Raw genomic sequence first — 55,136 nt, forward strand, 5'->3', positions numbered from 1 at the left:
ATTGTAGCCGGCCTGTACGCCCCCGACAAAGCCGGACGGCTTCACGCCCGTATTGCTCACCGAGCCCCACTCGTAGCCGAGATTGCCGCCGAGATACGGTCCGGCCCAGCTATAGGCATTGAGCGGCTGATTGACGGTATAGGGCGCACGCTGCCCGTAATTCAGATCGGCGGCCTCTGCCGAAGCCGTCCAGCCGGCTGCAACCAACGCAGCTGCGCCCACAACGAGCCTCTTCATCACACACTCCAACGCAACTGCCGTCACCGGGTGCGATGCCCGCGCCGCCGCGCCAGGCCAAATCGCATGGTTACGGAACCACCACTTTTTCGCGTAGGATTTATCGAGAGTTTTAAGTTAAAGGCCTGTTAAGACGGGTTACCGCGCTGTTAACAGGCTTAAGCAAGCGTTACCGGGAACTGCGCCGCCATTCTGTGCGTGCAGCATGGCCGGAACTTCAAATCAGTCCCCCCAGCGCCTAAATTCGCACCATGGTTCACGATTCCTCCGACACCCCGGACGACGCGCGCGCGCGCAAACCGCCGCAAGCCGCGACGGCCGATGCCCCGCCCGAGGGGCTGACACCGCCCGACCTCGATCCCGCCTCCGGCGGCGATGACGAGGAGGATGCGCGGCTGCCTGACATTCTGGAAGAGAGCGGCGCAATCGGCGAGGAGCCGCTGGCGACCGGCCACGAGGCGATCGAGCGCGCAGTGCGTCTCGCGCCGACCTCGCCCGGCGTCTATCGCATGCTCAGTGCGAACGCCGACGTGCTCTATGTCGGCAAGGCCAAGAACGTCAAAAAGCGCCTGTCGAACTATGCGCGCCAGAGCGCGCCGCTGCCGGCGCGCATCCTGCGCATGATCGCAGCCACGGTAACCGTGGAGATCGTCTCGACCACGACGGAGACCGAGGCGCTGCTGCTGGAAGCGAACCTGATCAAGCAGCTGCGGCCGCGCTTCAACGTGCAGCTGCGCGACGACAAGTCGTTTCCGTACATCCTCATCACCGGCGACCATTGGGCGCCGCAGATCCTCAAGCATCGCGGCGCGCAGACCCGGCCCGGCCGCTATTTCGGCCCGTTCGCCTCCGCCGGAGCGGTCAACCGCACCATCACCGCACTTCAGCGCGCGTTTCTGATCCGCTCCTGCACGGACTCCTTCTTCGAGAGCCGCACCCGGCCCTGCCTGCTCTACCAGATCCGCCGCTGCGCCGGCCCCTGCACCCGCGAAATCGATTTTCCCGGCTATACGACGCTCGTGCGGGAAGCCACCGATTTCCTCTCCGGCAAGAGCCAGGCGGTGAAGCAGGAACTCGCCGGCGAGATGGAGAAGGCCTCCGGCGACCTAGAATTCGAGAGCGCGGCGCTTTATCGCGACCGCCTCGCCGCGCTGTCGGCGATCCAGTCGCAGCAGGGCATCAATCCGCGCACTGTGGAAGAAGCCGACGTGTTCGCCATCCACCAGGAAGGCGGCTTCTCCTGCGTCGAGGTGTTCTTCTTCCGCACCGGCCAGAACTGGGGCAATCGCGCTTATTTCCCGCGTGCTGAGAAGACGTTTACGCCGGAGGAAGTGCTGGGCTCCTTCCTCGCCCAGTTCTACGACGACAAGCCACCGCCGAAGACCATTTTGCTCTCGCACGAAATCGAGGAGATGGAGCTTCTCGCCAACGCGCTGTCGATCAAGGCCGGTCACAAGGTCGAGGTGACAGCGCCCAAGCGCGGCGAGAAGAAGGAGCTCGTCACCCACGCGCTGACCAACGCGCGCGAGGCGCTCGGCCGCAAGCTCGCGGACACCGCAACCCAGAGCCGCCTGCTCGACGCCATGGCCACGACGTTGAGCCTGCCGCATCCGCCCAAGCGTATCGAGGTCTACGACAACAGCCACATCCAGGGCACCAATGCGGTCGGTGCCATGATCGTCGCCGGCCCGGATGGCTTTGTCAAAAACCAGTATCGCAAGTTCAACATCAAGTCGGAAGGGATCACGCCGGGCGACGACTTCGCCATGATGCGCGAGGTGCTGGAGCGCCGGTTCAAGCGCCTGATCAACCCGCCCGAAGAGGGCGCGGCCAAAGCCAAGGACGACGATTTTCCGCAATGGCCCGACCTCGTGATCATCGACGGCGGCCGCGGCCAGCTCAATGCCGTCAGGGAGATCTTTGCCAATCTCGGCCTGACCCAGGTATCGCTGATGTCGGTCGCCAAGGGTCCGGATCGGGATGCCGGCCGCGAGACCCTGTTCATGCCCGAGCGGGAGGCGATCAAGCTGGAGCCGCGCGACCCCGTGCTCTACTTCATCCAGCGCCTGCGGGACGAGGCACATCGGTTCGTCATCGGCTCGCACCGCAAGCTGCGCAAGAAGGACATCCGCGAGGCCGGTTTGCAGGAGATTCCCGGCATCGGCCCGTCACGCAAACGTGCCTTGCTGCATCATTTCGGAACCCTGAAGGAGATCGAGCGGGCCTCGATCGCCGATCTCGGCAAGGTTCCTGGGGTGAGCGCCGAGAGCGCCCGCAGGATATTCGACTATTTTCATCCCCAACCGGGGTGAACTAAAGGGGCTGTAGTCATATGGTCGTCGCATCCTGTACTCCATTTGGAGAGGGACGGTTGACCTTCAGACTTGAGCGGTATTGGTAGGACGGATGAACATCGCCACGACACGAGGGACGACCAGCCGCGCGATGTCCCTCCCGAACATCCTGACCTATGGCCGGATCGCCGCGATCCCGGTCGTGGTCGGATGCATCTATGCGCAGTCGATCATGGACTACCCGCTGTGGCTGCGCTGGCTCGCGGTGGCGATCTTCATTGGTGCGGCGGTCACGGACTATCTCGATGGCTATTACGCGCGGATCTGGAATCAGCAATCGGCGTTCGGCCGGATGCTCGACCCGATCGCCGACAAGCTGCTGGTCGCCTCGTGCCTCCTCATGCTGGCCGCCGACGGCATCATCCATGGCTGGTCGCTTTGGGCTGCCATCGTGATCCTGTGCCGCGAGATCCTGGTCTCAGGCCTGCGCGAATACCTCGCGGCGCTCCGCGTCAGCGTGCCCGTGACCAAGCTCGCCAAGTGGAAGACAACAGTGCAACTCGTCGCCATCGGCTTCCTGCTCGCAGGTCCCGCCGGTGACGAGGTGGTGCCCATCGTCTCGCTGATCGGCCTCGTCCTGCTGTGGGCCTCGGCGATCCTGACCATGTACACCGGCTACGACTATTTCCGCGCCGGCATCCACCACCTCATCAAGGAGGATGAGGGATGAAGGTGAAGTATTTCGCCTGGGTGCGCGAGCGCGTCGGCAAGGCCGAGGAGACCATCGAGCCGCCGGCGACGGTACGCACCGTCGAGGAACTGATCGCCTGGCTATCGGGCCAAAGCGAGGCTTATGCTTATGCGTTCGAGAAGCCGAAGGTGATCCGTACCGCGATCGACCACGCCCACGTCAAGGCCGACGCCATGATCGCCGGCGCCCGCGAGATCGCCTTCTTCCCGCCGATGACCGGCGGCTAGGCACATGAACTGCCCCGTCGCCATCCGCATCCAGGAAGACGATTTCGACATCGCGCGCGAGATCGCGGTCCTGACGAAAAGTCGCACCGATATCGGCGCGGTCGTCAGCTTCTCCGGCATTTGCCGCGCCGACGAGGACAGCTCCGATATCGCCGCCCTCACGCTCGAGCACTACCCTGGGATGGCGGAAGAAGAGATCAAGCGCCATGTCGACGAAGCCATGTCGCGCTGGCCGCTGAACGGCGTCACCGTCATTCATCGCGTCGGGCGGTTCATGCCCGGCCAGAACATCGTGCTGGTGCTCACGGCGTCACAACACCGCCGGGCGGCGTTCGAGGCCGCCGAGTTCCTGATGGATTATCTCAAGACCAGCGCCCCGTTCTGGAAAAAGGAAGAGAGCGCCACCGGCACCGGCTGGGTCGAGGCCCACGCCCGTGACGACGAGGCCGCCGCACGCTGGACCAAATCCTGATGGCAAGAGTTTCGAAAAAGACCACGCGCGGCCGCGCCGCGCCGAAGCTCGCGAAGGTGGAGCGCGGCGAGCTTCTCACGCTGCTCGATTTCGTCCGCTATGCGGTGAGCCGCTTCGTCGAAGCAAAGCTCGCTTTTGCCCATGGCACGACCGATCCGGTCGCGGAGGCAGCCTTCATCGTCTGCGAGGCCTTGCACCTCAATCCCGACCAGTTCGAAGGCTTTGCCCACGCCCGCGTCACGATTGCGGAAGGCAAGACCATCCTCGATCTCATCCATCGACGCGTTACCACGCGCAAACCGGCCGCCTATCTCGTCAACAAGGTCTACATGCGCGGCCTGCCGTTCTATGTCGACGAACGCGTCATCGTTCCGCGCTCCTTCATCGGCGAGCTCCTGGATTCGCATTTCGGCGGCGATGGCGAAGTGGGCTCGCTGATCGACGATCCCACGGCCGTGGAGCGCGTGCTCGATCTCTGTACGGGATCGGGATGCCTCGCGATCCTCGCCGCGTATCACTTCCCGAACGCTGTGGTCGATGCCGTCGACATCTCCAAGGGCGCACTCGAAGTTGCCGCCCGCAATGTCGGCGAACATGGGCTGGATGAGCGGATCACGCTGCATCGCGGCGATCTGTTCGCCCCGCTCAACGATAGAAAATACGATCTGATCATCACCAACCCGCCCTATGTCGACGCCGAAGGCATGGCGGCGCTGCCGCCGGAATGCCGGGCCGAGCCGAAGCTCGCCTTCGACGGCGGTGTCGACGGGCTCGACGTGGTCAGGCGCATTCTGCGCGATGCGCCCGATCATTTGACGCCGGACGGCGGCCTGATCTGCGAGATCGGCCGCGGCCGCGAGCTGGTCGACGAGGCCTTTCCGGAACTGCCCCTGCTCTGGCTCGATACCGAAGACTCCGAGGGCGAGGTGTTCTGGATTTCGGCCGCCGATCTCGGCTGATCCGTCCCGGCAAACGGCGTACCGGCGGAACAAGTCAAATTCCGCCACGTTCATCCCCCGACGATTTTCTCGCTCTCGGAGGATGTCCGCATGCTCGCGCCATCGGGCGAATTGCTGCGCGCCGGCGTGGCGCTGAAGCTCAATCATCTTAAGCGCGCAGCGCAGTCTTACCTGCGTGACCGGACCAGCCAGACCACGGGACGGGTCACGTCCTATGCGGTCGCGGCGGGATTGTTCGCTGTGGCCGGGCTGTTCCTGATCGCGGCCTTCTTTGTCGGTCTGATCGCGCTTTATCGCTGGGTTGCCATCACCTACGGGCAATTCTGGGGCCTTGGTGCCGTCGCAGCGGTGCTGCTGGTGTTGGCCGCAATCTGCGCCGGGGTAGCGATGGCGCAAATGAACCGCCGGACCAAACCGATCGTGCCTCTCGCCAGCCGGATGCGCGTGGCGATCACCACGCCGCGGATCCCGCGCGGAACGGTCAAGCAGGCGGTGAAAGAAGTGGCGACGACGATTCCGCTGGTTCCGCTCGCGCCAGGCGAACGCGCTCATGGTAACACCACCGCAACAACGCGCACCAACCGGCCGGTTCAGCTTGGCCTGATGCTCGCGGCCCTCACCCTGGCCGGCTTCACCGCGGCGCGCCGGCGGCGCCCCGCCCGCAGTCAGGATGCATGATGCCGGCGCAGCGGACCGGGCAGCTCGACTCATGGCTGCTGGTTGCCGCCACAGCCGTCTTCGTGCTGACCGCGGAACGCTATTTTCAGGAAACCGGCTTCCTTGCAGGCTCGTTGCAGAACCGCCGCAACAGCGAAGGACACTCGCCCGAGACCAGTCCGGCAGGCGCCGCAATGCAGCCCGGCCGTGGCCGCGGCTCGAAGAGCCCGCTCAATATCCCCTGGGCTGGCTGGAAGGATATTCTCTGGCGAACCTATCAGCGCATCGACGACGATCGCCTGCTCGCGACCGCCGGCGGCGTGGTGTTCTTCGGACTGCTCGCGATCTTTCCCGCCGTCACCGCACTCGTCTCGTCCTACGGACTGTTTGCCGATCCATCGACCATCAGCGACAATCTCCAGACGCTTGCGATGATGCTGCCCGCGGGCACGTTTGAGATCGTCGAAGACCAGGTCGCGCGCGTGGTGTCGAAAGGCAACGGCGTGCTGGGCGCCACCTTCCTGTTCGGCCTCGCGCTTGCGGTTTGGAGCGCCAATGCCGGGGTCAAGTCGATCTTCGACGCCCTCAACGTCGCCTATGAGGAGCGCGAGAAGCGCGGCTTCATCAAGCTGAACCTGATCTCCCTGTCGTTCACGGTCGGTGGCATCGTCGCGCTGTTGCTGATGGTGGCGGCCGTCGTCGCCTTCCCGCTCGCGCTCGATCATCTCGGCATCGCGCCCGAGAGCAAGCTGATCGTCGCGCTGGCGCGCTGGCCGCTGCTGCTCGTCATCCTGCTGGCAGCGCTCGCGATCCTCTACCGCTTCGCTCCCAGCCGCGACGCGCCGCGCTGGCAATGGCTGAGCATCGGTGCGGTGATGGCCGCCCTGCTCTGGATCGCAGGCTCCGCGCTGCTGTCCTGGTATCTGTCGGCCTTCGCCAATTACAACGCCACCTACGGCTCGCTCGGCGCTGCGATCGGCTTGATGACGTGGATGTGGATGTCCGCAATCGTCATCATGTTCGGCGCCGAGCTGAACTCGGAGATCGAACGGCAAACCCTGTGCGATACGACCACCGGACGGCCCGAGCCGCTCGGCAGCCGCGAGGCGGTCTCGGCCGACACGGTCGGCGCCGCCGCGCCGTCCTGACGATCTCCACGCCAGCCTGCGCGCCGCTATCCCCTCGAATCAACAATGATGTTAAGGTCATGCATGCTTGGGGAGCATGAGGCGCGACGGGTGCGAATTGCGACCCGTGTTTTCCCGGGTGAGGCAGTCAGCTCTTGAGGCGTAACGCGCGGCATGATTCGCATTTCGACGATCTTCATCGCCATCTGCATGGTTCTGGTCGCGGCCTCGCTCGGGCTCGTGCTCTACTCGGTCGCCGGCATCAGCGGAACCGAATCCGCGATCGTGGCGCTGACCGCGCTGACCTTCCTGATCCTCTACAACGCCGTCTCGATGCGGCTGCGCGACCGCAGCGATGTCGGTGGCCAGATCGCCGACCTTTCGCGCGGCACCGCCGACCTCGCCCGCCAGGTGGCCGAGTTCGGGCGCCGGCTGGCAGCGATGGAGGGCCGCGTCGCCTCGTCCAACTCAGCCAATTCCGATCGCGTTCAGTCGGTGGTCGGCGAGATCAACGAGCTCGGCGGACTGGTCAGGCAGCTCGCCGCCACCGTGTCTACCCATGAGGATCTGTTGGCCGGCAGCGCGCCGGCATCGGCACCCGCCCCCGCTGCAGTCGCCAGGACGGAGCCGGAAGCTCCGGTCGACCTGATTGCGCCCTTCGAGGAGCGGCCCACCACGCCTCCGCCGCTTTCCGCGCCTCCGCCACGGCCAACGCCGCCTGTCGTCCAGGCCCAGACCGCCAATGCCGTCCCGGCTGTCAACGGCCGCAACCAGACCCAGATCCTAGCGACGCTGCGCAACGCCATCGACGAGAACCGCATCGACATCTTCCTCCAGCCGATGGTGACGCTGCCGCAGCGCAAGGTCCGCTTCTACGAAGCGGTGACCCGGGTTCGCGACGAGCGCGACCAACTGATTGCCGCGGAAGAGTTCATCAGCATCGCCGAGGCCTCGGGGCTGATCGGCCGCATCGACAACATGGTGTTGCTGCGCTGTGTCCAGGTGTTGCGCCGGCTGATGGTGCGCAACAAGGATGTCGGCGTATTCTGCAACGTCGCGGCCTCGACGCTCGGCAATTCCACCACTTTCGCGCAATGCCTCGACTTCCTCGAGGCCAACCGGGCGCTGGCGCCGTCGCTGGTGCTGGAGTTCAAGCAATCGACCTTCCGCGCGCTCGGTCCGGCCGAAACCGAAAATCTCGCAGCGCTCGCCCAGCGCGGCTTCCGTTTCTCGATCGACCATGTCACCGACTTGCGGATCGAGCCGCGCGAGCTCGCCGACCGCGGTGTGCGCTTCATCAAGGTTCCGGCATCACTTCTGCTCGACCCGAAGCAGGCCTCGGCCTCGGACATTCACCCCTCCGACCTGTCTGATCTGCTCGGCCGCTTCGGCATCGACCTGATCGCCGAGCGGATCGAGGGCGAACGCGCGGTGGTCGACCTGCTCGACTACGACGTGCGGTTCGGCCAGGGCTTTCTGTTCGCGCCGCCCCGGCCATTGCGGCCCGAAGGGGCATCTGCTACCGGCGGGGCCTCGCCGAACCAGGCGCAAGACATTCAGGGATCCAATGGTTCCGGTACATCAAGCCCAAGCGCAGCAACATCAGCTGGGACACCTGCCGCCCCGTCACAGCGCGTCACTGGCAACGCGGCGCTCGCGCGCCGCATCTGATCGGCCGCGCGCATCATGACCACGCTGCATTTCGCACAAAGCCTGCGCGAGCTCGTGGGCGGGGTCGAGGTCGTGCTCAGCGACATCTGGGGCGTGGTCCATAACGGCCTGGAGTCCTTCCCCGAAGCCTGCGAGGCGCTGCACACCTATCGCAGCCACGGCGGTACGGTGATCCTGATCACGAATGCGCCGCGTCCGGCCGATTCCGTGCAGCGGCAATTGCGCAAGCTCGGCGTCGCCGACGAAACCTACGACGCGATCGTCTCTTCGGGCGATCTGACGCGGCTCTACGTCGCCGAGCATCCCGGCCGCAAGATGTTCTGGCTCGGCCCCGAGCGCGACAATTCGATCTATCGCGGCCTCGACGCGAAGACCGCGCCGCTAAAAGAAGCGGATTACATCGTCTGCACCGGTCTCTACGACGACGAGACCGAGACCGCGGAAGACTATCGCGGCATGATGCTGAAGGCGCGCGAGCGCAAGCTCACGCTGGTCTGCGCCAACCCCGACATCGTGGTCGAGCGCGGCGACCGGCTGATCTATTGCGCCGGCGCGATCGCCGAGCTCTATCGCGAGCTCGGCGGCGAGGTGATCTTCTACGGCAAGCCGCACCGGCCGATCTACGAGCGGGCGATGGCGCTCGCCGGCGAACGCCAGGGCCACCCGATCGACCGGAAAAAGGTGCTGGCAATCGGCGATTCTGTCCGCACCGACCTTACCGGCGCGCGCGAATTCGGCATCGACTGCCTGTTCGTCACCCGCGGCATCCACGCCGAGGAATTCGAGGGCCTCGACCAGCTCGATCCCAAGTCAGTGATGGAATTGTTCGGTCACCCGCCGAAGGCGCTGATGCGCGAATTGAAGTGGTGATTTTCTGACCGGCATTCCGGGGCGGTGCGTAGCACCGAACCCGGAACGAGGCACCAAACGCAGAAAGCCCGGGACGAGCGCCCGGACTTTCCAAATTCAGCCGATTGCTTTGCAGCGCGCTTACGCGCTCGCCATGTCCGGGAAGACCGCCTCGATCTTGGTCTTCAGCGTCGCCGCGTTGAACGGCTTGACGATGTAATTGTTCACGCCGGCCTTCTTGGCCGCGATCACGTTCTCGGTCTTCGATTCCGCCGTGATCATGATGAAGGGCGTGGTGGCGAGGTTCGGATCCGCGCGCACTTCGCGCAGCAGGTCGTAGCCCGTCATCGGCTCCATGTTCCAGTCGGAAATCACGAGCCCGTATTTCTTGCCGCGCATCTTGTTCAGGGCTGCCGAACCGTCGCTGGCGTCATCGATATTCTCGAAGCCAAGCTGCTTCAGCAGATTCCTGATGATCCGGATCATGGTGCTGTAGTCATCAACCACCAGAACCGACATCGACAAATCAACCGCCATCTCGACTCCCCCAACGCATACCCAGGAATATTTAAGAACGGATCTGCCAGGCCGGGACCCGCAGTTCCACGTTTCAAGCACTAGCACCAAGGCGTTAAACAGCGCGTTAACTGGGCCCGGCCGCGAAGAATCGGAATCGCGGTCAATGCAGCCGCCCCTCCCGCTTGACTTCGTTGGCCGGGTCAAGCCACGGTCCCGGCCGGTTCCGCCGGCTCGAGAATTCCCCTGATGGCCCCGCAATTTACCGTTATCCGCGATACCACGCCGGACTCTGCGATCCTGAAGGGGGCGGTAGTCGCCATGGGCAATTTCGACGGGGTCCATCTCGGTCACCGGGCCGTCATTGCCGCGGCCCTGGAGATGGGCCGGGCGCATGGCCGCCCCGCGCTCGCGCTGACCTTCGAGCCGCATCCACGCCGGTTTTTCAGCCCCAACACCCCGCAATTCCGCCTGACGGACGAGCGGGCTAAGCTGCGGCTGCTGGCCGGGACCGGGCTTGCCGGCGCCGTGGTCATGACCTTCGACAAGGCCAGGGCCGGGACTAGCGCGCAAGATTTCATTCACCATGACCTGATCGGGCGCCTCGGGGTCAGCGGGATTGCGGTCGGTTACGACTTCCATTTCGGCAAGGGACGCGTCGGCTCGCCAAGCCTCCTCGTCAACGAGGCCCCCCGCCTCGGCATCGAGGTCGACGTGCAGCCGCATGTCGATATCGACGAACGGCCGGTCTCTTCCAGCGCCATCCGGATCGCGCTCGCCGAGGGGCTCATCGACGAGGCCACGACCATGCTGGGCGCGCCTTGGTTCATCACCGGCGAGGTCATCCATGGCGAGAAGCGCGGCCGCGACCTCGGCTACCCAACCGCCAATATCCGGCTCGACGCCAATTGCGGCCTGAAGCACGGCATCTACGCCGTGCGGATCGGCCGCGGCACCGCGCGGCTGAACGGGGTGGCAAGCTTCGGCCGCCGCCCGACCTTCGATAATGGCGCGCCGCTCCTCGAAATCTTCCTGTTCGACTTCAAGGGCGACCTTTACGGCCAGACGCTGGACTGCGCCTTTGTCGGCTTCATCCGCGAGGAGCTGAAATTCAGCGATATCGACGCCCTGATCCGCCAGATGGACGACGATTCCGCGCGTGCCCGCGCCATGCTGGCCGCCGCCCCGGATGCGTTTCCGCGGCTCGGAACGGCCGATTGATGGCCCCAAACCAGCCTGCCGGACCTTTGCGCTTCCCTTTTGCGCTTCTCTTGGCCCCCTGCTATGGAGAGCCCATGTTTGCGCGGCGCATCATAGGGATTAGCGGCCCGGCTTCCGCCTGAGCCTGAGGGCTCGGCGCAAGACCGGGATTTTGTCGTTTCACCCCCGCGATTCCGCATCGCCATCCGTTCCCGCGCCATTCCGAGCCAGTCAGCCTCATGTCCGAAAAGCCGCAAAAGTCCGACAAAGACTATTCGAAGACCCTGTTCCTGCCGCAGACCGAATTCCCGATGCGCGCCGGCCTGCCGCAGCGCGAGCCGGAGATCCTCAAGCGCTGGTACGAGATCGGCCTCTACGAGAAACTGCGGGAGGCGGCCCGCGGCCGCGACAAGTTTGTGCTGCATGACGGCCCGCCCTACGCCAACGGCAACATCCATATCGGCACGGCGCTGAACAAGATCCTCAAGGATCTCGTCACCAAGAGCCAGCAGATGCTCGGCTTCGATTCCAACTACGTGCCCGGCTGGGACTGCCACGGGCTGCCGATCGAATGGAAGGTCGAGGAGGAAAACTATCGCAAGAAGGGCAAGCAGAAGCCCGACTTCCGCGACAGCGCCGCGATGATCGATTTCCGCAGGGAGTGCCGCGCCTACGCCACGCACTGGCTCAACGTGCAGCGCGAGGAGTTCAAGCGCCTCGGCGTGATCGGCGACTGGGCTCATCCCTACGCCACCATGAATTATCCGGCCGAAGCCCAGATCGCGCGCGAGCTGATGAAGTTTGCGGCCAACGGCACGCTCTATCGCGGCTCGAAGCCCGTGATGTGGAGCGTGGTCGAGAAAACCGCGCTCGCCGAGGCCGAGGTCGAGTACGAGGACTACACATCCGACATGGTCTGGGTGAAATTCCCGGTGACCTCGCCTGCGCACGGCGCGCTCGCTTCCGCAAGCGTCGTGATCTGGACCACCACGCCCTGGACGCTGCCCGGCAACCGCGCCATCTCGTTCTCGCCGAAGATCGCCTATGGCCTCTACAAGGTGACTGACGCGCCCGCGGACAATTGGGCCAAGACCGGCGATCTTCTGATCCTGGCCGACGCGCTCGCCGCAGAAGTCTTCAAGCAGGCGCGCGTGACCGCTTACGAGAAGGTCCGCGACATTCCTGGCGACACCATGGACGCGATCGAGTGCGCTCATCCGCTCAAAGGGCTCGCCGGCGGCTACGAATTCACCGTGCCGCTCTTGTCCGGCGACCACGTCACCGACGACACCGGCACCGGCTTCGTGCACACCGCACCGAGCCATGGCCGTGAGGACTTCGACGTCTGGATGGCGAACACGCGGGAGCTCGATTCCCGCAGCATCAACAGCGCGATTCCCTACACCGTCGACGAGAATGGCGCCTATACCGACCAGGCGCCGGGCTTCACTGGCAAGCGCGTCATCAACGACAAGGGCGAGAAGGGCGACGCCAACGAGGCCGTGATCAAGGCGCTGATCGAGGGCGGCAAGCTGCTGGCGCGCGGCCGCCTCAAGCACCAATATCCGCATTCCTGGCGCTCGAAGAAGCCGGTGATCTTCCGCAACACGCCGCAATGGTTCATCGCGATGGACAAGGACATTGCGAACGACGGCAAGACCAAGTCCGGCGACACGCTGCGCGCCCGCGCGCTGCACGCGATCTCGGTGACGCAATGGGTGCCGCCATCAGGCGAGAACCGCATCAACGGCATGATCGAGGCCCGCCCCGACTGGGTGATCTCGCGCCAGCGCGCCTGGGGCGTGCCGATCGCCGTGTTCGTGCGCGAGAAGGGCGACGGCTCGGCCGAGATCCTACAGGACGAGGCGGTCAACACCCGCATCGGCGATGCCTTCGAAAAGGAGGGCGCCGACGCCTGGTACGCGACGGGCGCGCGCGAGCGCTTCCTCGGATCGCGTACGAACGAAGATTGGCAGAAGGTCGACGACATTCTCGACGTCTGGTTCGATTCCGGCTCGACCCACGCATTCGTGCTCGAAGACCCCGTGCAATTCCCCGGTCTCGCCGGCATCAAGCGCAAGGTCGACGGCGGCACCGACACCGTGATGTATCTGGAAGGCTCGGACCAGCATCGCGGCTGGTTCCATTCCTCGCTGCTGGAGAGCTGCGGCACGCGCGGCCGCGCGCCCTACGATGTCGTGCTGACGCATGGCTTCACCCAGGCCGAGGACGGCCGCAAGATGTCGAAGTCGCTCGGCAACACCATCGAGCCGCAGGCCGTGATCAAGGAATCCGGCGCCGACATCCTGAGGCTCTGGGTCGCGTCCTGCGACTACACCGACGACCAGCGCATCGGGCCCGAGATCCTGAAGAACACGGTCGAGACCTATCGCAAGCTGCGCAACACCGTGCGCTGGATGCTCGGCACACTGCATCATTACAAGCCGGCTGAGGCGGTCGCGCCGGCCGAGATGCCCGAGCTCGAGCGGCTGATGCTGCACGAGCTCGCGCTCCGCGCCGAGCTGGTCCGCAAGGCCTATGAGACGTTCGACTTCAAGAGCGTGGTGGCAACGCTGTCCGCCTTCATGAACAGCGAACTCTCGGCGTTCTACTTTGACATCCGCAAGGACACGCTCTATTGCGATCCGCCGTCCTCGCCGGCGCGCAAGGCGGCGCTGACCACGATCGACCTGCTGTGCAATGCGATCCTGAAATGGCTGGCACCGGTCCTGAGCTTCACCGCGGAAGAGGCCTGGCGGATGTACCGGCCGGATGCCGAACCGTCGGTGCATCTGACGCTGTTCATGGAAGATCTCGAAAAGCTCCGCGACGACAGGCTCGCCGCGAAATGGGAGACGATCCGTGACGTTCGCCGCGTCGTCACCGGCGCGCTGGAGCTCGAACGCGCGGCCAAGAACATCGGCTCCTCGCTGGAGGCCTCGCCGGTGATCTATGTCGCCGACCGCGACATGCTGGCGACGCTGTTCGACACCGATCTCGCCGAGGTCTGCATCACCTCGAACTACGAGGTGCGCGAGGGCGAGGCGCCGGCCTCCGCATTCCGCCTCGATGCCGTACCCGGTGTCGCGGTCGTGGTGGAGAAGGCTGTCGGCACCAAATGCGCCCGCTCGTGGAAGATCTCGCCGACGGTCGGCGAAGACACCGAATACCCCGACGTCACCCCGCGCGACGCGAAAGCGCTGCGCGAATGGAGGGCGTTGGGCGTGAGCGTCTGATCGGCCTGCCATGACCCCGCTCCGCGCCGGTATCCTTTCGGCCGTCGTCACGCTCGTGGCTGACCAAGCCTCCAAGTTGTGGCTGCTGAACGGGTTCGACCTCGCCCGCAAGGGCGTGGTCAAGGTGACGCCGTTCTTCGACCTGGTGCTGGCCTGGAATATCGGGATCAGCTTCGGCTGGCTCCAGAACGACGGCCAGGCCGCGCAGCTCGCGCTGATGGCGGTGAAGGTCGTCGCGGTGATCGCGCTCGCGATCTGGATGGCGAGGTCGCAGACCCGGCTCGCCACCGTGGCGCTGGGGCTGATCATCGGCGGCGCCATCGGCAACGGCATCGACCGCCTGGTCTATGGCGCGGTGGTCGATTTCGCGCTATTCCACGTCGAAATCGGCGGAAATACCTATAATTGGTACGTCTTTAATCTGGCGGATGCGGGCATCGTTGCTGGGGTGGCGGCCCTATTGTATGATTCCTTCCTGGGGGTACCCGCCGCAAAAGCGCCCTGATCCCGGCCGATACGGACCGGCGGCGGAACCTTGCTTGGCGAGGCGTGGTCGCGCGAGACGCGGCAAGACTGGCACGGTCAGGACTGGCACGATCAAGACTGCCACAATATGGAACAGGTACAGGTATGCGCAGCTTCGAGACCAGCGGTTCGATCGGTCGAGACTCCCGGCGGGGACTTTGGCTGGCGCTGAAATTGTCGGCCGTCGCGCTCGGCGTCGGTCTCGTCCTGTCGTCAGGTCCGGTCCGCGCCGGTGACGACGATGATGACGACGACAGGACCTTCGAAGAGAAGCTCATCGACAACCTGATGTCCGGCATCGGTGCAAAAGGCATGGATAGCAAGGGCATCGAGTACCGCGAGCGGTCGCCGCTGGTGGTGCCGCCCAAGCTCGATTTGCCACCGCCCAGCTCTGACGCCCAGAACGCACCGAACTGGCCGAAGGATCCGGACGAGAAGCGCCGCAAGGAGGCCATCGCCGCGCGAAAGAAGGGGGGCCGCACCGGGGCAGAGGAGTACTGGAAAAATGCCCAGCCGCTGTCGCCCGCCGAGTTGAACGCCCATAAGACGGCTGCCGCCGATAGGACCAATGACCCGGTCCAGCCGGGCACCAACCCCGCTAACCCGACACTAAGTCCGTCCCAACTCGGTTTTACCGGCGGTCTGTGGAACATGATGACGGGCAACAAGAGCGAGTCCAAGCAATTCACCAGCGAGCCGCCGCGCCAATCGCTGGTCGAGCCGCCGCCGGGATACCAGACGCCTTCGCCGAACTACGCCTATGGCGCCGGAGAGGATAAGACGCGCCGAACCTATTTCGACGTTCGGTCCGGCAAGGAGAAGGAGCAATAAGCTCCTTGTCGGTCGCACGCAGGCGCGGCCCGGCCGCAATCATCCGGTGTAGGCCGGATGCGGCATATGACCTATTTTTAAGTACAACGCGACGGCGTTCTCTGCTTCGTGACCCGAAGCTCAACGCCGCGCGGTATAGCATGCCGTGCTTTCACGCCCGGACATCAGGGTCCAGGCCTTCACAAGGATCGTGATGTCCTCACACCGATCGATTGCCTTTCTCTTCGCCGCGCTGCTCTCGACATCCGCCCTCGACGTCGGCAGCGCATTCGCCCAGACGACGGTCACTTCCGCACCGCCCGCCAGCTTCACGCTCAGCAACGGCCTTCAGGTCGTGGTGATCCCGGACCACCGAACGCCCGTGGTCACGGAGATGATCTGGTACAAGGTCGGGTCGGCCGACGAGACGCCGGGCAAATCGGGACTTGCGCACTTCCTCGAACATCTGATGTTCAAGGGTACCTCGAAGCATCCTGTCGGCGAATTCTCCCAGACCGTGCTCCGCGTCGGCGGCAACGAGAACGCCTCGACCTCGGTCGACTACACCAACTACTACCAGCGGGTGCCGAAAGAGCAGCTCCCGACCATGATGGAGTTCGAGGCCGATCGCATGACCGGCCTGGTCCTCAAGGACGAGAACGTGCTGCCAGAGCGTGACGTCGTGCTCGAAGAGTACAACATGCGCGTCGCCAACAATCCGGACGCTCGGCTCAACGAGCAGATCATGGCCGCGCTCTACCTCAACCATCCCTATGGCCGGCCTGTGATCGGTTGGCACCAGGAGATCGAGAAGCTCGATCGCGAGGATGCGCTCGCCTTCTACCGCCGCTTCTACGCCCCGAACAACGCGATCCTGGTGATCGCCGGCGACGTCGAGGCCGCCGACGTGCGCCCTCTGGTCGAACGCAATTTCGGCCCGATCCCGGCCCAGCCGGCGATCCCCGCGCGCCGCGTTCGTCCGCAGGAGCCGGCCCCGGCGGCGCCGCGCACGGTGACGTTGGCTGACCCGCGCGTCGAGCAGCCGAGCGTTCGCCGCTATTACCTCGTGCCATCGGCGACGACGGCCGCGGCTGGCGAGAGCGCCGCGCTCGACGTGCTTGCGCAATTGATGGGCAGCGGCAGCAACTCCTATCTCTACCGCGCACTCGTGGTCGACAAGCCGCTCGCGGTCTCCGCCAGCGCCAGCTATTCCAGCATCTCGCTCGACCCGACCCAATTCGCGATCTCGGCCTCGCCGAAGTCGGGCGTCGGCTTCGCAGAGGTCGAGCAGGTCATCGACGGCGTCATTGCCGACATCGCGCAGAACCCGATCCGCGCCGAGGATCTCGAGCGGGTCAAGACCCAGCTGATTGCGGAAGCGATCTACGCCCAGGACAATCAGGCCGTGCTGGCACGCTGGTATGGCGGTGCACTGAGCACGGGTCTGTCGATCGAGGATATACGAAGCTGGCCCGACCGCATCCGCGCCGTCACAGCCGAGCAGGTTCGCGCCGCCGCGCAGAGATGGCTCGAGAAGAAGCGCTCGGTGACCGGCTATCTGATCAAGGACACCACCACCGCCGCCAAGCGCGAGGAGAAGCGTTCGTGACCCATCCTTTCCTTCGCGCACGCCATTTCGCACTGTCCCTCGCCACCGGTGCGGCCATCGCATTTGCCTCGGTCTCGCCGTCGCAGGCGGCGGCAAAAATCCAGCGACTGGTCTCGCCCGGCGGCATCGAGGCCTGGTTCGTCCAAGACGCGACCGTGCCGCTGATCGCCATGGAATATTCCTTTGCCGGCGGCTCGGCGCAGGACCCCAAGGGCAAACCGGGCGTCGCCAATCTGGTCAGCGACCTCCTCGACGAGGGCTCGGGCGACCTCGATTCGAAGACATTCCACGAGCGGCTCGACCGCCGTGCCATCGAGCTCTCCTTCAGCGCCACCCGCGACACCTTTCGCGGCAGCCTGCGCATGCTGCGCGACAACAAGGACGAGGCCTTCGACCTGCTGCGCTCCGCACTGACCTCGCCGCATTTCGACACGGTCGACGTCGAACGCATCCGTTCGCAGGTCATCTCGGGCCTGCGCCGCGAAAGCACGAATCCGACGTCGCTCGCGAGCCGTAAATTCCTGGAGATGACTTTCGGCGATCATCCCTACGGACGGCAGACCAACGGCTCGCTGGAGAGCGTGCCGACCATCACGATCGCCGATATGAAGGACTATGTCGGCCGCATCCTCGCCAAGGACACGCTGAAGGTCGCAGTCGTCGGCGACGTCGACCCGGCGACCCTGGGCAAGCTGCTCGATCACACCTTTGGCAGCTTGCCTGCCAAAGCCACCCTGGTGCCGGTCCCCGACGTCGAGGCAGCCAAGCCGCCGCAGCGCGCCTTCGTGCCGCTCGACGTGCCGCAAACCGTGATCACCTTCGGCGGTCCCGGCGTGATGCGCAACGATCCCAACTTCATGGCGGCTTATGTCGTCAACCACATCCTCGGCGGCGGCGGCCTGTCCTCGCGGCTTTATCACGAAGTCCGCGAGAAGCGCGGGCTGGCTTATTCGGTGTTCGAATCGTTGCTCTGGATGGAGCATTCGGGGATCTTCATCGGCAACACCGGCACCCGTGCCGACCGTGCCGGCGACACCATGGATGCCATCGAGAAGGAAGTGCGCCGCATGGCCGACGAGGGCCCGACCCAGAAGGAGCTCGACGAAGCCAAGTCCTATCTCAAAGGCTCGCAGATGCTGGCGCTCGACACCTCCTCGAAGCTCGCACAGGCGCTGCTGCAATACCAACAGGACAAGCTGCCGATCGACTATATCGAGAAGCGCAACGCCATCGTCGACGCGGTGACGCTGGACGACGCGAAAGCCGCGGCCAAGCGGCTGTGGGGCCAGGGCCTCCTGACCGTCATCGTCGGCCGCGCCCCGCAGGCTGCCGCGCAGCCAGTTGCGGCACCGCCGACCAAGTCGAACTGACGCGGGCTAAATTTCCTGGGATGGCCGGGCTTGTCCCGGCCATCTGCGTTTCCACCATCCACCATTGCCGAATATGGATGTTCCGCGATATGTCGTGACATCACGAATGGTGCCATCATGCTGCGGATATCCCGCGATCTCGTCATCGACGAGGACGACATCGAGATCGGCTTCGTCCGCGCCTCCGGCCCGGGCGGGCAGAACGTCAACAAGGTCTCGACCTCGGCGCAATTGCGCTTCGACACGCGCAAGCTGATCATCCCGGAAGATGCGGCGATACGTCTCGCCCGCATCGCCGGCCAGCGCATGACCAAGGACGGCGTCATCGTGATCCATGCCCAGCGCTTCCGCACCCAGGAGCGCAACCGGCAGGACGCCATCGACCGGCTCGTCGAGATCCTGACTGAGGCGATGATCCGGCCGACACCGCGCCGCGCGACACGTCCGACCTTCGCTTCCAAGCAACGCCGGCTCGACGGCAAGAAGCGCCGCAGCGACGTCAAGGCCGGCCGCGGCGGTCGCTTCGACGACTGAGAAGCCGTTCCGGAGCAACCGGCATGTGGGCATCCAGGACTTGCCTCATGCAATTGTGCGCGGGCGGGACTAAATTGAGCGCCCGAACGCCCTTCGAGTCGCACCATGCCCGTCCGCCAATTGCCAGAGCAAGTCGTCAACCGCATCGCCGCCGGCGAGGTGGTCGAGCGGCCGGCGAGCGTGGTCAAGGAACTCGTCGAGAACGCAATCGATGCCGGCGCGAGCCGGATCGACGTCTTCACCGATGGCGGCGGGCGGCGGCGGATCGGCATCACCGATGACGGCAGTGGGATGACCGCAAAGGACCTTGCGCTCGCGGTCGAGCGCCACGCCACCTCCAAGCTCGACGACGAAGATTTGCTCCAGATCCGCACGCTCGGGTTCCGCGGTGAGGCGCTGCCCTCGATCGGCTCGGTGGCACGTCTGTCCATCACCACGCGGCATTCGAGCGAGCCGCATGCCTGGGCGCTCGGCGTCGAGGGCGGCGAGAAATCAGAGATCATGCCGGCGGCGCTCGCGCATGGCACCCGTGTCGAGGTCAACGATCTCTTCTACGCGACGCCGGCGCGGCTGAAGTTCTTGAAAACCGATCGCACTGAGGCGGAGGCGATCCGCGAGGTGGTGCGGCGGCTCGCGATGGCAATGCCTGATATCGCCTTCACGCTCGCAGGCGAGGAGCGCGCGCCGGTGACCTGGGCCGCGGCGTTGCCCGGCGCAGCGGGGCGGCTGACACGGCTCGGCGACATCCTGGGCGCGGAGTTCCGCAGCCATGCTTTCGAGGTCCATGCCGAGCGCGAGGGTGTCGTCGTCTCCGGCTATGCCGCAGCACCGGCGCTGACCAAGGCCAACGCGCTCGGGCAATATCTCTTCGTCAACGGCCGCCCGGTGCGCGACAAGCTGATCCTCGGCGCGGTGCGCGGGGCCTATGCCGACTACCTGCCGCGCGACCGCCATCCGGTGCTGGCGCTGTTCGTCACGCTCGACCCGCGCGAGGTCGACGCCAACGTGCATCCAGCCAAGACCGAGGTGCGCTTCCGCGACGCCGGCCTCGTGCGCGCGCTGATCGTGCACGGGCTGAAGGAGGGTCTCGCACGCGAGGGCCGCCGCACCGCCGCCAATGGTGGCGAGAGCGCCTTGTCATCATTCCGGCCCGCCTTCACGGCGCCGCGTCCGGCAGGCTGGGACTGGCGCATCTCGCCGTCCGCTCCGGCCGCGCCGATGCCGTCATTCGAGGGCTTGGCCACGCCCGCCTTCGCCGAGCGCGCGCAGGCTGCGTTCGATGTCGGCGCGCCGAGCGCGGACATCAGGTTCGAGGCGCAGCCGGTGACCGATCTCGTCGATCGCCCGCTCGGCGCGGCACGCACGCAGCTCCACGAGACCTATATCGTGTCGCAGACCCGCGACGGATTGATCATCGTCGACCAGCATGCCGCGCATGAGCGCATCGTCTATGAACGGCTGAAGGCCTCGCTCGCCGCGAACGGCGTGCAGCGGCAGATTCTCTTGATCCCCGAGATCGTCGAGATGGACGAGGCGACTGTGGAACGGCTGCTCGAGCGCAGCGAAGAGCTGGCCTCGTTCGGCCTTGCGATCGAATCCTTCGGCCCTGGCGCGGTCGCGGTGCGCGAGACGCCGTCGCTGCTGGGCAAGACCAACGCCGGCGGCCTGCTGCGCGATCTCTCAGAGCACATGGCCGAATGGGACGAGGCGCTGCCGCTGGAACGCCGGCTGATGCATGTCGCCGCCACCATGGCCTGCCACGGCTCGGTGCGCGCCGGCCGACGGCTGCGGCCCGAGGAGATGAATGCCCTGCTGCGCGAGATGGAGGAGACGCCGAACTCGGGCCAGTGCAATCATGGCCGGCCGACTTATGTCGAGCTGAAGCTCGCCGATGTGGAGAAGCTGTTCGGGCGGCGATGAACTACGCGTTGCGCTTCAAGAACACGAACTCCGTGTCGTCATACGCGCGCCGCTCCAATTCCTCAAATCCTTCCGGCGCCGCGAACTGCGCGGCTTTCGCCTCTTCCACCACCAGCAACGCACCCGGCGTCAGCCAGCCGCCGTCACGCAAGGACGCCAGCGCCTTCTCCGCAAAGCCCTTGCCATAGGGCGGATCGAGAAACACCAGCGAGAACGGTTCGACCGGATGCGCGGGGCCGAGATCGGTCGCGTCGCGGCGATAGACTTTTGTGACGCCGCCGAGGCCGAGCGCCTCCACGTTGTTGCGGAGCAGCGCGCGCGCCTCGGCGCCGTTGTCCACGAACAGCGTGAACTTTGCGCCGCGCGAGGACGCCTCGATGCCCAGCGCGCCGGTGCCGGCGAAGAGATCGAGCACGCGCGCGTCCTCGATCGGATTGTCATAGGCATGCACGAGGATGTTGAACACGGACTCGCGCAGGCGATCCGCCGTGGGACGGATGTCGCGCGAGGACGGTGAGGCGAGATTGCGCCCCTTCAAGCGACCGCCGACCACGCGCATGCTACTCGTCCCGCGGCGTCAAATCGCGCTTGCCGTGATAGCCGCGCTTGGGACGGCGCGGCGGGCCGTAGCCGTTGGCCTCTTCCTCGTTGCGCTCGCGCGCCTCGTCGCTGCCGGTGCGCTGCACCAGCACGCGGCGGCCCTTGCGGTCGGCGATCACAGCGCGCTTGGACGTCTTCTCGCCCTCGCCTGACGACTTCTTCGGCACGTCGAACTGCGCGCCCGACTTCTCGATCACCTTGTCGCCGAGCTGCTCGCGCAGCACGCGGGCGCGGATTTCCTCGACCTGCCCCTCGGGGACTTCGCCGAGCTGGAACGGACCGTAGGAGACGCGGATCAGGCGGTTCACCTCGAGCCCGAGATGGGCGCAGACGTTGCGCACCTCGCGGTTTTTGCCTTCGCGGATCGCGAACACCAGCCAGACATTGGCGCCCTGATCGCGCTCCAGCGTCGCTTCGATCGGACCGTACTTGACCCCCTCGACCTCGATGCCGTCCTTGAGCTGGTCGAGCTGAGCCTGGGTGATGTCGCCGTGGGCGCGGACGCGGTAGCGGCGCAGCCAGCCGGTGTCAGGCAGCTCGAGCGTGCGCGCGAGGCCGCCGTCATTGGTGAGCAGCAAGAGGCCCTCGGTGTTGAAGTCGAGCCGGCCGATCGAGATCAGGCGCGGCAGGCCTTCGGGCAGATTGTCGAACACGGTCGGACGCCCCTCCGGGTCGTCATGCGTCGTCATCAGCCCGCGCGGCTTGTGATAGAGGAACAGCCGCGTGCGCTCGCGCTCTGGCAACGGCTTGCCGTCGACCAGGACGACGTCGTTCCTGGTGATGTCGAGCGCCGGCGAGTTGATCACGCGGCCATTGACGGTGACGCGGCCTTGCGTGACCATCTCCTCGGCATCCCTGCGCGAAGCGAGGCCCGCACGCGCCAGTGCCTTGGCGATGCGCTCGCCTTCCTTCTTCGGCTTCGGCGCTTCCTCGCGGCGCGGCCGTCCTTCGAAATCACGCTCGCGCGCACGATAGGCGCCGCGGCCGCCGAAGGCCGGGCGCTTCTCGAAGATCCTGCTCTCGTCTTCGTTGTCACGGCGCGGACGATCGCCGAAGCGACCTTCGCTGCGCGGATGCTCGTGCCAGTCGGAGCGCCCCTCGGGGCGCTCACGCGGGCGGTCGAATTTGGGGCGGTCACGGAACGGGCGATCGCCCGATGCACGATCATCGCGCGAGCGCGAGAAGCGCGGACGGTCGTCACCGCGGCCGCCGTCGCGACGGTCGTCACGCTTCTGCCAGGGCTTGTCCTCGCCGCGATCGCGGCCGCCAAAATCCTTGCGCGGGCCGCGATCCGGTGCGCCTCGCGAAAACTTTCGTTCGCCGTCGAACTTGCGCTCCGGACGCTCGCCACGCGGCGCGCGATCGCCGCGATCGAAATTCGGGCGGTCGCCACGGGGCTTGAAGCTGCGCTCGCCACGATCCTCGCGCGGGCCGCGATCCGGCCCGCCGCGCGAAAACTTGCGTTCGCCGTCGAACTTGCGCTCCGGACGGTCGCCGCGCGGCGCATAGGGCCGCTTGTCGCCGAACTTCTTGTCGCCGAAGCGACCTGCCGGACGAGCGTCATCGCGATCCCTGCGCGGCGGACGGTCGTCGCGGCCATGGGACGGACGATCACCGCGCGGCTTGAAGGAGCGCTTCTCGCCATCGCGCGGTCCGCGATCGGAGAAGGGGCGGTCGCCACGCGGCTTGAAGCTGCGCTCGCCGCGACCCTCGCCACCGCGATCGTCGCGCTTGAAGCGTGGACGGTCGGAAAAATCGCGGCGCGGCGCATCGCCCTCCTCGCGGCGGCGGAAGGGACGGCTGTCGCGGTCGCCCCGCCCCTCGCTCTTGCCCTCGAAGCCGCGCTTGGCGAATTTCTTCTCGGGGCCGCGCGGCTTGCCGCTGCGGCCGCCTTTGGCCGGGCCTCGCCGGCCGCGGGAATCGTTGTCTTTGTCGCTGTCGCGAGGCATGAATGATCTCACTCAGGGGATGGCCGTTGGCATTGTGCGCGCTCGTTCCGAGCCGCATGCTCAGGCAAAATCGGTTAAGCACTTCTGCTGAAGGCGCAGCTACTAGCAGGTTTCTTCGGATGATACGAGGCTTGAAAGCCCCCTCTTTCATGGATTTGGCGCTCAAAACGGCCGAAAATGCCGGAAAGGCGGGCGAAGTTCCGATCGGGTGCGTCATCGTCCGCGATTGCGAGATCATCGCCGCCGCCGGTAACCGGACGCTGACCGATTACGACCCCACCGGACACGCCGAAATCATTGCGCTGCGCGAGGCAGCGAGGAAGATCGGCAGCGAGCGCCTGGTCGACTGCGACCTCTACGTGACGCTGGAGCCATGCACCATGTGTGCGGGCGCGATCTCGTTTGCAAGGGTCCGGCGGCTCTATTACGGCGCGGCCGACCCCAAGGGCGGCGCAGTCGAGTCAGGCGTGCGGTTCTTTGCCTCGCCCACCTGCCACCACGCCCCGGACGTCTATTCCGGGGTCGGCGAGAGCGAGGCGTCGCGGCTGCTCAAGGAGTTCTTTCGCGAGCGGCGCTAGGTGCCCGCGAAAAACGCGCGCAGCGCCTTCGCTGTGACGTCGGGGTTCTCCTCGGTGAGGAAGTGGCCGGAATCGACCGGCTGTCCGTCGACGTTGGTGGCCCATTGCTTCCAGACGTCGAGCGGCGTCGCCGCGGCCTGGGCGATGCCGACGCCGCCCCACAGCGCCAGCATGGGCACGGTGATCTTCTTGCCCGCCTCGAAATCGGCCTTGTCGAGGTCGTAGTCGATGTAAGCGCCGGCGCGGTAGTCCTCGCACATCGCGTGCACGCGGGCGGGATCGCGGAACGGGGCGATGTAGTGTTCGAGCGCGCGCTTGTCGATCGCGTCCAGCGTCTTCGACTTGGTCTGGCTCGCCATCTTGAAGCGCAGGAAGAATTCGCCGTTGCCGGATATCAGCGTCTCCGGCAGCGGCGCGGGCTGGGCGAGAAACGTCCAGTGATAGATCTTCAGCGCATAGGCGCGGTTCATCCGCTCCCAGTAATTATAGGTCGGCAGGATATCGAGCACGGCGAGCTTCGACAGCCGGCCGGGATGATCGAGCGCGAGGCGGTACGAGACGCGGCCGCCGCGGTCGTGGCCGGCGAGCGCGAAGTGGACGTGGCCGAGCTGCTCCATCGCCTCGACCATCGCTTTCGCCATCGCGCGCTTGCTGTAGGGCATGTGCAGCGCATCGCTCTCGGGCATGTCGGACCAGCCATAGCCCGGCAGGTCCGCGATGATCAGCGTGAACTGGGAGGCGAGCTCGGGCGCCACGCGATGCCACATCACATGCGTCTCGGAGAAGCCGTGCAGCAGGAGCAGCGGCGGCCCCTTGCCACCGACGCGGGCGAAGATGCGGCCGAACGAGGTGTCGATCCATTCGGAGGCGAAGCCGGGATAGAGGTCGGCGAGATCGGACATCTTCTTGCATCCTTATCTGGTCAATCGCGGGGGCACCTCGACCAAGAATCGAAAACAACCCCATGCACAGTAGCGGTATTATCATCGGGGCTACTAACCCCAAAATCCCATTGTGCATTTCTGGGATGTCGAGAAGCGCGCTCAGAACTCGGATCACCTCTCCCGAGGGGAGAGGTCGGATCGCATCGATAGATGCGATCCGGGTGAGGGGTTACTCTGCACCGAGTTTGCCGCGCCCCCTCACCCGCGCCTTCGACGCGACCTCTCCCCGATGGGGAGAGGTGATTAGCCCTTGGCCTTCTCGGCTTCCACCGCCTGCCAGCCGATGTCGCGGCGGCAGAAGCCCTCCGGCCAGTTGATGCGGTCGACGGCCTGATAGGCGCGCGCCTGCGCCTCGGTCACGGTCGCCCCCAGCGCGCAGACATTGAGGACGCGGCCGCCATTGGCGAGGATGGCGCCGTCCTTCGCCACCGTGCCGGCGTGGAAGATCTCGACAGTGTCGACCTTGGCCGCGTCATCGAGCCCCTCGATGCGCGTGCCCTTCTGATAGTCGCCGGGATAGCCCTTCGCCGCCATCACCACCGTGAGCGCGGATTCCGGATACCAGCGAAGGTCGAAGTTCTTCAGCTGGCCGTCGCACGACGCCAGGAACGCCGGCACGATGTCGCTCATCATGCGCAGCATCAGCACCTGGCATTCAGGATCGCCGAAGCGGACGTTGAACTCGAACAGCTTCGGGCCCTGCGTCGTCAGCATGATGCCGGCGTAGAGAATGCCGCGGAACGGCGTGCCGCGCTGCTTCATGCCCGCCACTGTCGGCAGGATGATCTTGGCCATGATCGCATCGTGGATCGCCGGCGTCACCAAAGGCGTCGGCGAATAGGCGCCCATGCCGCCGGTGTTCGGGCCGACGTCATGGTCGAACACGCGCTTGTGGTCCTGCGCCGAGGCCAGCGGAATGGCCGTCTCGCCGTCGCAGAGCGCAAAGAAGCTGATCTCGCGGCCGGGCAGGAACTCCTCGATCACGACCTCGGTGCCGGCATCGCCAAAGGCGCCCTCGAACATCATGGCGATGGCGTCCTCGGCCTCGCGCACGGTTTTCGCGACGACGACGCCCTTGCCGGCGGCAAGGCCGTCGGCCTTCACCACGATCGGCGCGCCCTGGCTCTGCACATAGGCGCGCGCCTCATCGGCATTGGTGAAGCGCTTGTACGCGCCGGTCGGAATGCCGAACTCGGTGCAGAGCGCCTTGGTAAAGCCCTTGGAGCTTTCGAGCTGGGCCGGGATCCTGTTCGGCCCGAACGCCTTGATGCCGGCTGCGGTGAGATCATCGACGATGCCGGCCGCCAGCGGCGTCTCCGGCCCGACCACGACCAGCTCGACCGCGTTCGTCTTGCAGAAGGCGATCACGGCGGCATGGTCAGCCACATCGAGCGCCACGCATTCCGCCTCCCGCGCGATGCCGGCATTGCCGGGCGCGCACCAGAATTTGGTCACCAGGGGAGAGGCTGCGATCTTCCACGCCAGGGCATGTTCGCGGCCGCCGGAACCAAGCAGGAGAATGTGCATCGAAGGCTCGAAATGAGGGGTTTTGCTGGGGGCGGAGGTCGCACGAATCGGGGTGGGGCTCAAGGGGGATGGCCCGAACTCCCCCGGCATTCCAGGGGCGCCCTTTTGGATGCGGGCGCGCAGGAGCCCAGCGGTGCGCCCCTCCGCTCGCTTGCTTCGACCAGAACGCTAAACGGCACTTGAGGCGGGCCACCATCCGCGACACTCTCGGGCCTCGGTGCTGTCCAGAGTAGCAACTTGGCCTGAGGATTGCCGGATGCCTAATTACGAGAAACCGACCAAAACGCTAATGACAGAATGGGCGAGCCAACACCTCGTTCCCAATCAGATTTTCACGAAAGCTGAGCCGGTTCGCTGGTTCGCGGAGCATTTTCCGAAAACCAGATCGACAACGGTGACTATGCACGTGGATGGGATGTCTACGAACAATCTCAATCGCCGGCACCATCCATCAATCAAACCGGGAAGCGGCCATGACCTGTTCTACAAATTGAACTCATCCCAATATCGGCTCTACGCACCTGAGACCGATCCGAAACCACTTTATAAAGAAACCATCGAAAAGGGCGAACAACCCATCGACCCGGGTGCGATTACAACAGCCGGTGAAACGGAAGATGAAGAGGAATACGGGGCGAAGGGCGCTTCGGAGTTCGCGTTCGAACGTGACCTGCAAAATTATCTCGTGAAAAACCTCCATATGGTCGAGCCGGGATTGAGGCTGTACGAGGATGAAGGAATATCAGGCGTTCAATACCCAGTCGGTGGCCGGTTCATCGACATTCTTGCGGTCGATCACGAGGGTAAGCTTGTTGTCATCGAGTTGAAGGTGTCGCGAAGCTATGATCGGGTTATAGGTCAGTTGTTGCGGTACATGGGGTGGGTAGAACGGAACATAGACGGTGCGAAGCAGGTCAGAGGAGTTATTGTCGCAAACGAAATATCGGAGGACCTCAAACTTGCTTGTTCGCGCATTCCGGATGTAAGGCTCATCGAATATAAAATAGCGTTTTCTCTCAGGCGGGTGTGACTTGCGGCCCTGCACGTTCGGTCAAACATGCCCAATCGGGATATGAGGGAGCCTTTCGAAGTGATTGAATTACGGTGACATTGCACTAAATAAAGCCTTTAGCGACTGGTCCGCGCGTGCTTCTCAGCGTTGACCGCCTCCAAGGCGTACATCAGTAGTCCTCGCAGAGATGACGCTTGCCGGGCAAACTCTAGCGCCTCCGCTGCATTCGGGATTTGTGCCTCACCATGCGCGATTGCGTTGCGCGCTTTGCGCAAGGTCTCATAGAGATCGACAGCCTCCATGGGAATGTGCCCGGCTTTCACTAACTTGACGATCAACGCCCCGCCCCTCGACCGTATTTGAAGCGCCTCGCTAAGTTGTTGCAGAGCATCGTTCACACCTTCGAAGGCGTTGAAGACGCTCTCGGATGAACCGTCACCCGTAGAGAGGGGAGCCGCGCGCTGCACGGGCGCAACAGGAATGGCAGGTGGTGGCACGATCTCCGGGGCAGGTGCTGTCACCGGAGGCATTTCGTATTTTTCTTCAAGAGCGGATGGCAGATCGGGCGCAGGCAACGGCTTCGCTTCGTCGAGAATCTCTGTGCCTTTCTCAAGAAGCTGCCCGAACTTAACGGTAGCTCCGCCAAAGCTCAACTCGAGAATGCGCTCGGCCAGCGCTCCGATCTGCTTGCGGAGAGACCAGAGAGCACGAGCACGACTACGGGCCACGCTAGGTGTCCAGTCATCGCCACAGTGAATTGTAACCAGCTCATGGGCGGCTCAAGCTCTGCGCTAAATGGATACGTCGCAAGAATCAACATGCAACTACGGTGACAGTGCACAGAATTCCAAGGGCCAAGCACTAGTTGCCCCGTTTAGTGCACTGTCACCGTAATTTCCATGCAGGCGATGAAAAGCTGAATATCAGTGAGCGCCATTTCCGCTATTCCGGCAGATCTATTACCTGATGCAGATTGGTGACGCGGTAACCGGCGGGCCGACCGCCGGACAACTGGACGTTCACGTCAACGATGAAGCCCTTCTTATAAACGTTGTCGTCGGCTTCGCGCACCTCGTGCTTGATCCTCTGTTCGGCCAGCTCCGACGCATAGATCAGCGGCAGATCGCGCGGGGAAATATCCTCGATTGCCACGCGCTCGCCGGTTCGCTTGCCCATCACTGAGTCTTTGACGTTGGATTGTTTAAACGTCATCAGCACGCGCCGATGATCTGCTGTCGTCGAAGACGATTCCAGTTGCAGCTTCTGGTCCTCAATCTGTCGCTGCGCCTCACGCGCTTGCAAGGTGTCGAATGACAATGCAGCTCGAACCTTCTTCTTGCCGTCCTCGAAGACGACGGCCTTCAATCTCGCATGCCCGTTGGGATCGTTGGCGATGGCGACGACCGATCCCATCAAGTCCTTGAGGTCCGAGCGCGTTGCCTCGGGTTCTTTCGTACCGCCCAGATACTTGCCGAGTACCGCGCTATAGTTGCGCACGAATTTTTCGACGATCTGAATTTGCTCGACCACGTTGACGACTGCGCTCAATCCCTGCATCGCCCATGGGATCAGATCGGCCTCGATCGAGCCAGCGCGCACCTCGCGCACGTAGATTTTGGCGTCGCCAGCCAGCTCCGGATAGTCGGAGCGCACAAACTTTTCGTACTGGCTCGCGATGGAAGAAAATGCTGAGACAAAATCGCCTAATTCAATCGGTCGTTTGGTTTCAATGTTCAAAACGATGTGGGGTAACACATCCGGTTTGCGTCGCGCCATAAAGCCGATTCCCCCTGAAGGAATGCCGATTGCATTATACTCGCAACACGCGCGAAAAGCTATGATCGACGATGGTCGTAGGCTTTAGCTTGGCTGCGGAAATAGACCCCTCACCCAAGCGAACACTGGGCTATCAGCGTTCATGCCCTCTCCCACAAGGTGCGAAGGCACAATCATCGGCATGGCAGCCCTATACCTGCTTCCCCGCAATAATCTCCTGCAACGTCGCCACATGCCGCGCGAAAGCTCCTCGGCCCGCCGCCGTAACAGTCACCGTCGTCTGCGGCTTCTTGCCCACAAAAGCCTTGTCGACCGAAACGTACCCCGCCTTCGCCAGCGTCTCGATATGGGCGCCGAGATTGCCGTCGGTGGCGCCGGTGAGCTTCTTCAGCCGTGCGAATTCCAGGCCTGACGCGACCGGGAGTGCGTTCAGGGCCGCCATGATCTTCAGCCGCAAGGGCTGATGGATGATGTCGTCGAGCTCGGCCATCAGATTCGCCGCATCCAGAGACCGCCGAGGATGAGGCCGCCGCCGTTGACGAAGGCCATCCAGAGCGGGAAGGCCTCGCCGATGAAGAAGAAGCCGATCAGCGTCAGCGCGATGATACCGAGGCCGATCGCGACGAAGGCGGTGCCGAACCAGAGGCCGGCGAGCGTGTAGAACAGCATGAAATAAACAGGCCAGAAGGCGCCGAGCTCGCGCGGGCCGAAATGGCCGAGCACGCTGGTGCAGATGTTGCCGAAGGCGAAGAACAGCGCGAAGACCAGCACGATCCTGACGTCGAAGGCCTGGGTCTGGCCCTGGATTTGCGACGGCGTCAGCAGCCGGATCGCAATGAGGCCGCCGACACCGAGGATGTCGACGGCGGGCCAGGCGTACTTCGCGTAGAACGGCCAGAGCCAGGTGATGAGGTTGCCCGCGAAGACCAGAACGCCCCACCACAGCGCTGCCAGGCTCGCCAGTTCGTAGAGCTGCGATTGCTTCACGCGCTGGACGATGTCGTCAATGTCCGCCAGCGCGGCGGACGCCTCCTTGCTGTCGATCATGACTGGTTCGCTCCGCGCGTCGCCACGTCCTCGGCGATCGCATTGACGGCCTTCGGATTGGTGACCATGCCCATGTGGTTGACGCCGTCGATGATCCTGACGTCGATATCAGGCCTGATGGCCTGCACGGTCTCGGCGTATTTGCCTGATATCATCATCTCGTCCTCGGCGCCGCCGAAGATCGTCATCGGATGCGTCACGGCGGGCAGATCGAGGCGATAGCCGCGCGTCGCAAAGTTGCGCATCAGGCGATCGGAATAGGTCGCCGTCAGAATCCGCTCGGAATTCGCAGGGACGGCGAAGGCGAGCACCGGAAGCTGCGAGCAGCAGTCGATGCCGAGCTTGCGAAGCGCGGTGAGCCCGATGAAGCGCGGGATGTCGGCATTGGCCCAGCCGCCGGAATGCGGCCTGTTGGTCGGCGCGTCATAGCCGAGATAGGGCGCGACCAGCACGGTGCGGACGAACAGGTCCTGGACGATCGGCGTCGCGGCGATGCGCAGCGAGAAGCCGCCGCCGGCGGAATGGCCGACCAGTGTCAGCGGCAGATCCGGCGCGGTCTTGCGGATTTGGGCGACGAAGTCGACGAGGTCGTCTTCGAGCTGGCCGACATAGAAGATGTCGCCGCGCGTGCCCGAAGCGCCGTGGCCGCGCGTGTCCAGCGCCCAGGTCTCGACGCCGTGTGCGGCCATCGCCGCCGTCAGGGCGTGATTGACGGTGGCGGATGAGCCCGAGGAGCCGTGGATGAAGATGGCGCCGCGGTCGGTGGCTGCTCCCTTCGGCTGGTAGTGCCGGTAGCCGAGCCAGGTGCCGTCGCGCGCCTGGAAACGCTCGAGCGGCGGCAAGGTGGACCAGTCGATGCCTTTGACCGACTCCGAGACGGAGCGCATCTCCGCCGGCCGCTCCAGCGGCGTGGCGATCAGGGCGGTGAGGATCAACGCCGCGGCACCGACCGCGCACAGGCCCCATTTGAGCAAGCCCAGCACCCCTCGCAGCAACCGCATCGCCATGACCCGAACTCCCTGACCAGATCATCAATAGAGAACTCTATATTACAGAGTAGTCTTCTATAAAACCCCCTAAATCGGGATTTCGAAGCGCACCCAGAGCTCGGATCACCTCTCCCGCAGGGAGAGGTCGGATCGCATCGATAGATGCGATCCGGGTGAGGGGTTCTGGTCTCACAGGGTGCCGCGCCCCCTCACCCGGATTGTCCCGGACGATGCTTCGCATCGCCACGACAATCCGACCTCTCCCCGCTGGGGAGAGGTGAACCACGGCAGCCGACCGAATCTCATTTCGTCGCGCCTTGGATGGCGCTGGCTCGCGAAAATCCTTAACGTCGGGTCTGACCCCAAAATGCCGAATCGTTTGCCGATGCCCTCTGCGGAACCGCTGCTCAATACGCCCGAATTCACCGTCTCCGAGCTCTCCCAGTCCCTGAAACGGACGGTGGAGGACACCTATGGCCACGTCCGGGTCCGCGGCGAGATCTCCGGATTCCGCGGCGCCCATTCCTCCGGCCATTGCTATTTCGCGCTCAAGGACGAGAGCGCCAAGATCGAGGCGGTGATCTGGAAGGGCGTGCACGGCCGGATGCGCTTCAAGCCCCAGGAGGGGCTCGAGGTGATCGCGACAGGCAAGTTGACGACCTATCCGGGCTCGTCGAAATACCAGATCGTCATCGAGGCGCTGGAGCCGGCCGGCATCGGCGCGCTGATGGCGCTGATGGAGGAGCGCAAGAAGAAGCTCGCCGCCGAAGGCCTGTTCGACGAGGCGCGCAAGCAGCTCCTGCCCTGGCTGCCCGAAGTCATCGGCGTGGTGACCTCGCCGACCGGCGCCGTCATCCGCGACATCCTGCATCGGCTGGAGGACCGCTTTCCGCGCCACGTGCTGGTGTGGCCGGTGAAGGTGCAGGGCGAAGGCTCGGCCGAGCAGGTCGCGGCCGCGATCCGCGGCTTCAACGCGCTGCCTGAGGGCGGAAAGATTCCGCGGCCCGACGTGCTGATCGTCGCGCGCGGCGGCGGCTCGCTGGAAGATCTCTGGTCGTTCAACGAGGAGATCGTGGTCCGCGCGGCAGCAGAGAGCATGATCCCGCTGATCTCCGCGGTCGGCCACGAGACCGACATCACGCTGATCGACTTCGTCGCCGACAAGCGCGCGCCGACGCCGACGGCGGCGGCCGAGATGGCCGTGCCGGTGCGCAGTGAATTGTTCGTCGAGGTCGCCGATCTGGCGCGGCGCACGCGGGCCTATTGGCAGCGCGCGCATGAGAGCCGCCGCAGCGAGTTGCGCGCGGCGGCGCGGGCTTTGCCTGCCGCACTAGACCTGCTCGCGATCCCGCGGCAGCGGCTGGATTCGGCGGGCAGCGCCCTGCCCCGCGGGCTCAAGGCCAACACGCATGCGCATTTCCGCAGGTTCACCGCGGCAAGCTCGAAGCTGACGCTGCGGGTGCTGCACGGCCAGATCGCGCAGGCCGGTCACCGGCTCACCGTGTCAGGCGAACGGCTCGGCCTGTCGGCGCGCGCGCTGCTGCGGCAACGGCGCGACCGCTTCGCCGGGCTTGAAGTGCGCTTGCGCGCGTCGAAGCTCTCCAACGCGCAGGCCCAGCGCAACGCCATTGCCCGCCAGCGCGAGCGCACGCATCGCCTCGCCGAGCGCGCGGGCCGCGCCCTGGTAACGCTGCTGCAGCGGCTGGATGCCCGCGTCGAGAACAGCGGCAAGCTGCTCTCGGCCCTGTCCTATCGCGGCGTGCTCGCCCGCGGCTTCGCGCTGGTGCGCGATGAAGCCGGGCATCCACTGCATTCGGCCGACTCGGTGGGACCGAATGCGCGGATCGCGATCGAGTTTGCCGATGGACGCGTCGGCGCGACGGCTGACGCGGATCGGCCAGCACCGACGGCGAAGCGCGCGCCGGCGCAACCGAAGCCGACCGCGCAGGAGGCAAAGCCCGCGCCGAAGCGCGTGGCCAAGCCGGTGGATCAGGGCAGCTTGTTCTGAGATGAGATAACGGTGCTCCACACTCGCTGTCATTCCCCGCCTTGCGGGGAATCCAGTACTCCGCGGCTTCCCGGTGAACCACTGCCGTCTCGGCGTACTGGATCGCCCGGTCAAGCCGGGCGATGACACCGTCTGTGCGGAATGCGCGCGCCGCTACCGGCAGGACAATCCCGCGTCGATGGTGGTCCAGAAGCCGCAATGATCGGGCGCGCTCGGGGGCGAGCCGGCGTGGGCTTCGAACAGGAACACCGCGACGGTGAAGATGGCCAGTGCGGATGAGAAGATGACGATGCGGCTGCGCATGAAGGATGCGTTTAGCCGACATCATGGTCGAACTAAGGCGCCGACTTCAGGTGAAACCGGCGCGGGGCGCGATCCGTAGATTCACGGTCGGCCATTTCGGTCCGTGCAGGGCGGTGGTCGATGCGGGGCTGTCCGCCTCACGCTGTTCCTCGGGCGGCCCCGCCTTCGCTCCTGCGGAGCTACGGCGCGGCGGGCCCGCTCCTGCGAGCTAGCGCGCCAGCCATTCCGCGACTTCCTTTTGCGATTCCGCGCGCGCCTCGGAATCGGTGCCGGAATGGCCGTGCTCGGCGACGGCGGCATCGGTGCCGGCGGCGGCGGCGTGCAGCGGCGTGTTGGCGCGGTCGAAATCGTGAAAGGCGCCGGGATAGACCACGATGCGCGCGAGCGCGCTGCGGCCATAGGCACCCTCCACCATCTGGCGGCAGGCCGGCGGCGACGAGACGTCGTCATTCGCGCCGATCAGCACCAGCGTCGGCACCCGCGTGCTCCAGCCGAGGCCGGCGGAGATCCGGCAATCCGGATAGAAGGCGATCGCGGCGCGAAAGTCCGGTGCTGCGCCACGCGCCGCGGCCTGCGGACGCACAGCCCAGAGCAGCGCGCTGGCGCCGTTCGCCCAGCCCATCAGGCTGACGCGGTTGCGCGTCACCCATTTCTGCTTCATCAGCCAGGCGCGCGAAGCCGCGATGTCGGCGACGCGCTCGCGCCGCGCCTTGACGTGCATCTCCTTGACGCGGCATTGCGGCCCGAGCTCGCGCGAGCCGTAGCTGTCGGGCAGCAGCACGGCATTGCCCGCCTTGAGCAGGCGCTCGGCCCAGTCGCGATAGCGCGGCAGCACCGGATCGGCATGACTGCCGAGGCCGCCGCAGCCGTGCAACGCGATCACGGCGGGAAACGGCCCCTCGCCCTCGGGCTTGAACAGCTGCGCATGCAGGACGCCCGACGACAGCGGAATCTCGACCGGCTGCGGCGCAGGCGCCGGCGCGGCGTGCGCAGCCGACATCAGCAGTGTCAGGAACAGGACGGAAAGTACGGGGCGCATCGGACTCTGTCGCAGGAGGTGCCGCACGGTCCCAAGCACTATCATGCTGATACGGCGGCAAAACATCACAAACCGGTGGGTTTGACGGGCGGACAAGCCACCCTATCTATGCTACATCCAGTCCAACACATCGTGCCCTTCAAGGCCTCCCACGGAGACTTTCGACCGTGCTGAACAAGTTCGGCCCCTCGGGCCATGGCGAAGCCCAGGTGCAATATCTCGACGGCGATTTCCGCGTGATCTCGCCGGGCACCTTCGTGCGCTGCGCCATCACCGACACGCGGATCCCGCTCGACGAGTTGAAGTACTGGAGCGTGGACCTGCAGGAAGCCTACGCCACGCCCGCCGCGGTGCTGCAGCGGCATTTTCCGAACGCGCCGAAGCCGCAATCGTGAGGCCGCAGGCGCGCAGCCATTGCTACTCCGCGCCATCCGTGCCCACGCAAGCCTTGATCGCGCTCTTGCGCGCCTCGCCGACGACCTTCTGATCGATCGCCTGCTTGAGGCAATCGAGCCGCGCCTGCGCCATGCAGAGCTGCATCTGGTCGCGCTTGTCCTGCCCCTTCAGGCTCTGCGTGGTCGCGAGACAGCCCACGCGCCTGGTCGCGGGAACCGGCACCGTGGCGGCTGAAGTCGCAGGCGCCGGCGTCGTCTGCGCAAGCACCGGCGCAACGATCAGACACGCAAGGCCGGCGGCAACGGCAGCAGAGGGCAGTTTCATCGTAGTCTCCAGGATCGCACGAGATCGATAGAAGCCTTGCGATGAATGTCGGCTGAATGGCGAGAGATCAGCGCGCGCTGAAGCGTCGCTCGCGCGCCTTGTAGAGACGATCGCTGATCAGTTGCCTGAGCCTGGCCGGATCGTCGAACTCGAGCTGCACCGCGAACGGTACGATGCCGTCAGGCACGCCATCAATGCCGCGCAGGCGCGCGAGATCCTTTTCCGTGCTCACCAGCGTGAGCTGCTCGCGCTGCGCATCCGCTGCGAGCGCAGCGAGCTCGTCGCGCGAGAACGCGTGGTGATCGGCGAAGGGACGCGTGCGTGCGACCTCGATGCCGCTGGCGCGCAAGGTGCGGAAGAAGCGCTCGGGATCGCCGATGCCGGCGAATGCAAAGACGCGCTTGCCGAAGAGCTGCCCGACCGACGCGGCGTCCGGCCTCAGCCGCGCGCGCAGCACCGGCTTGCCGCGCGCGGAAATCTCCGATGCGACATCGTCCGCGGCATGGCCGTCGCCGATCAGCACGAGCCCGTCGGTGCGCGCAAGCTGCGCCCTCAAGGGCGCACGCAGGGGACCCGCCGGAAACACCTTGCCGTTGCCGAGGCCACGCTCGCTGTCGATCACGACCAGCGATGCGTCCTTGAGCAGTTGCGGGTTCTGGAAGCCGTCGTCCATCAGGATGACGGTGGCGCCCTGCGACTTCGCCAGCGCGACGCCGTCGAGACGGTCGCGTGCGACCGCGACCGGCACGTCGCGCACCATCATCAGCGGCTCGTCGCCGACGTCGGCCGCGGTGTGCCGCTCGCGATCGACCATGACAGGGCCGTGCAGGCGCCCGCCATAGCCGCGGCTGAGCACGACAGGCGTCTCGCCGAGCTCGCGCAGCAGTTTGGTCAGCGCCAGCACGGTCGGCGTCTTGCCGGCGCCGCCGACATGGTAATTGCCGACGCAGAGCACGGGGATGCCGGCGTCGACCCCCTTGCGCGCCATGCGGCGCGCGGCGATGGCGCCATAGAGCGCGCCCAACGGGCTGAGCAGATGCGACTTCGGGGAACGCGGCCGGTACCAGAAGGCCGGCTCACGCATTGGCCGCTCCCATCTCGATCCGCAACTGCATCAGATACGGCTCGAGCGCCGTCATGGTGCGATCGAGCGCGCCGCCGAGCTCCGCGACCACGCGGCTTCCCGCGTGCTGCATCTTGTCGCGCACGGTGGGCTCGGCCAGCAACAGGCCGAGCTGCTTGACCAGCGCCTCCTGGGTGTCGGCCTGGCGCGCGCCGCCGCTTTGGTCGAGTGCCGCGTAAACGTCGGTGAAGTTGAAGACATGCGGACCATGTACGATGGCCGCACCGAGCTTGATCGCCTCGATCGGATTCTGCCCGCCATGGCGGATCAGCGATCCGCCCATGAACACGACAGGCGAGAGGCGGTAGAACAGGCCGAGCTCGCCCATGGTGTCGGCGACATAGATATCGGTGGTCACCGCCAGCGGCTCGTCGCGCGAGCGCAGCGCCGGCTTCAGGCCTGATGCGGTGACCATGCCTGCGATCGACGAGCCGCGATCCGGATGGCGCGGCACGATCACGGTCAGCAGTTGCGGGAAGATGCCGACCAGGCTGCGATGCGCCGCGACCAGCATCTCGTCCTCGCCCGGATGGGTCGAGGCCGCGACGATGATCGGCCGGCCGCGCGTCATCGCCATCAGCCGGTCGAGCTTGGCGGGATCGGCCGGAGGCGCCGAGACGTCGAGCTTGAGATTCCCTGTCGTGACGACATCGCGGCTGCCGAGTGCGGAGAAACGCTCGGCATCGGTTTTGGATTGCGCGAGGCAAATGTCGAAGCGCGACAGCAGCGCCGAGATGGTGCCGTGCATCCGCCGCCAGCGCGGAAAGGAGCGCGGCGACATCCGCCCGTTGATCAGCACCATCGGCACCCGGCGCGCCGCGCCCGCCAGGATCAGGTTCGGCCACAGGTCGGATTCGATGAACAGCGCCAGCGACGGCTTCCAGTGATCGAGGAAGCGCGCGACGTAGCGCGGGGAATCATACGGCACGTATTGATGGATGACGTCGGGCGGAAAACGTTTTGCGACGACGGCCGCGGATGTGACGGTGCCCGAGGTGAGCAGGATGCGCAGATTGAGATCGCGCAGGCGCTCGATCAGCGCCGCTGCCGCCAGCACCTCGCCGACGCTGGCGCCGTGAATCCAGACCAGCGGGCCATGCGGCCGCACGTCCTGGGACAGACCCCGGCGCTCACCGACGCGGGCGGGATCCTCCTTGCCCTGCTTCAGCCGCCGCTTGATCAGCGCGGGCGCGAGCGGCACCAGGCTGGTCGCCAGGCGCCGGTACATCCGCAGCGTCATCGGCAGGGACTTGGGCAGCGCATGGGGCAAACTAGCCATCTGCGGGTCCCGGGCGGCCGAGCTGTGCATAGGCGCGGCTCGTGGCCTCGTTCAGCGTGTCTTCGAGCTCCTGCCGCAGCGTTTCCATCATGGCGGCATCGGCATCGGCGGGCACGTGGATTTCCTTGATGCCGACCAGGGCACCCCGCCCGAACGGCAGGTTGATGGTGGTGCGGTCCCAGTTCTTGAGCCGGATGAAGCGGCTGGTCGCCATTGCGAAAGGCATGATCGGCCGCCCCGATTCCCGTGCCAGCATGATGATGCCGAGCCCGGCCACGCGCGCGCGCTTGGGGACATCGGCGGTCAGCGCGACATTACAACCGTCCTGGAGCGTTCGCACCATCTCCTTGAAGGCGCCCACACCACCTTTGCGGTGGAAAGCGCTGCCATGGTCGCCGGAGCCTCTGATGAGGCCGATGCCGAGCCGCTCGACGGCGATCGCGTTGAACTCGCCGTCGCGATGCCGGGAGATCAGGACCTTGGCCCGGTAGGACTCCTTGTTCTTGATGAACGGCGTGAGGAAATGCTGGCCGTGCCAGAACGCGAAGATCGCCGGGATCTGCGGCTCGACGATGTCGTAGACACCGGGCGGATCGAACGTGAATTTGTTGGTTCGCCAGACCAGACGCAGATATTCGGCCGCCAGGACCCCGACGGCACGCTGAAACCAGCTGCTTCGCAGCGTATTGCGAAGCAGTTTTTTCAACGCGCCGGCTTCGTTTCTTGGGCAGGATCGAGCAGCCGGTGCAGGTGGACGATGAAATAGCGCATCTGCGCGTTGTCGACCGTGCTCTGCGCCTTGGCGCGCCAGGCGGCATGGGCGGACGCGTAGTTCGGATAGAGGCCGACGACCTCGACGTCGTCGAGGTTCTTGAAGGTGTTGTGCTCGAGGTCGAGCAGCTCGCCGCCGATGACGAGATGCAGCAGTTGTTGCGGGGCACTATCTGGCATGAGTTCTGTTCCTAAGAGGCTGCCCGGCAAAGCAGTTGTCGACAAGCACGCCGACAGGCGCTTCAGGGCAAGGGACGGTTTCGAAAATGCGCGACAATGCTCGCATGACGATCGCGTCCCGCTGCCACCAGCACCCCGTGCGTCACTTCCCGACGATTGTAGAGGATGGGACCTCCGGAGAGGTCGCTCATCCTACCATCCGCTTCCTGCACGATCAAATCGGCCGCAGCAAGGTCCCAATCATGGCTGTTGCCCCCCGCAAAAGCCGCATCCAGCCCACCATTGGCGACACGGCACAGCCGCAACGCCAGCGAACCGATTCGCGGATGCAGCTTGATGTCGCCGCCCGAAACGTCGAGCCGCTCGACCATCGGCTTCGGGCCGGCCATGCGGGCGAAGTCGAGCGCGGTCCCGGCGGTCGCCCTGACCGGCTTGTCGTTCAGCGTCGTGCCCTGGCCGCGGGCGGCGAAAAAGAACTCGTTGCTGACAGGCGCGAACACGGCGGCCAGCACGGGCGAAGCATCCTCGACCAGCGCGACGCTGACGCACCATTCGTCATGGCCGTTGAGATAGTTGCGGGTGCCGTCGATCGGATCGACCACCCAGGTCAGCCGCCGCGACAATCGTGTCGCGTCGTCGGCGCTCTCCTCCGACAGCCAGCCATAATCAGGCGTGGCGCCGCGCAGGCGCGCCTCGAGCAGGTCGTTGACGGCGATGTCGGCTTCCGAGACCGGCGAGGATGCGCCCTTGATCCACTTCTTCAGCTCGGTGCGGAACATCGACTGCGCGAGGCTGCCCGCCTCCCGCACCGTGTCCTGCAGCAGCGCCGCGTCGCGCGTCAGGATCGCTGCGTCGGAAAAGTCAGCGTCCGCCAAGCGTAAGTCCCTCGATGCGCACCGTCGGCGCATTGATGCCGTAGCGGAATTCGAGATTGTTCGCCGGCTGCATCGACTTGAAGATCTCGAACAGATGGCCCGCGATCGTCACCTCGCTGACGGGATAGGTGAGCTCGCCGTTCTCGATCCAGAAGCCGGAGGCGCCGCGGCTGTAATCGCCGGTGACGCCGTTGACGCCGGAGCCGATCAGGTCGGTGACGTAGAAGCCCTGCTTGATGTCGGCGATCAGTTCCGCCGGCGTCGGCGTGCCGGCTTCGAGATGCAGATTGTACGGACCGGGCGAGGGCGAGGACGAGACGCCGCGATGGGCGTGGCCCGTGGTGGTGAGGCCGAGTTCGCGCGCGGTGGCGCAGTCGAGCAGCCAGGTCGTCAGCACGCCTTCGTCGACCAGCGCGGTCCGCTTCACGGCGACGCCCTCGGCGTCGAAGGTCTGCGAGCGCAGGCCGCGCTTGCGCAGGGGATCGTCGATGATGCGGATGTTCTTCGAAAACAGCTGCTGGCCGAGCTTGTCCTTGAGGAAGCTGGTCTTGCGCGCGATCGAGGCGCCGTTGATGGCGCCGACGACGTGGCCGACCAGCGAGCCGGCGACGCGCGGGTCGAACACGACGGGCACCTTGCAGGTCTCGACCTTGCGCGGATTGTAGCGCGCCACGGTGCGCTCGCCGGCGGAGCGGCCGACGACTTCGGGCGACAACAGATCGGCGCCATGCGGCGCCGAAGTGAAGTCGTAGTCGCGCTCCATGCTGGTGCCTTCGCCGACGATCGCGGTCGCCGAGATGCCCTGGCTGGAGCGCAGGTAAGAGCCGTGGAAGCCGGTCGAGGTGACGAGCACCATGCCGCCCATGCCCGATGAGGCCGACGCGCCGCCGGATTTCGACACGCCCTTCACGGCAAGCGCGGCAGCCTCGGCCTCGAGCGCGCGGCGCTCGAGCTCCGATGTTGCGGGCACGTTGGGATCGAGCAGATCGAGATCGGGGAAGTCGCGCGCGAGCAGCGCGGGATCGGCAAGGCCGACATATTTGTCATCAGGCGCGACGCGCGCCATCGCCACCGCGCGTTCCGCGAGCTTGGTCACGGCATCGCCGCTGGTGTCGTTGGTGGAGACCACGGCCTGGCGCTGGCCGACCAGCACGCGCAGGCCGACATCGTCGCCCTCCGAGCGTTCGGATTCCTCGACGCGGCCATCGCGTACCTCGACGCCTTGCGAGACACCGCGCACCGCGACCGCATCGGCCGCATCGGCGCCGGCGCGCTTGGCCGCCTCGACCAGACGCTGCGCGAGATCCGAGAGCGCGGACTGATCGAACAGGTCGCGATTGGCTTTTGAAGAGCCTTGGGACGAAAGCGTCGAGCTTGCGGATGGTGAAGAGTTCACGAACGAAATCCTGTTGGGGGCGCGGGAGGTTCGGGGCGACCTCAGGGCCTGGACACCAGATGTGCCCAAATGGTGCGGACTTCAAGCATTTTCAGGCTGCAAAAGGCTCAGATTCGCAAGACCTGCGCAACGTCTCGTCAATCATGCGCGCCAAGGTCTTGTCAATCATGGCGGGCGGTGACGCTGGATTAACCAGCCTTTTTAAGCGGTTTTCGGAGCGGCCTGCGCTAAGGTCCTCGCATCGACCGGGAACATAATCCCGGCGGGGAGAAGTAAAGCCGTGAGGCGTCAAACAGCAACATGCGGGGCCGCTCCCGCCGGGTCGAGCCGCAGCTTGCGGCTCGACCCTCTTTCCCTTCCGGTCCGCTTCGATGCGCACGATCCGCGCGCCGACGGCTACACCAGGCAAATCGAGCTTCATCGCGAGCGTGTCGTGCTGCGCCGTGCCGTCCGCGGCATGCAGATGGCGATCAACGTCCGCGTCAGCGACTTCACCGGCGTCGCGCTGCGCGGCAGCGACGCGGCGCAGACCCTCGTGCTGGTGCATCGCGATCCCTCACTCTCCGTTCCGCTGCTGGTCAGCGCCGATGGCGACGAACTCACCGAAGCCTGGGCGATCTGGAGCGAGATATTCGCGCTGCCGCAACTCGACGAAGGCGCACGCAAGTCCGCGCCGCGCCGTCGCCGCGCCAACGCGATCCGCGCCCGCCGTCCGAAATTCCTGATGCGCCGCCGCACCGCCATGGCGCGCGAGTTGCCGGTTCACCGCGCTGAGCGTGAGATCATCGCCAGGAATTGAGCAAAGCTAGGCCGCCCGCATCACCGCGTCGGTCAGCAATCCCGCAAACAGCAGCAGGCCCGCGTCGCGGTTCGACTTGAACAGACGCAGGCACAGCGCAGGGTCGCTGGTATTGAGCCGCATGATCTGCGAGCCCAGATGCGCAGCGAAGGCCGCAAGGCCGATCCACGCCGGCCAGCGCGCATCGCCCGACGCCAGCGCCACACCGATCAGCACCACCGAGAGCCCGTAGAACAGGATCAGCGCCTGGTGCGTGTGGGCGCCGAACAGGCGCGCGGTGGACTTGATGCCGATCAGCGCATCGTCCTCGGCATCCTGATGCGCGTAGATGGTGTCATAGCCGATCACCCAGGAGATCGCGCCGGCATAGAGCACCAAGGCCGTCACATCGATGCGTCCGAAGGTGACGGCGAAGCCCATCAAGGCGCCCCAGGAAAAGGCGAGACCGAGCACGGTCTGCGGCCACCAGGTGATGCGCTTCATGAAGGGGTAGATCGCGACGATCAGCAGCGAGGCGATGCCGGTCAGGACCGCGAAGCGGTTGAACTGCAGGAGCACCACGAGCCCGATCAGCGCCTGCGCGACCATGAAGGCGAGCGCCTGCTTCGTGGTCACCTGCCCCGACGGCAGCGGCCGCGAGCGGGTGCGCTCGACCTTGTCGTCGAGGTCGCGGTCGGTGATGTCGTTCCAGGTGCAGCCGGCGCCGCGCATCACGAAGGCGCCGATGAAGAACAGCACGATTGTAAGCGGCAGGCCGCGGACGTCATGCGCCATGCCGCCGGCGAGCGCGGCCGACCACCAGCACGGCATCAAGAGAAGCCAGGAGCCGATCGGACGATCGAAGCGGGACAGGCGCAGATACGGCCGCGCCCATTGCGGCGCGAGCGTATCGACCCAGTTGCCGGTAGAGTCGGCAACGCGGGCGGATGCGTCAGTGCCCAGTTTTCGAAGTTCGTATTCCATCGCTACGCATTCCGGTACGAACTTCGAAAACTTTTAGGGCACTAGCCAGAAAAATTTGCTTCACGTGCCGCTTGTCGATTTGAAGTTCCCAGAAAGAGTTCGCGGCAAGCACCGTAGGAACTTCAAATCGGCGGCACGTGGCCTCATCGGGTGAGGACGTTGCCGTTAAGCGTGTCGAAGGTGCTGCCGCCCTTCTTGCCGGCATTGGCTTCCGGTGCAGAGCCCGATCCCACCACCTCGCTCAGCGACGGACCGGCCGGACCGCGCGGCTGGTTCGCCATCTGCTGCGCGACGTTGCAGACCTTCGTCTGCATCGTCTCGGTGTTCTTGTGACCTTCCTTCATCTGCGCGCTGACGGTCGGCGGGATTCCGCATTTGGCAGCGTGGGTCTCGATATACTTGATCATCTTGAGCTCGGCCTGGCCGAAGCTCCTGATCAACTTGCAGGCTTCGTCGGGCGGAGCGTGGCGGTCGCTCGCGGCCTTGATCAACTTGCCGCGCTTCTCGGCGTCCTCGCGCAGCGGTACGAACGCCTTCATGCAATCCTCACCCGGACCGGCTTGCGTCGGCGGGGCCGCGCTGAAAGCGCCGGCGCCACCGATGGGAGCCGCGCCGTTGACCGGGAACGAAGCCTGTGGCGCGCCGACGGAGGCGACCGGCGCTCGGCCGTTGACGGGCGGAAATGCGGGATCGGAGGCGCCCTGGCCCGGCAACGGCGCCGGGAACCCCTGGGCGTAAGCGCCCGCGGCGCCCATGGCGACCATGGCGGCAGTCATCGGAACCATCAAACGACGGATCATCAAGAGTGTCTCTCCGGCAGGAGCTTGCGGGGTTCGGCGTCTTCCCAATTGAAGCGCAACCAGCGTGCTGGCGATTTTACGATTCCCGCCGGGCCTTAACAACCCGTCGAATAGGGCAAGAGCGCGGCGTGCCGCCGCAGCAATCTGGCAATATTTACCCCCGAAATGGCTGGTTTCGGTTAAGAACGGCGGCAAATTGGACTTTTGACCTATGCCCTCCCTCGATTTTCGCGCCCCGCGCCTGTTCGTCGATGCCCCCTTGGCCCAGGACGCCAGGATTCCGCTCGACCGCGACCAGAGCAACTATCTCGGCAACGTGCTGCGGCTGTCCGCCGGGGCCGAGGTTCTGGCCTTCAACGGCCGCGAGGGCGAATGGCAGGCCGCGATCGAAGGCCGCAAGCGGCCTGACAATCTCGTCATCCTCCAGCAGGTCCGCCCCCAGGACCGACTGCCGGACCTCGCTTATGTCTTCGCCCCGCTCAAGCATGCCCGGCTCGACTACATGGTCCAGAAGGCGGTCGAGATGGGCGCCGCCACGCTCCAACCGGTCCTGACCCGGTTCACCCAGGCCTCGAGGGTCAACACCGAGCGGATGCGCGCCAACGTGGTCGAGGCCGCCGAGCAATGCGGCATTTTGAGCATCGCCGCCGTGACCGAACCGGTGCCGCTCGAGCGCTACCTCGGTCAACGCCCGGCCGACCGCCTGCTGATCTTCTGCGATGAGGCGGCGGAGGTCCAAAGCCCCATTCAAAGCCTGCAAGATGCCTTCGAGCCCGGCCGAGGTATCGACGTGCTGATCGGCCCGGAAGGCGGCTTCGCCGAGGAAGAGCGCGCGCTGCTGTTGCGGCAGCCGAAGATCCTGCGGCTCGCGCTGGGACCCCGGATCATGCGCGCCGACACGGCCGCGGTCGCGGCGCTGGCGCTGGTCCAGGCGGTGTTGGGCGATTGGGGCGGCGCGAGCAGCTAAGGGGAGAGTTTTGGCTGAATCGATACGCCCCCGCGATGATCACCTCTCCCGAAGGGAGGGGTGACTGAGCAGGCCGATCCGATCGAATTCACGATGACCACATCGGGATGACCGGCTAGCTGTGCTCGCGCAGCGATCGATGCAGGGTCTCGGAGGGCAGCTCTCCGAACGCCGCCCGGTAGCTCGCCGCGAACTCGCTCAGATGCCAGAAGCCATGCGCAATGGCGCAGGCCTTCACGCTGCGCCGTCCAGGACCAGCGCGCAGCTGCTTGCGCACTGACCAGAGACGCAAGACCCGGCTATAGCGATGCGGACTCATGCCGCAGATGGCCTTGGTCGCACTCTGGAGCGTGCGAACCGACACGCCGACGCGCTCCGCTAGTTCGGTCGTCTTGTGCCAAACCGTGAGATCGTGCCGGATCAATCTTTCCATGTCGGCGACGATCCGCAGGTAACTCTCCGTCGTGGCGTGCACCGATTTGCTGCTCACGCTGGAACGAACGGCATTGTCCATCGCGCCAAGCAGCGCTTGTTCGACTTCCGCTTGCGAGGTCGGCTCGTTGAGGAATTCGGGATCATTGGCCGCTGTTTCCAGCGTTGCCGCAATCAGGCGACGCAGGGAGGCGAGCATATCCGATGGCGCGCTCAGCAAATGATAGCCGTCATCCAGCTGTAACCAGGGATCCCGCGCGGGCGGCGTGAAGTAGACGACGCCGATCAACCGGCCCACAGGCTCATAGACCAGACAATTGGAAGCCCCCTTCAGCACGAGGATGGAGCTGCCGATCGATTGCCCGTTGATGCAGGTCGAGGTCACCTGGTCCATCGGCACCACCACTGCGACGGCATGGGCCAACTGGTAGCCGCTGATGATCCGCGGGAAGGTTTTCACCAGAGACAGGCTCAGATTCGGCAGGCTGAGCCGCGCGCGCATGATCGCAGTCGAGCCCGGCGACAACGGCATGCTGGACGCACCGGCATATCTCTCGCTGTCCCCGAAATGATCGATGTCGTACGGTTGAAGCTCGAGCGCCGAGGACGGCTTGAGACCCTGGAACGACAACAAGCGCTCCGCCGCGCCATTTTGCGTTCCATCGCGAGCAATGTCGAGAAGGCTCTGATCCATATCCTGCCGCTTACGTCGCCTTTCTGGCCGCTGCCGCACCTTCGGGAGCTCGCAGATCATCCGGACCGTTGATGCCGGCGCGTTTGAGATCGCGAAGCAGCTTCGTGAGCAGCAGCATGTTGGTCTTCTGCAGTTCGTGGTTGTTGCCGAACCTGAACGCGTTCTGCTCGGTCACGATCAGCCCGGCCTTTGTCTCGGCGAGAATCTTCCGCCTCTTCAACCCCGCCACGCGACGGCGAACCGTCTCGAGCGGCAGGCTCAGGAAGCGGGAGAGTGCCGCGCGGGACACGCCCTGCTTGATCGTATCCGGCTCGACCGTGTGGATGCTGGAAAACTTCTCGTCCAACGACGGATCGTTCATCACGTTGATGACGTTCGCATTGAGAATCGCGTGAATGATCAGAAGGTCCATCGGATCGAATTCGTCGTAGTTCCGGAACATCTCGCTGATCGAAAACAGCATGTAAGCGAGCGTATGACGCGAGACCGTCCGGATAATATCTGAAGCATTGCGCATGAATCGGAAACCAACATTCATCTTGTAAACGAAGCCAGCATCGAACGTGTCGCCCGACATACCCAAATTGAGTATGTGACAACTTGCCAAGAGTCCTCAATCTCTCATTGTGACGTTGCGGGTGCATGGGGCTCTGCGTCGGACCAATTCGCGATCGGCCTTGCGGCCGACCGTCGGCGACGACGGCCCACGAAAGCATCCAACGATGTCGATGATGCCGACTCCATTCAGCCGGCGGTCGAGGCGGAAAAAATGGCCATGGACGACGACGTGGAATTCGACATCCGCCGACGCCAGGACTTGCGCCTGATCAAGGCCTTTCTCAGCATCACCGACGCGCGCAAGCGGCGGAGAATTATCGAATTGGCAGAGCGGCTCGCCGAAGACGCCGAATTGAATGCCGCAGGAAGCGCTGCAGATCTTGCCGCGGCCGACGCGACGGCTGTGGAACAGCGCAAAGACGTCCCTGATCGCATTGAATGAGCCGCATGCGCTTCCGCTGCATCGACGGTCGCACACAGCAAGGATTGACCATAGAGGTATTATTTTACTTTTGTGCCGCTGGTCGAGTCGAGATCCGCACGCACCCCATGGGGTATCTCGGCCGCCCTGCGGGGTGACGCCTGCAGGATCGTCCGGACGCCTCGAAACTCGTTAAGCGATTGATCCTTTGGAGGTCGAAACCGTTTTCCGGCCATGCTAAGGGCTGCGCCAATTCCTGTGCCTCCCCGTGGCACCCTTTGCCCTGCCCGGCTCTGCCGGGACGATGGACCCCCTGAGATGACCGCGACTGCCACCTCAAATGCTGCCGGCTCCGCCGCCTGGGCGGATACGCTGCTGTTGTCGTTCGCGCAGGCCGGCTACGTCAGAGCCGAGCCCGCCATCCTGCAACCGGCCGAGCCGTTCCTTGACCTGTCCGGCGAGGACATCCGCAAGAGCCTCTATCTGACGACGGATTTGTCCGGCGAGGAGCTTTGCCTGCGGCCCGACCTGACGATCCCGGTGGCGCGCGACTACCTCGCCTCCGGCCGCGCCGGCCAGCCGGCCGGGTTCAGCTATCTGGGTCCCGTGTTCCGCTACCGCAGCGGCCATGCCAGCGAATTCCTCCAGGCCGGGATCGAATCATTCGGTCGCCAGGACCGCGCCGCCGCGGATGCCGAGACCCTCGCGCTGGCGCTGGAGGCGACGAGCGCCTTCGGCGTGCGCGACGTCGAAATCCGCACCGGCGACGTGGCGCTGTTCAATGCGCTGCTCGACGCCCTCAACCTCTACCCGGTCTGGCGCCGCCGCCTGGTCAAGGACTTCAACCGCAAGATCAGCCTGGAGCAGGATCTGGAGCGGCTGGCTGCTGCAACCACTGCGACCCGGAGCGAATATGAGGGTGTGCTGGCCGCGCTCGCAGGCTCCGACCGCAAGGCGGCCCTGGCTTTCGTGACCGATCTGATGTCGATCGCAGGGACCACCAATGTCGGCGGCCGCACCACGGCCGAGATCGCCGACCGCTTCCTCGAGCAGTCGACGCTCAAGGGCGGCGCGCTGCCGCGCGAGGCGATCACCGTCCTCAAGCGCTTCCTGTCGATATCAGGCAATCCCGATGATGCCGTCGCCGCGCTGCGCGCGCTCACCGCCGACGCAAGGCTCGATCTCGCCGGCGCGATCGACCAGTTCGAAAGCCGGGTCGGCTTCATGGCCGCGCGCGGCATCGACGTGAAGAACACGCGCTTCTCGACCGCGTTCGGGCGCGGGCTCGATTACTACACCGGCTTCGAATTCGAGCTGCATCACAAAGGCAACGGCGCCGAACCGCTGGTAGCCGGCGGCCGCTATGACGGGCTGATGACCCAGCTCGGCTCGGCTGAGCCGATCCCTGCGGTCGGTTTCTCGGTCTGGGTGGACGCGCTGACCAAGATCGGCCGCAAGGTGGGAGCTTAAGTCATGAGCGCGCCATTCGTTCTGGCCGTTCCCTCCAAGGGCCGTCTTCAGGAAAACGCGGAAGGCTTCTTCGCCCGCGCCGGGCTCAAGCTGTCGAAAGCCGGCGGCGCCCGCGACTATCGCGGTACCATCGCGGGCCTCGACAATGTCGAGGTCGCCTATCTCTCGGCGAGCGAGATCGCCTCGCAGCTGTCCCGCGGTCTCGCGCATCTCGGTGTCACCGGCGAAGACCTGGTGCGCGAGAACATCGCGGACGCCGACAAGCACGTGTCCCTGATCGACGGGCTCGGCTTCGGCTATGCCGACGTCGTGGTCGCCGTGCCGCAGGCCTGGATCGACGTCCGCACCATGGCTGATCTCGACGACGTCACCACCGGCTTCCGCGAGCAGCATCACATGCGGATGCGGGTCGCGACCAAGTTCGTCAACCTCACCCGCAGCTTCTTCCAGAGCCACGGCATCACCGATTACCGCATCGTCGAGAGCGCGGGCGCGACGGAAGGCGCCCCGGCGGCCGGCAGCGCCGAGCTGATCGTCGACATCACCACCACGGGCGCGACGCTCGCCGCCAACGGCCTGCGGGTGCTCGACGACGGCGTGATGCTGCGCAGCCAGGCCAATCTGGTGGCCTCGAAGCACGCCGACTGGTCGCCCCAGTTCCTGGAGACCGCGCGCGTCATCCTCGATCACATCGCGGCACGGGCGCGCGCCAACAAATACCGCGAGGTGCGGACCCGCTTCCGGCAATGCGATGCTGCGCTGCTCGGCGAAGCCCACAGCCGGTTCGGCGTCGAAGCCCCGTTCGGCGGGCCGACCTCCTCGGGCATGCTGACGCTGCACTGCCCACCGGGGCAGCTGTACGCGCTCGCGAGCTTCCTGCGCGAGCATGGCGCCGAGACCGTCTCGGTGGTCTCGCTCGACTACGTGTTCGACCGGGAGAACCCGCTGTTCGCCAAGCTCGAGGCTTTCCTGCAGCGGTGAGCCCAAAGTTTGTCGCGCAGCTTCGTTCAGCGTAGCGACAGCAAGCGGCAGCTACCATATGCTGTTGAATGATCTTGAACGGTCTCTGGAACCTTGATCGATGATGCTGGGCTCTGACGTTTCCGGCCTGACCACCACCGCAGCGAACGCCGCTGCGAAGGGGCTGTCGATTGTGGTCCCCGTCTATAACGAGGCGGCGGGCCTCGCCATGCTGCACCAGCGCATCTGCGAACTCGCCAAGACGTTGCTGCAACGCTACCGGCTCGCCTGCGAGGTCGTCTATGTCGACGACGGCAGCGCCGACGCGACCCTGTCGGTTGCGCGCTCGCTGTCGGCGGACCCGATCGACGTGCAGGTGGTGTCGCTGTCGCGCAATTTCGGCAAGGAGGCGGCGCTGATGGCCGGCCTCGACCATGCCCGGCTCGGCGCCGTCATGTTCATGGACGGCGACGGCCAGCATCCGCCCGCGCTGGTCGAACAGCTGGTGCGGCACTGGATCGAGGACGGCTACGACGTCGTCTATACCGCCAAGGCGCACCGCGACAACGAGCCCTTCCTGCGTCGTGTTGCCGTGCGCGGCTTCTACACGCTGATCAACTGGGGCGCGCGCCAGAAGATTCCGGAGGACGCCGGCGACTTCCGCCTGCTGTCGCCCCGCGCGGTCACGGCGCTCAGGCAGTTGCCGGAGCGCAACCGCTTCTTCAAGGGCCTCGCAAGCTGGATCGGCTTCCGGCAGATTCGCGTCGACTACGAACCCGCGCCGCGCGTCCATGGGGTGACGACCTTCAGCGCCGCGCGCCTGCTCGGTCTGTCGATAGAAGGCGTGACCTCGTTCTCGGTGGCACCGCTGCGCTTTGCCAGCCTGCTCGGCGTCATCCTCGCCGGCGTCGCCTTCCTGTTCGGCCTGTCCATCCTCTGGGAGGTCTTCACGACCGGCAAGCAGGTGCCGGGCTATCCCTCGCTCGTGGTCGGCCTGATGACGATCGGCGGCGTGCAGCTCATCATGATCGGCATCGTCGGCGAATATATCGGCAAGATCCTCTCCGAGCTGAAGGCGCGTCCGATCTACTTCGTCGCCGAGCACAGCGAGAAGCATTTTGAGGCCGACAAGGCAAAGGACGCTTCGAGCCAGGACGCATCGAACAGGACCGCGGCCGAATGAGCGCGGCGGCCACGCCGCGACGGATCTGGCTCTGCGCCGACGATTACGGCATCAGCCCCGGCGTCAACCGCGCCATCCGCGACCTGATCGAACGCGGCCGCCTCAACGCGACATCTGTGATGGTGGTGGGCCCCGCGATCGAGCAACGCGAGGTCGAGACACTTCAAGCCGCGGCGAAGGCGAGCCCGCGCTGCGCGATCGGATTGCACGTGACGTTGTCGGCACCGTTCCGGCCCCTCACCATGCATTTCCGTCCGCTCGACGGCGACATGTTCATGGTCTTTCCGAAGCTGCTGCGCGCCGGATTGATGCGGCGGCTCGACAGCGAGTTCTTCCGCAACGAAGTGAGAGCGCAACTCGCCGCTTTCGCGGAAGCCTTCGGCCGCGCACCCGACTTCATCGACGGCCATCAGCATGTGCAGTTGTTTCCGCAGGTGCGCGACGGCTTTGTCGACGCCGTCAGCGAGATCGCACCAAAGGCCTGGGTGCGCCAGGGTGGACGCGACCTACCCCTCGCGCAACGACTGGCTTCGCCCAAGGCAATGGTGCTCGATGTGCTCAGCGCACAATTCCGCCGCCAGGCGGGGCGTGCCGGCCTCGCGTTCAATCCTGCCTTTGCCGGCGCCTATGATTTCACGGGCGCGGCCGATTTCGGCGAGCTGATGCGGCAGTTCCTCGACGGCCTCCCCGATGGCGGCCTGGTGATGTGCCATCCCGGCTTCGTCGACGACATCCTCGTTGGGCTCGATCCGATGACTGACGTCCGCGAGCGCGAGCATGCCTATCTCGCCAGCGACGCATTCGCGCAGCTTCTTGCGACCAGTGACGTGACATTGGGATGAAACCGGCGAAAAGCCGGCCCACAGGGCAGTCTGTCGCATACCGAAATTTAATCCGGCCGCCACTGTTGGGGCCACAATGGAACCCTACATCCCGCTTGCGCTTGTTTCGCGCGAGGGAGACTGACCATGACGCCGCAGGAACGCCAGCTCGTCGACGAGCTTTTCGACCGGCTTTCGAAACTGGAGAATGCACCGCGCGATCCCGACGCGATCGCCGCGATTTCGGATGGCTTGCGCAAGGCGCCCGGCGCCGTCTACGCGCTGGTGCAGACCACGCTGTTGCAGGACGAGGCGCTCAAGCGCGCCCACAACCGCATCCAGGAGCTGGAAGCGGCCCATGCCCCCGAGCAGCCGCAGTCCGGCGGCTTCCTCGACACCATGCGCGATACGCTGTTTGGTGGGGGCCAATCGCGCGGCTCGGTTCCGAACGTGCCGCCGCCGCGCGAGCAGCGGCCGGTCTGGAACAGCGGGCAAGCGATGCAGCAGGCCCAGCCGGGTTACGGCCAGCCGCCTTATGGTCAGGCCTACGGGCAAGGCCAGGGATACGGACAAGGATACGGCGCCCCGCCGGTCGGCGGTGGCGGCGGCTCGTTCCTGGGCACGGCGGCGGCGGCCGCGGCCGGGGTGGTCGGCGGCTCGCTGCTGCTCTCCAGCATCCGCGGCATGATGGGCGGCGGATCGCATCAGGCTTTTGGCGACACCACCATCATCGAGGAACGCGGTGGCGGCTCGCCCTGGAGCGGCGACCAGTCCGGCAGCTCGCTCGCCCGCGATGCAGGCCTCAACGACATCGGCTCGAACCGCGACTCCCGTCAGGGCTTCCTCGACCAAGGGTCGAACGATCGCGATAATGACGATCAGAACTACGACGACAACGACAACGGCAATGTGGACATGGCCGACGACGGCGATTTCGGCGGCGGAGACGACGGCGGCAGCGACTACGCGTGAGGCTGCCCTCAGCGCCAGACAAAAACGGCCGCCCGGCAGGCGGCCGTTTTCATGTCGAACGTCGGAAGATCACATCACCACGACCTTGGTGCCGACATTGACGCGGCCGTAGAGGTCGATGACGTCCTCGTTGCGCATGCGGATGCAACCCGAGGAGACGTTGGTGCCGATGGTCCAGGGCTCGTTGGAGCCGTGGATGCGGTAGAGCGTGGAGCCGAGATACATCGCGCGCGCGCCGAGCGGGTTTTCCGGGCCGCCCTCCATGTGCCTGGGCAGATCGGGGCGGCGCGCGATCATTTCCGCCGGCGGCGTCCAATCCGGCCATTCGCGCTTGGCCGTGATCGACTTCACGCCGGTCCAGGTGAAGCCCTCGCGCCCGACGCCGATGCCGTAACGCATCGCGCGACCGTTGCCCTCGACGAGATAGAGAAACTTGTTGTTGGAATCGACCACGATCGTGCCGGCACTTTCCTTGCCGCTATAGTCGACAAGCTGCTTCTCGAATTTCGGATCGAACGGACGCTGCCGCGGATCGATCGCCTCCTGCTGGTAGCTCGCGCCCTGCTGATAGCCGCCCTGCATCTGCGGATCGCCCATCGGCGGCAGGCGGCGCGGATCGTTGTAGGCGGGCTGCTGCTGATAGATCGACTGCTGCGGTGCATAGGCCGGACCGCGGCCGGGACCATCGCCGAACAGGAACTCGATGAAGCCGCCGCCCATATTGGCGTTGGAGGCCACGCGCACCGGCGCCGGGGCTACCCGCGGCTGGTAGAGCACCGCGGGCGGATCGTTCGGCACGGTATTGTCGAAGGCGCTGGCGCTGGTAGCGCCGACAATGAAGGCGCATGCGCTGCCGAGCAGCGCGACAGACATTTTCTTGAACATCGACGTACTCTGTACTGTTTCGTCTTGTTGCATTCGTCGCCGGACGCGTTGGCTGATGTCCGCGTCCTCGACGTGGTCAATAAAGAGCAAACTCCGTTGCGTTTGGTAAACGGATCGGGCGTTTCGATTCACCACGTCGCGAACGGCGGGGCAATTCGGCGATCAGCGTTTATTTTCGATGAAGGGCGACGCCTCATGGTTAATCGCGCGTTTGCTTCGCCGTGGCGCGCGGCTGCACGACGGTTCCTGCCGTGAACCTCGTGTTAAATCGCTTCTGTCTACAAAGACGCGTGAATGAGGTGGGGGAGTATCCTGATGGCTGTTCACCGCAAGCGTTTTCGTGTCGAGGATATCGCCGGTGGCGAGTTGCCGATTCTTGACGTAGCAGAAGAGGCAGGCCCGATGCATAACGAGATCATGGCGGAGCTGCGTGCGATCCGCGCCCAGATGGCGAAGGGCAGCGTGCCCCTGACCGGCAGCGCGGCGATGGCCGCGATCGACGCCTCCACCGCCCAGGAACTTTCCGACGCACGCACGATGCTCGATACCTATCGGGCCCAGATCGAGCAGTGCGAGAAGCTCAAGGTCGAGCTCGACCTCATCCACGACGCCATCGACCGCACCAAGCGCGAGATCGCGACCCTGCACGGCAAGAGCTTCGACGGCGGCGAGATGGCCAAGGTCAATGGCGAGCTCGGCGCGGTGGTCGGCGGCACCGAACAGGCGACCCAGCAGATCCTCGAAGCCGCCGAGTCGATCGACCAGGCGGCCTCCGCCCTCTCCAAGGTCGACTCGGTCGACCAGCAGAAGCGCCTCGCCGACGACATCCAGGAACGCGTCATCTCGATCTTCGAGGCGTGCAACTTCCAGGACCTGACCGGCCAGCGCATCAGCAAGGTCATGACCACGATGAAGTTCATCGAGCAGCACATCAATTCGATGATGGACATCTGGGGCGGCGTCGACGCGATCAAGTCCCACGCACCCGCCCAGGTCGACACCCGCAGCGAGGACGACAAGCTCCTCAACGGCCCGAAGCTCGCCGGCGACGTCGGCCACGCCTCACAAGACGACATCGACGCGCTGTTCGACTAGGCGAACACGGCAAACCGAACAACAAAAACGCCGGCGCAAGCCGGCGTTTTTTGTTTTTTGATCCTGTCTCACATTGTCATTCCGGGGCACGCCAAGCGTGAACCCGGAAGCTCGAGATTCCGGGTCCGGTCCTGCGGACCGCCCCGGAATGACAGAAATCAGCTACGCCTTCGGTCCGCAGCGGACGTAGACCATGTTGCCGTAGCGGGTGGCGGCGTCCTTGTCGACGAAGCGGGTGATCATGACGCGGCCGTCGAAGGAGACGATCTCGCGGTCCTGCTCGCCCGGCGTCGGGCCGGAGGGGCCGATATAGTTCTTGCCGCTCGGCGAGCCCTTCAGCCGCAGTTCCTGCGGCGTGGCCTGGTCGGCCAGATGCATGATCACGCCGCCGGAGGAACCGGCGCCGATCACGTAGGGATTCTTGCACTGCGCCCGCGCAGCCGCCTCGGTGCGGGCGCGATCGGCCGGGTTCTGGAACGAGGCAAGACCCCAGCGGCCGACGATCTCGTCGGCGCGGATCGAGGCCGGCATTTCCGGAGCGGTGCCGGGCTCGGCCTCGGGTGCCGGCTGGGACGAGGAGAAGGACGGCAGGCTCATACCGCCGCCGCAGGCGCCGAGCAGAAGCGCCAGGCAAGAGGCCGCCGCCAGATTGGCAACCGTGCGCGCGTGAGCTGAACTGATCATGGCATTCCCCCGAACAAGACCACGGCCGCATCCCTTCCGCAGCCAAGCGCAAAACCGCAACCAGGGCAATGACGTCCTAAGATACGTCTCTTCCCCGAACGAGTTTCCAGTGCCACCATCCTATATCCGCCTCACCAATCGCTTAACCACCTTTGCTTGACAGGATCGCAGCCAAGCCATATCCCCTGCGCACTATTAGCACTCGGAAAGACCGATTGCTAAGCGCACCGTTCGACCCTCGGGAAGAGGGGGAACGGGAGCGCCGCCCCCACCCACTTCCGCTGCTTTCGGAAAAGCGAGCCTCCAAAGGGAAACGTCATGGCTAAGTCCAAATTTCGTCCGCTGCATGACC

At 65.2% G+C, this 55,136-nt stretch carries 57 protein-coding genes (2 of these 57 running past the window's edge); 31 read left to right on the top strand and 26 right to left on the bottom strand.

Translation table 11 applies throughout. The annotated features are described in order from the left end of the window. Positions 1-237 carry the beginning of an outer membrane protein gene (locus XH90_RS29790; RefSeq protein ID WP_194477825.1) on the bottom strand. 387 nt of this gene lie to the left of the window's left edge, so the window shows 237 of its 624 coding nt (coding positions 1-237); its start codon is at positions 235-237; its stop codon lies off the left edge, out of view. 251 nt (positions 238-488) lie between these two features. Between XH90_RS29790 and uvrC the strand changes: the two genes are divergently transcribed. From uvrC to XH90_RS29835, 9 genes are all read left to right on the top strand, one after another. Then, positions 489-2,549 carry an excinuclease ABC subunit UvrC gene (gene uvrC / locus XH90_RS29795; RefSeq protein WP_194477826.1) on the top strand — a complete coding sequence of 687 codons (2,061 nt, stop codon included), beginning with the start codon at positions 489-491 and terminating at the stop codon, positions 2,547-2,549. A gap of 94 nt (positions 2,550-2,643) precedes the next feature. Beyond that, on the top strand, positions 2,644-3,261 hold the full coding sequence (gene pgsA / locus XH90_RS29800) for a CDP-diacylglycerol--glycerol-3-phosphate 3-phosphatidyltransferase (RefSeq protein WP_194477827.1): 618 nt from the start codon (positions 2,644-2,646) through the stop codon (positions 3,259-3,261). Beyond that, positions 3,258-3,509 (top strand): molybdopterin converting factor subunit 1, encoded by a 252-nt coding sequence (gene moaD / locus XH90_RS29805; RefSeq protein WP_194477828.1) that lies wholly within the window; start codon positions 3,258-3,260, stop codon positions 3,507-3,509. Before pgsA ends, moaD begins: the two co-directional genes overlap by 4 nt. Before the next feature lie 4 nt (positions 3,510-3,513). After that, positions 3,514-3,981 (top strand): molybdenum cofactor biosynthesis protein MoaE, encoded by a 468-nt coding sequence (locus XH90_RS29810; RefSeq protein ID WP_194477829.1) that lies wholly within the window; start codon positions 3,514-3,516, stop codon positions 3,979-3,981. Continuing rightward, on the top strand, positions 3,981-4,940 hold the full coding sequence (prmB, locus tag XH90_RS29815; RefSeq protein WP_194477830.1) for a 50S ribosomal protein L3 N(5)-glutamine methyltransferase: 960 nt from the start codon (positions 3,981-3,983) through the stop codon (positions 4,938-4,940). Before XH90_RS29810 ends, prmB begins: the two co-directional genes overlap by 1 nt. 90 nt (positions 4,941-5,030) lie before the next feature. After that, the gene (locus tag XH90_RS29820; protein ID WP_194477831.1) at positions 5,031-5,618 is read left to right on the top strand and encodes a phage holin family protein; all 588 of its coding nucleotides are present in this window, start codon (positions 5,031-5,033) and stop codon (positions 5,616-5,618) included. Next, the gene (locus tag XH90_RS29825; protein WP_194477832.1) at positions 5,618-6,745 is read left to right on the top strand and encodes a YihY/virulence factor BrkB family protein; all 1,128 of its coding nucleotides are present in this window, start codon (positions 5,618-5,620) and stop codon (positions 6,743-6,745) included. The genes XH90_RS29820 and XH90_RS29825 overlap by 1 nt, the downstream gene beginning before the upstream one ends. A gap of 153 nt (positions 6,746-6,898) precedes the next feature. Further along, positions 6,899-8,395, top strand: a complete 1,497-nt coding sequence (locus tag XH90_RS29830) for an EAL domain-containing protein (RefSeq protein WP_194477833.1) — start codon at positions 6,899-6,901, stop codon at positions 8,393-8,395. A gap of 15 nt (positions 8,396-8,410) precedes the next feature. Continuing rightward, a complete protein-coding gene (locus XH90_RS29835; protein ID WP_194477834.1) occupies positions 8,411-9,265 on the top strand; it encodes a TIGR01459 family HAD-type hydrolase in 855 nt (284 codons plus the stop codon). Positions 9,266-9,385: 120 nt separating this feature from the next. On the opposite strand, the gene XH90_RS29840 is transcribed toward XH90_RS29835, so the two are convergent. Then, the gene (locus XH90_RS29840; RefSeq protein ID WP_007596883.1) at positions 9,386-9,781 is read right to left on the bottom strand and encodes a response regulator; all 396 of its coding nucleotides are present in this window, start codon (positions 9,779-9,781) and stop codon (positions 9,386-9,388) included. Between the two features lie 228 nt (positions 9,782-10,009). On the opposite strand from XH90_RS29840, the gene XH90_RS29845 reads away from it, so the two are divergent. The 8 genes from XH90_RS29845 (at position 10,010) to mutL (ending at position 20,964) form a co-directional block, all read left to right on the top strand. Next, positions 10,010-10,981: a bifunctional riboflavin kinase/FAD synthetase gene (locus tag XH90_RS29845; protein ID WP_194477835.1), complete on the top strand. Its 972-nt coding sequence runs from the start codon at positions 10,010-10,012 to the stop codon at positions 10,979-10,981. A 218-nt stretch (positions 10,982-11,199) separates the two neighbouring features. Further along, entirely contained in the window at positions 11,200-14,196 is a 2,997-nt protein-coding gene (gene ileS / locus XH90_RS29850; protein WP_194477836.1) for an isoleucine--tRNA ligase, read from the top strand. Positions 14,197-14,206: 10 nt separating this feature from the next. Continuing rightward, the gene (gene lspA, locus XH90_RS29855; protein WP_194477837.1) at positions 14,207-14,701 is read left to right on the top strand and encodes a signal peptidase II; all 495 of its coding nucleotides are present in this window, start codon (positions 14,207-14,209) and stop codon (positions 14,699-14,701) included. A 125-nt stretch (positions 14,702-14,826) separates the two neighbouring features. Further along, the gene (locus XH90_RS29860) at positions 14,827-15,552 is read left to right on the top strand and encodes a hypothetical protein (protein ID WP_194477838.1); all 726 of its coding nucleotides are present in this window, start codon (positions 14,827-14,829) and stop codon (positions 15,550-15,552) included. A 193-nt stretch (positions 15,553-15,745) separates the two neighbouring features. Further along, positions 15,746-17,140, top strand: coding sequence for a pitrilysin family protein (locus XH90_RS29865; RefSeq protein WP_194477839.1), 1,395 nt, complete (start codon positions 15,746-15,748; stop codon positions 17,138-17,140). After that, positions 17,137-18,510, top strand: a complete 1,374-nt coding sequence (locus XH90_RS29870) for a pitrilysin family protein (RefSeq protein WP_194477840.1) — start codon at positions 17,137-17,139, stop codon at positions 18,508-18,510. The genes XH90_RS29865 and XH90_RS29870 overlap by 4 nt, the downstream gene beginning before the upstream one ends. A 117-nt stretch (positions 18,511-18,627) precedes the next feature. Continuing rightward, entirely contained in the window at positions 18,628-19,044 is a 417-nt protein-coding gene (gene arfB / locus XH90_RS29875; protein WP_194477841.1) for an alternative ribosome rescue aminoacyl-tRNA hydrolase ArfB, read from the top strand. Between the two features lie 105 nt (positions 19,045-19,149). After that, a complete protein-coding gene (mutL, locus tag XH90_RS29880) occupies positions 19,150-20,964 on the top strand; it encodes a DNA mismatch repair endonuclease MutL (RefSeq protein WP_194477842.1) in 1,815 nt (604 codons plus the stop codon). A 1-nt stretch (position 20,965) separates the two neighbouring features. Here the strand turns inward: mutL and rsmD are convergent, their stop codons facing one another. Both rsmD and XH90_RS29890 read right to left on the bottom strand, forming a co-directional pair. Beyond that, positions 20,966-21,523 (bottom strand): 16S rRNA (guanine(966)-N(2))-methyltransferase RsmD, encoded by a 558-nt coding sequence (gene rsmD, locus XH90_RS29885; protein ID WP_194477843.1) that lies wholly within the window; start codon positions 21,521-21,523, stop codon positions 20,966-20,968. Between the two features lies 1 nt (position 21,524). After that, positions 21,525-23,513 carry a pseudouridine synthase gene (locus XH90_RS29890; protein WP_194477844.1) on the bottom strand — a complete coding sequence of 663 codons (1,989 nt, stop codon included), beginning with the start codon at positions 23,511-23,513 and terminating at the stop codon, positions 21,525-21,527. A gap of 119 nt (positions 23,514-23,632) precedes the next feature. Here XH90_RS29890 and XH90_RS29895 point away from each other — a divergent pair, with 119 nt between their 5' ends. Next, a complete protein-coding gene (locus XH90_RS29895) occupies positions 23,633-24,091 on the top strand; it encodes a nucleoside deaminase (protein WP_194482856.1) in 459 nt (152 codons plus the stop codon). Here XH90_RS29895 and XH90_RS29900 read toward each other — a convergent pair. Together XH90_RS29900 and purD are read right to left on the bottom strand one after the other, a co-directional pair. Further along, positions 24,088-24,993 (bottom strand): alpha/beta fold hydrolase, encoded by a 906-nt coding sequence (locus tag XH90_RS29900; protein ID WP_194477845.1) that lies wholly within the window; start codon positions 24,991-24,993, stop codon positions 24,088-24,090. The genes XH90_RS29895 and XH90_RS29900 overlap by 4 nt on opposite strands. A 285-nt stretch (positions 24,994-25,278) precedes the next feature. Further along, entirely contained in the window at positions 25,279-26,562 is a 1,284-nt protein-coding gene (gene purD / locus XH90_RS29905; RefSeq protein ID WP_194477846.1) for a phosphoribosylamine--glycine ligase, read from the bottom strand. 256 nt (positions 26,563-26,818) lie between these two features. On the opposite strand from purD, the gene XH90_RS29910 reads away from it, so the two are divergent. Next, the gene (locus XH90_RS29910; protein WP_194477847.1) at positions 26,819-27,592 is read left to right on the top strand and encodes an endonuclease NucS domain-containing protein; all 774 of its coding nucleotides are present in this window, start codon (positions 26,819-26,821) and stop codon (positions 27,590-27,592) included. A 98-nt stretch (positions 27,593-27,690) separates the two neighbouring features. On the opposite strand, the gene XH90_RS29915 is transcribed toward XH90_RS29910, so the two are convergent. From XH90_RS29915 to XH90_RS29935, 5 genes are all read right to left on the bottom strand, one after another. Continuing rightward, positions 27,691-28,302, bottom strand: a complete 612-nt coding sequence (locus tag XH90_RS29915) for a hypothetical protein (RefSeq protein WP_194477848.1) — start codon at positions 28,300-28,302, stop codon at positions 27,691-27,693. A 214-nt stretch (positions 28,303-28,516) separates the two neighbouring features. Continuing rightward, positions 28,517-29,350 carry a hypothetical protein gene (locus XH90_RS29920; RefSeq protein ID WP_194477849.1) on the bottom strand — a complete coding sequence of 278 codons (834 nt, stop codon included), beginning with the start codon at positions 29,348-29,350 and terminating at the stop codon, positions 28,517-28,519. Positions 29,351-29,540: 190 nt separating this feature from the next. Continuing rightward, entirely contained in the window at positions 29,541-29,840 is a 300-nt protein-coding gene (locus XH90_RS29925) for a transcriptional regulator (protein ID WP_194477850.1), read from the bottom strand. Then, positions 29,840-30,397, bottom strand: coding sequence for a hypothetical protein (locus XH90_RS29930; RefSeq protein ID WP_194477851.1), 558 nt, complete (start codon positions 30,395-30,397; stop codon positions 29,840-29,842). The genes XH90_RS29925 and XH90_RS29930 overlap by 1 nt, the downstream gene beginning before the upstream one ends. Next, on the bottom strand, positions 30,394-31,404 hold the full coding sequence (locus XH90_RS29935; protein WP_194477852.1) for an alpha/beta hydrolase: 1,011 nt from the start codon (positions 31,402-31,404) through the stop codon (positions 30,394-30,396). Before XH90_RS29935 ends, XH90_RS29930 begins: the two co-directional genes overlap by 4 nt. 367 nt (positions 31,405-31,771) lie before the next feature. Here XH90_RS29935 and xseA point away from each other — a divergent pair, with 367 nt between their 5' ends. Then, positions 31,772-33,394 (top strand): exodeoxyribonuclease VII large subunit, encoded by a 1,623-nt coding sequence (xseA, locus tag XH90_RS29940; RefSeq protein WP_246755620.1) that lies wholly within the window; start codon positions 31,772-31,774, stop codon positions 33,392-33,394. 153 nt (positions 33,395-33,547) lie between these two features. Here the strand turns inward: xseA and XH90_RS29945 are convergent, their stop codons facing one another. Then, the gene (locus XH90_RS29945) at positions 33,548-33,697 is read right to left on the bottom strand and encodes a hypothetical protein (protein ID WP_194477854.1); all 150 of its coding nucleotides are present in this window, start codon (positions 33,695-33,697) and stop codon (positions 33,548-33,550) included. A 208-nt stretch (positions 33,698-33,905) separates the two neighbouring features. Then, positions 33,906-34,736, bottom strand: a complete 831-nt coding sequence (locus tag XH90_RS29950) for a dienelactone hydrolase family protein (RefSeq protein ID WP_194477855.1) — start codon at positions 34,734-34,736, stop codon at positions 33,906-33,908. Positions 34,737-34,903: 167 nt separating this feature from the next. Between XH90_RS29950 and XH90_RS29955 the strand changes: the two genes are divergently transcribed. Then, positions 34,904-35,131, top strand: a complete 228-nt coding sequence (locus XH90_RS29955; protein ID WP_128968398.1) for a DUF2093 domain-containing protein — start codon at positions 34,904-34,906, stop codon at positions 35,129-35,131. Positions 35,132-35,153: 22 nt separating this feature from the next. Here XH90_RS29955 and XH90_RS29960 read toward each other — a convergent pair whose 3' ends face one another. The 7 genes from XH90_RS29960 to XH90_RS29990 all read right to left on the bottom strand — a co-directional run bounded on the left by XH90_RS29960 (position 35,154) and on the right by XH90_RS29990 (position 41,080). Next, positions 35,154-35,456 (bottom strand): hypothetical protein, encoded by a 303-nt coding sequence (locus tag XH90_RS29960; RefSeq protein ID WP_194477856.1) that lies wholly within the window; start codon positions 35,454-35,456, stop codon positions 35,154-35,156. 67 nt (positions 35,457-35,523) lie between these two features. Further along, positions 35,524-36,540, bottom strand: a complete 1,017-nt coding sequence (lpxK, locus tag XH90_RS29965) for a tetraacyldisaccharide 4'-kinase (protein WP_194477857.1) — start codon at positions 36,538-36,540, stop codon at positions 35,524-35,526. Further along, positions 36,533-37,888: a 3-deoxy-D-manno-octulosonic acid transferase gene (locus XH90_RS29970; protein WP_194477858.1), complete on the bottom strand. Its 1,356-nt coding sequence runs from the start codon at positions 37,886-37,888 to the stop codon at positions 36,533-36,535. The genes lpxK and XH90_RS29970 overlap by 8 nt, the downstream gene beginning before the upstream one ends. Beyond that, positions 37,851-38,564 carry a lysophospholipid acyltransferase family protein gene (locus XH90_RS29975; protein ID WP_194477859.1) on the bottom strand — a complete coding sequence of 238 codons (714 nt, stop codon included), beginning with the start codon at positions 38,562-38,564 and terminating at the stop codon, positions 37,851-37,853. Before XH90_RS29975 ends, XH90_RS29970 begins: the two co-directional genes overlap by 38 nt. After that, the gene (locus tag XH90_RS29980) at positions 38,561-38,809 is read right to left on the bottom strand and encodes a DUF4170 domain-containing protein (RefSeq protein ID WP_194477860.1); all 249 of its coding nucleotides are present in this window, start codon (positions 38,807-38,809) and stop codon (positions 38,561-38,563) included. The genes XH90_RS29975 and XH90_RS29980 overlap by 4 nt, the downstream gene beginning before the upstream one ends. A 62-nt stretch (positions 38,810-38,871) precedes the next feature. Continuing rightward, positions 38,872-39,717, bottom strand: a complete 846-nt coding sequence (locus XH90_RS29985; protein WP_194477861.1) for a 3'(2'),5'-bisphosphate nucleotidase CysQ — start codon at positions 39,715-39,717, stop codon at positions 38,872-38,874. Then, positions 39,671-41,080: a TldD/PmbA family protein gene (locus tag XH90_RS29990; RefSeq protein ID WP_194477862.1), complete on the bottom strand. Its 1,410-nt coding sequence runs from the start codon at positions 41,078-41,080 to the stop codon at positions 39,671-39,673. Before XH90_RS29990 ends, XH90_RS29985 begins: the two co-directional genes overlap by 47 nt. Before the next feature lie 280 nt (positions 41,081-41,360). Between XH90_RS29990 and XH90_RS29995 the strand changes: the two genes are divergently transcribed. Continuing rightward, complete coding sequence (locus XH90_RS29995; protein ID WP_194477863.1) at positions 41,361-41,879, top strand: DUF6101 family protein; 519 nt, start codon at positions 41,361-41,363, stop codon at positions 41,877-41,879. Between the two features lie 6 nt (positions 41,880-41,885). Here the strand turns inward: XH90_RS29995 and ubiA are convergent, their stop codons facing one another. Continuing rightward, the gene (ubiA, locus tag XH90_RS30000) at positions 41,886-42,842 is read right to left on the bottom strand and encodes a 4-hydroxybenzoate octaprenyltransferase (RefSeq protein ID WP_194477864.1); all 957 of its coding nucleotides are present in this window, start codon (positions 42,840-42,842) and stop codon (positions 41,886-41,888) included. A gap of 143 nt (positions 42,843-42,985) precedes the next feature. Beyond that, positions 42,986-43,642 carry a hypothetical protein gene (locus tag XH90_RS30005; RefSeq protein WP_194477865.1) on the bottom strand — a complete coding sequence of 219 codons (657 nt, stop codon included), beginning with the start codon at positions 43,640-43,642 and terminating at the stop codon, positions 42,986-42,988. 211 nt (positions 43,643-43,853) lie between these two features. On the opposite strand from XH90_RS30005, the gene XH90_RS30010 reads away from it, so the two are divergent. Next, on the top strand, positions 43,854-44,609 hold the full coding sequence (locus tag XH90_RS30010; RefSeq protein WP_194477866.1) for a 16S rRNA (uracil(1498)-N(3))-methyltransferase: 756 nt from the start codon (positions 43,854-43,856) through the stop codon (positions 44,607-44,609). Between the two features lie 115 nt (positions 44,610-44,724). Here the strand turns inward: XH90_RS30010 and XH90_RS30015 are convergent, their stop codons facing one another. Beyond that, positions 44,725-45,735, bottom strand: a complete 1,011-nt coding sequence (locus tag XH90_RS30015) for an AraC family transcriptional regulator (RefSeq protein ID WP_194477867.1) — start codon at positions 45,733-45,735, stop codon at positions 44,725-44,727. 10 nt (positions 45,736-45,745) lie between these two features. After that, positions 45,746-46,252: a hypothetical protein gene (locus tag XH90_RS30020; RefSeq protein WP_194477868.1), complete on the bottom strand. Its 507-nt coding sequence runs from the start codon at positions 46,250-46,252 to the stop codon at positions 45,746-45,748. A gap of 258 nt (positions 46,253-46,510) precedes the next feature. Here XH90_RS30020 and XH90_RS30025 point away from each other — a divergent pair, with 258 nt between their 5' ends. The 6 genes from XH90_RS30025 (at position 46,511) to XH90_RS30050 (ending at position 52,120) form a co-directional block, all read left to right on the top strand. After that, on the top strand, positions 46,511-46,735 hold the full coding sequence (locus tag XH90_RS30025; protein WP_194477869.1) for a hypothetical protein: 225 nt from the start codon (positions 46,511-46,513) through the stop codon (positions 46,733-46,735). Between the two features lie 297 nt (positions 46,736-47,032). Next, complete coding sequence (locus XH90_RS30030; RefSeq protein ID WP_194477870.1) at positions 47,033-48,184, top strand: ATP phosphoribosyltransferase regulatory subunit; 1,152 nt, start codon at positions 47,033-47,035, stop codon at positions 48,182-48,184. 3 nt (positions 48,185-48,187) lie between these two features. Next, complete coding sequence (gene hisG / locus XH90_RS30035; protein ID WP_194477871.1) at positions 48,188-49,165, top strand: ATP phosphoribosyltransferase; 978 nt, start codon at positions 48,188-48,190, stop codon at positions 49,163-49,165. A gap of 100 nt (positions 49,166-49,265) precedes the next feature. After that, a complete protein-coding gene (locus tag XH90_RS30040; RefSeq protein ID WP_194477872.1) occupies positions 49,266-50,327 on the top strand; it encodes a glycosyltransferase family 2 protein in 1,062 nt (353 codons plus the stop codon). After that, entirely contained in the window at positions 50,324-51,169 is an 846-nt protein-coding gene (locus XH90_RS30045) for a ChbG/HpnK family deacetylase (protein WP_194477873.1), read from the top strand. The genes XH90_RS30040 and XH90_RS30045 overlap by 4 nt, the downstream gene beginning before the upstream one ends. Before the next feature lie 126 nt (positions 51,170-51,295). Continuing rightward, the gene (locus tag XH90_RS30050; protein WP_194477874.1) at positions 51,296-52,120 is read left to right on the top strand and encodes a DUF2076 domain-containing protein; all 825 of its coding nucleotides are present in this window, start codon (positions 51,296-51,298) and stop codon (positions 52,118-52,120) included. A gap of 69 nt (positions 52,121-52,189) precedes the next feature. On the opposite strand, the gene XH90_RS30055 is transcribed toward XH90_RS30050, so the two are convergent. After that, the gene (locus tag XH90_RS30055) at positions 52,190-53,005 is read right to left on the bottom strand and encodes a L,D-transpeptidase (RefSeq protein ID WP_194477875.1); all 816 of its coding nucleotides are present in this window, start codon (positions 53,003-53,005) and stop codon (positions 52,190-52,192) included. 315 nt (positions 53,006-53,320) lie between these two features. Here XH90_RS30055 and XH90_RS30060 point away from each other — a divergent pair, with 315 nt between their 5' ends. Beyond that, entirely contained in the window at positions 53,321-54,100 is a 780-nt protein-coding gene (locus tag XH90_RS30060; protein ID WP_194477876.1) for a protein phosphatase CheZ, read from the top strand. 162 nt (positions 54,101-54,262) lie between these two features. Here XH90_RS30060 and XH90_RS30065 read toward each other — a convergent pair whose 3' ends face one another. Then, entirely contained in the window at positions 54,263-54,784 is a 522-nt protein-coding gene (locus tag XH90_RS30065; RefSeq protein ID WP_194477877.1) for a hypothetical protein, read from the bottom strand. A 318-nt stretch (positions 54,785-55,102) separates the two neighbouring features. Between XH90_RS30065 and groES the strand changes: the two genes are divergently transcribed. Continuing rightward, positions 55,103-55,136, top strand: partial view of a co-chaperone GroES gene (groES, locus tag XH90_RS30070; RefSeq protein WP_014491914.1) — the beginning only. It continues 263 nt past the right edge of the window; the window shows 34 of its 297 coding nt (coding positions 1-34); the start codon lies at positions 55,103-55,105; its stop codon lies beyond the right edge, outside the window.

This window comes from Bradyrhizobium sp. CCBAU 53338 (assembly GCF_015291665.1).
Lineage (GTDB): Bacteria > Pseudomonadota > Alphaproteobacteria > Rhizobiales > Xanthobacteraceae > Bradyrhizobium.

What these genes read in the sequence shown, in the direction of transcription:
- lspA (WP_194477837.1), top strand. Translation starts at nt 14,207, where the DNA reads ATGACCCCGCTCCGCGCCGGTATCCTTTCGGCCGTCGTCACGCTCGTG.
- XH90_RS29960 (WP_194477856.1), bottom strand. Translation starts at nt 35,456, where the DNA reads ATGAAACTGCCCTCTGCTGCCGTTGCCGCCGGCCTTGCGTGTCTGATC.
- XH90_RS29920 (WP_194477849.1), bottom strand. Translation starts at nt 29,350, where the DNA reads ATGGCGCGACGCAAACCGGATGTGTTACCCCACATCGTTTTGAACATT.
- XH90_RS30050 (WP_194477874.1), top strand. Translation starts at nt 51,296, where the DNA reads ATGACGCCGCAGGAACGCCAGCTCGTCGACGAGCTTTTCGACCGGCTT.
- XH90_RS29970 (WP_194477858.1), bottom strand. Translation starts at nt 37,888, where the DNA reads ATGCACAGCTCGGCCGCCCGGGACCCGCAGATGGCTAGTTTGCCCCAT.
- XH90_RS29930 (WP_194477851.1), bottom strand. Translation starts at nt 30,397, where the DNA reads ATGATCGACAGCAAGGAGGCGTCCGCCGCGCTGGCGGACATTGACGAC.
- purD (WP_194477846.1), bottom strand. Translation starts at nt 26,562, where the DNA reads ATGCACATTCTCCTGCTTGGTTCCGGCGGCCGCGAACATGCCCTGGCG.
- prmB (WP_194477830.1), top strand. Translation starts at nt 3,981, where the DNA reads ATGGCAAGAGTTTCGAAAAAGACCACGCGCGGCCGCGCCGCGCCGAAG.
- XH90_RS29895 (WP_194482856.1), top strand. Translation starts at nt 23,633, where the DNA reads ATGATACGAGGCTTGAAAGCCCCCTCTTTCATGGATTTGGCGCTCAAA.
- XH90_RS29830 (WP_194477833.1), top strand. Translation starts at nt 6,899, where the DNA reads ATGATTCGCATTTCGACGATCTTCATCGCCATCTGCATGGTTCTGGTC.
- XH90_RS29945 (WP_194477854.1), bottom strand. Translation starts at nt 33,697, where the DNA reads ATGCGCAGCCGCATCGTCATCTTCTCATCCGCACTGGCCATCTTCACC.
- xseA (WP_246755620.1), top strand. Translation starts at nt 31,772, where the DNA reads ATGCCCTCTGCGGAACCGCTGCTCAATACGCCCGAATTCACCGTCTCC.
- XH90_RS30060 (WP_194477876.1), top strand. Translation starts at nt 53,321, where the DNA reads ATGGCTGTTCACCGCAAGCGTTTTCGTGTCGAGGATATCGCCGGTGGC.
- XH90_RS29820 (WP_194477831.1), top strand. Translation starts at nt 5,031, where the DNA reads ATGCTCGCGCCATCGGGCGAATTGCTGCGCGCCGGCGTGGCGCTGAAG.
- XH90_RS29840 (WP_007596883.1), bottom strand. Translation starts at nt 9,781, where the DNA reads ATGGCGGTTGATTTGTCGATGTCGGTTCTGGTGGTTGATGACTACAGC.
- XH90_RS30020 (WP_194477868.1), bottom strand. Translation starts at nt 46,252, where the DNA reads ATGCGCAATGCTTCAGATATTATCCGGACGGTCTCGCGTCATACGCTC.
- pgsA (WP_194477827.1), top strand. Translation starts at nt 2,644, where the DNA reads ATGAACATCGCCACGACACGAGGGACGACCAGCCGCGCGATGTCCCTC.
- XH90_RS30010 (WP_194477866.1), top strand. Translation starts at nt 43,854, where the DNA reads ATGCCCTCCCTCGATTTTCGCGCCCCGCGCCTGTTCGTCGATGCCCCC.
- XH90_RS30015 (WP_194477867.1), bottom strand. Translation starts at nt 45,735, where the DNA reads ATGGATCAGAGCCTTCTCGACATTGCTCGCGATGGAACGCAAAATGGC.
- XH90_RS29900 (WP_194477845.1), bottom strand. Translation starts at nt 24,993, where the DNA reads ATGTCCGATCTCGCCGACCTCTATCCCGGCTTCGCCTCCGAATGGATC.
- uvrC (WP_194477826.1), top strand. Translation starts at nt 489, where the DNA reads ATGGTTCACGATTCCTCCGACACCCCGGACGACGCGCGCGCGCGCAAA.
- XH90_RS29835 (WP_194477834.1), top strand. Translation starts at nt 8,411, where the DNA reads ATGACCACGCTGCATTTCGCACAAAGCCTGCGCGAGCTCGTGGGCGGG.
- XH90_RS29985 (WP_194477861.1), bottom strand. Translation starts at nt 39,717, where the DNA reads ATGCGCCGACGGTGCGCATCGAGGGACTTACGCTTGGCGGACGCTGAC.
- XH90_RS29890 (WP_194477844.1), bottom strand. Translation starts at nt 23,513, where the DNA reads ATGCCTCGCGACAGCGACAAAGACAACGATTCCCGCGGCCGGCGAGGC.
- XH90_RS29865 (WP_194477839.1), top strand. Translation starts at nt 15,746, where the DNA reads ATGTCCTCACACCGATCGATTGCCTTTCTCTTCGCCGCGCTGCTCTCG.
- XH90_RS29810 (WP_194477829.1), top strand. Translation starts at nt 3,514, where the DNA reads ATGAACTGCCCCGTCGCCATCCGCATCCAGGAAGACGATTTCGACATC.
- XH90_RS30025 (WP_194477869.1), top strand. Translation starts at nt 46,511, where the DNA reads ATGGACGACGACGTGGAATTCGACATCCGCCGACGCCAGGACTTGCGC.
- mutL (WP_194477842.1), top strand. Translation starts at nt 19,150, where the DNA reads ATGCCCGTCCGCCAATTGCCAGAGCAAGTCGTCAACCGCATCGCCGCC.
- XH90_RS29980 (WP_194477860.1), bottom strand. Translation starts at nt 38,809, where the DNA reads ATGCCAGATAGTGCCCCGCAACAACTGCTGCATCTCGTCATCGGCGGC.
- XH90_RS29845 (WP_194477835.1), top strand. Translation starts at nt 10,010, where the DNA reads ATGGCCCCGCAATTTACCGTTATCCGCGATACCACGCCGGACTCTGCG.
- lpxK (WP_194477857.1), bottom strand. Translation starts at nt 36,540, where the DNA reads ATGCGTGAGCCGGCCTTCTGGTACCGGCCGCGTTCCCCGAAGTCGCAT.
- XH90_RS29860 (WP_194477838.1), top strand. Translation starts at nt 14,827, where the DNA reads ATGCGCAGCTTCGAGACCAGCGGTTCGATCGGTCGAGACTCCCGGCGG.
- XH90_RS30065 (WP_194477877.1), bottom strand. Translation starts at nt 54,784, where the DNA reads ATGATCAGTTCAGCTCACGCGCGCACGGTTGCCAATCTGGCGGCGGCC.
- XH90_RS30045 (WP_194477873.1), top strand. Translation starts at nt 50,324, where the DNA reads ATGAGCGCGGCGGCCACGCCGCGACGGATCTGGCTCTGCGCCGACGAT.
- XH90_RS29950 (WP_194477855.1), bottom strand. Translation starts at nt 34,736, where the DNA reads ATGCGCCCCGTACTTTCCGTCCTGTTCCTGACACTGCTGATGTCGGCT.
- XH90_RS29925 (WP_194477850.1), bottom strand. Translation starts at nt 29,840, where the DNA reads ATGGCCGAGCTCGACGACATCATCCATCAGCCCTTGCGGCTGAAGATC.
- XH90_RS30040 (WP_194477872.1), top strand. Translation starts at nt 49,266, where the DNA reads ATGATGCTGGGCTCTGACGTTTCCGGCCTGACCACCACCGCAGCGAAC.
- XH90_RS30005 (WP_194477865.1), bottom strand. Translation starts at nt 43,642, where the DNA reads ATGATCCGTCGTTTGATGGTTCCGATGACTGCCGCCATGGTCGCCATG.
- hisG (WP_194477871.1), top strand. Translation starts at nt 48,188, where the DNA reads ATGAGCGCGCCATTCGTTCTGGCCGTTCCCTCCAAGGGCCGTCTTCAG.
- XH90_RS30030 (WP_194477870.1), top strand. Translation starts at nt 47,033, where the DNA reads ATGACCGCGACTGCCACCTCAAATGCTGCCGGCTCCGCCGCCTGGGCG.
- XH90_RS29910 (WP_194477847.1), top strand. Translation starts at nt 26,819, where the DNA reads ATGCCTAATTACGAGAAACCGACCAAAACGCTAATGACAGAATGGGCG.
- ubiA (WP_194477864.1), bottom strand. Translation starts at nt 42,842, where the DNA reads ATGGAATACGAACTTCGAAAACTGGGCACTGACGCATCCGCCCGCGTT.
- arfB (WP_194477841.1), top strand. Translation starts at nt 18,628, where the DNA reads ATGCTGCGGATATCCCGCGATCTCGTCATCGACGAGGACGACATCGAG.
- XH90_RS29935 (WP_194477852.1), bottom strand. Translation starts at nt 31,404, where the DNA reads ATGGCGATGCGGTTGCTGCGAGGGGTGCTGGGCTTGCTCAAATGGGGC.
- XH90_RS29825 (WP_194477832.1), top strand. Translation starts at nt 5,618, where the DNA reads ATGCCGGCGCAGCGGACCGGGCAGCTCGACTCATGGCTGCTGGTTGCC.
- rsmD (WP_194477843.1), bottom strand. Translation starts at nt 21,523, where the DNA reads ATGCGCGTGGTCGGCGGTCGCTTGAAGGGGCGCAATCTCGCCTCACCG.
- moaD (WP_194477828.1), top strand. Translation starts at nt 3,258, where the DNA reads ATGAAGGTGAAGTATTTCGCCTGGGTGCGCGAGCGCGTCGGCAAGGCC.
- XH90_RS30055 (WP_194477875.1), bottom strand. Translation starts at nt 53,005, where the DNA reads ATGTTCAAGAAAATGTCTGTCGCGCTGCTCGGCAGCGCATGCGCCTTC.
- ileS (WP_194477836.1), top strand. Translation starts at nt 11,200, where the DNA reads ATGTCCGAAAAGCCGCAAAAGTCCGACAAAGACTATTCGAAGACCCTG.